Raw genomic sequence first — 57,671 nt, forward strand, 5'->3', positions numbered from 1 at the left:
TTGTCTAAAAGGAGTCCGGCGGTGTCCTACTCTCCCACAGGGTCCCCCCTGCAGTACCATCGGCGCTGTGAGGCTTAGCTTCCGGGTTCGGAATGTAACCGGGCGTTTCCCTCACGCTATGGCCGCCGAAACACTATTGATGTTTCAATCAAACACATAACAAAGTCATTGTTGTTATGCGGTTCTCGACCGTACATCGAGAACCACTCAGTGGACGCGTAGCACCAACAAACGGTGTGTTATCAAGTCATCGGCTTATTAGTACCAGTCAGCTGCATGCATTACTGCACTTCCACATCTGGCCTATCAACCCAGTAGTCTGGCTGGGAGCCTCTCACCCGAAGGTATGGAAATCTCATCTTGAGGCCGGCTTCCCGCTTAGATGCTTTCAGCGGTTATCCATCCCGAACGTAGCTAATCAGCGGTGCTCCTGGCGGAACAACTGACACACCAGAGGTTCGTCCAACCCGGTCCTCTCGTACTAGGGTCAGATCCTCTCAAATTTCCTACGCGCGCAGCGGATAGGGACCGAACTGTCTCACGACGTTCTAAACCCAGCTCGCGTACCGCTTTAATGGGCGAACAGCCCAACCCTTGGGACCTACTCCAGCCCCAGGATGCGACGAGCCGACATCGAGGTGCCAAACCATGCCGTCGATATGGACTCTTGGGCAAGATCAGCCTGTTATCCCCGAGGTACCTTTTATCCGTTGAGCGACAGCGCTTCCACAAGCCACTGCCGGATCACTAGTCCCGACTTTCGTCCCTGCTCGACCTGTCAGTCTCACAGTCAAGCTCCCTTGTGCACTTACACTCGACACCTGATTGCCAACCAGGTTGAGGGAACCTTTGGGCGCCTCCGTTACTTTTTGGGAGGCAACCGCCCCAGTTAAACTACCCACCAGGCACTGTCCCTGAACCGGATTACGGTTCGAAGTTAGATATCCAGAGTGACCAGAGTGGTATTTCAACAATGACTCCACACGAACTAGCGTCCATGCTTCAAAGTCTCCCACCTATCCTACACAAGCCACACCGAACACCAATACCAAGCTGTAGTAAAGGTCACGGGGTCTTTCCGTCCTGCTGCGCGTAACGAGCATCTTTACTCGTAATGCAATTTCGCCGAGTTCGCGGTTGAGACAGTTGGGAAGTCGTTACGCCATTCGTGCAGGTCGGAACTTACCCGACAAGGAATTTCGCTACCTTAGGATGGTTATAGTTACCACCGCCGTTTACTGGGGCTTAAATTCTCAGCTTCGCCTTGCGGCTAACCGGTCCTCTTAACCTTCCAGCACCGGGCAGGCGTCAGTCCGTATACATCGTCTTGCGACTTGGCACGGACCTGTGTTTTTAGTAAACAGTCGCTACCCACTAGTCTCTGCGGCCTCCAAACGCTTTCGGGAGTAAATCCCTATACGCCGAAGGCCCCCCTTCTCCCGAAGTTACGGGGGCATTTTGCCGAGTTCCTTAACCACGATTCTCTCGATCTCCTTGGTATTCTCTACCTGACCACCTGAGTCGGTTTGGGGTACGGGCGGCTAGAACCTCGCGTCGATGCTTTTCTTGGCAGCATAGGATCACCCACTTTTTATCCGCATCGTGTCTCAGCCTATGTGAATCGCGGATTTGCCTACGACTCGGCCTACGCACTTGCACCAGGACAACCATCGCCTGGCTTGGGCTACCTTCCTGCGTCACACCTGTTAATACGCTAACCGCACCAGAATGGGGTCGTGCGCTAGGCCCAGAGCGTCACCCCGAAGGGATCAGTCACTGGGATTCAGACACTTAGCACTACTGGATTAGCTTGGGCGGTTCTTCGCCGGTACGGGAATATCAACCCGTTGTCCATCGACTACGCCTGTCGGCCTCGCCTTAGGTCCCGACTTACCCAGGGAAGATTAGCTTGACCCTGGAACCCTTGGTCTTTCGGAGGACGTGTTTCTCACACGTCATTCGCTACTCATGCCTGCATTCTCACTCGTGTAGCCTCCACGGCTGGTTTACACCGCCGCTTCGCTGGCCACACGACGCTCTCCTACCCATCAACACGGCTGGACCACGAAGGCCTACCAATAATGTCAATGCCACAACTTCGGTGGCGTGCTTGAGCCCCGTTACATTGTCGGCGCGGAATCACTTGACCAGTGAGCTATTACGCACTCTTTCAAGGGTGGCTGCTTCTAAGCCAACCTCCTGGTTGTCAAGGCAACTCCACATCCTTTCCCACTTAGCACGCGCTTTGGGACCTTAGTTGGTGGTCTGGGTTGTTTCCCTCTCGACTATGAAGCTTATCCCCCACAGTCTCACTGCTGCGCTCTCACTTACCGGCATTCGGAGTTTGGCTGACGTCAGTAACCTTGTAGGGCCCATCGGCCATCCAGTAGCTCTACCTCCGGCAAGAAACACGCAACGCTGCACCTAAATGCATTTCGGAGAGAACCAGCTATCACGAAGTTTGATTGGCCTTTCACCCCTATCCACAGCTCATCCCCTCAGTTTTCAACCTAAGTGGGTTCGGTCCTCCACGACGTCTTACGGTCGCTTCAACCTGGCCATGGATAGATCACTTCGCTTCGGGTCTAGGACATGCGACTGAATCGCCCTATTCAGACTCGCTTTCGCTACGGCTACCCCACACGGGTTAACCTCGCCACATATCGCTAACTCGCAGGCTCATTCTTCAAAAGGCACGCTGTCACCCCTACTAAGGAGGCTCCAACGGTTTGTAAGCAAACGGTTTCAGGTACTATTTCACTCCCCTCCCGGGGTACTTTTCACCTTTCCCTCACGGTACTTGTCCGCTATCGGTCATCTGGGAGTATTTAGGCTTATCAGGTGGTCCTGACAGATTCACACGGGATTTCACGGGCCCCGTGCTACTTGGGATACTCTTCGCGCCAAGAGAGGCATTTCGACTACGGGGTTGGCACCCTCTATGACCGGCCTTTCAAGACCGTTCGTCTATACCTTCTTGTAACGCCGCCACCTCGGCAGAGATGACTGAAAAGTCCCACAACCCCCAACGTGCAACGCCTGCCGGCTATCACACACGCTAGGTTTAGCCTGTTCCGGTTTCGCTCGCCACTACTAACGGAATCGCGGTTGCTTTCTCTTCCTGTGGGTACTGAGATGTTTCACTTCCCCACGTTCCCTCTACCCGCCCTATATATTCAGGCGGGAGTCACTAGGTCGGCACGCCGCCCAGCGGGGTTTCCCCATTCGGACACCCTCGGATCAAAACTTGCTTATCAGTTCCCCGAGGCTTATCGCAGATTGCTACGTCCTTCTTCGGCTCCAGATGCCAAGGCATCCACCGTTTGCTCTTAAAGACTTGAAATCACATGAGTTTGAATCAAAAACTCGACCCCATCCGAAGATGGAATCTGAAATTGACTAATGATCTTTAAGATCATCTTGTGCAACTGACCGAAGCCAGCTGCAAGATGCTCGCGTCCACTGTGTAGTTCTCAAAGTACGGGCGGTGCCCCTATCCACAACCCCACACGGGGGAAACAGAAAGAGGCCCAGAGGTTCAGACCAGATCCCGAAAGATCCGCATCCGGTCCCTCAGGACCCAACAGCGTGCAGGTGCGACATCCGCCACCCTCCCCGTTCCAACCACCGAAGTGGCGTACTGGAGAAGAACAGCATCCTTCGCACCATGTCAAATGTTCCACCCATGAGCTCCCAGCGAGAAACGAACGTTCTCGATCTGGGTTCTGGACACCCGAAAGTGTCAGATGCTCCTTAGAAAGGAGGTGATCCAGCCGCACCTTCCGGTACGGCTACCTTGTTACGACTTAGTCCTAATTACCGATCCCACCTTCGACGGCTCCCTCCACAAGGGTTAGGCCACCGGCTTCAGGTGTTACCGACTTTCATGACTTGACGGGCGGTGTGTACAAGACCCGGGAACGTATTCACCGCAGCGTTGCTGATCTGCGATTACTAGCGACTCCGACTTCATGAGGTCGAGTTGCAGACCTCAATCCGAACTGGGACCGGCTTTTTGGGATTCGCTCCACCTCGCGGTATTGCAGCCCTTTGTACCGGCCATTGTAGCATGCGTGAAGCCCAAGACATAAGGGGCATGATGATTTGACGTCATCCCCACCTTCCTCCGAGTTGACCCCGGCAGTATCCCATGAGTTCCCACCATTACGTGCTGGCAACATAGAACGAGGGTTGCGCTCGTTGCGGGACTTAACCCAACATCTCACGACACGAGCTGACGACAACCATGCACCACCTGTTTACGAGTGTCCAAAGAGTTGACCATTTCTGGCCCGTTCTCGTATATGTCAAGCCTTGGTAAGGTTCTTCGCGTTGCATCGAATTAATCCGCATGCTCCGCCGCTTGTGCGGGTCCCCGTCAATTCCTTTGAGTTTTAGCCTTGCGGCCGTACTCCCCAGGCGGGGAACTTAATGCGTTAGCTGCGTCACGGAATCCGTGGAATGGACCCCACAACTAGTTCCCAACGTTTACGGGGTGGACTACCAGGGTATCTAAGCCTGTTTGCTCCCCACCCTTTCGCTCCTCAGCGTCAGTTACGGCCCAGAGATCTGCCTTCGCCATCGGTGTTCCTCCTGATATCTGCGCATTCCACCGCTACACCAGGAATTCCAATCTCCCCTACCGCACTCTAGTCTGCCCGTACCCACTGCAGGCCGGAGGTTGAGCCTCCGGATTTCACAGCAGACGCGACAAACCGCCTACGAGCTCTTTACGCCCAATAATTCCGGATAACGCTTGCGCCCTACGTATTACCGCGGCTGCTGGCACGTAGTTAGCCGGCGCTTTTTCTGCAGGTACCGTCACTTTCGCTTCTTCCCTGCTAAAAGAGGTTTACAACCCGAAGGCCGTCGTCCCTCACGCGGCGTTGCTGCATCAGGCTTGCGCCCATTGTGCAATATTCCCCACTGCTGCCTCCCGTAGGAGTCTGGGCCGTGTCTCAGTCCCAGTGTGGCCGGTCACCCTCTCAGGCCGGCTACCCGTCGACGCCTTGGTGAGCCATTACCTCACCAACAAGCTGATAGGCCGCGAGCCCATCCCCAACCGAAATTCTTTCCAGACGCAGACCATGCGGTCACGTCACATATCCAGTATTAGACGCCGTTTCCAGCGCTTATCCCAGAGTCAGGGGCAGGTTGCTCACGTGTTACTCACCCGTTCGCCACTGATCCCACAGAGCAAGCTCCGTGTTCACCGTTCGACTTGCATGTGTTAAGCACGCCGCCAGCGTTCATCCTGAGCCAGGATCAAACTCTCCGTAAAAAAGAAATGCATACCCCACCGGGAAAACGGTGACGCAGCGAGTTTGATGCTGACCAAAGAGACAAATTCATTGCTGACTTCATCCATTGCCAACCCCACAAGGAGGTTGGTCTTTGATCCAAAGGAATTCTCAACTAGCCGAAGCTAGACGAGGATAATTTGGCATTTGACAAGTGCACGCTGTTGAGTTCTCAAGGATCGGATGCTCCCACGACCCAGCCATCACAGCCAGGCCCGCAGGGCAACTTCTCTATCTTACCGATCTCGTTTCCGTTGTCAAGTCCGAGTTTTTCTCGGCCTGACCGTGGGAACGGATCAGCACCTTCATCCTGTTCACTCAGTGAGTGTCTGGGATTCGGGAGGTGTTAGCTGCTTGACGGGAGCCGGTCCGAGGACCTCCGCTCAACCGTTTGGGGCGAACAGGTAATAAGTTACGCGGATCCCGGGGATCGGGCAAATCAGGGCTGACCGCCGGGCGTGTCGCCGGCCTGCATCCGCGGATCCGCGCGATTCCTCCGTTGTCTACGTGAGTCACTCGACGCTCATGGGCGTGGTCGTGACGTCGATGCTCCCGAAGGAGAAGGGACTGAAGACCGTCCAGGAGCCGGAGTTGAATCCCTCCATAGGGATCAGGAAGAACCAGACGAGAGAGACGATGATCGCGAGGCCCACGAGCGCCGAGACTCCGATGGCCGCGCGGTTCAGTGTCTTGAGGGCGGTGTGTTCGTCGCTCGCCTTTATCACGCGTCCGAGGGTGATCAGCACGATCGCGGCGATGCCGATGTAGATCAGGGGGCTGGGGCGGAGTGTCAGATCCATGCACACGGGCGCCTCGCCGGTCGGCTGTCCCGACGCATCAATGAAGCCACCACTGCCGTTGACGCCCCCGGGGCAGTAGCTCCGACTCGCGACCATCAGCGCGGGGTACACGAGGGCTGCGATCACGGCCACGATCACGACCCGTCGGATCTTCACGATGACCGCGGCGCCGGGAAGGCCCGAGCCGGTGACGGTTTCCGGTGTGGTCGGAGCGAGCGACAAGAGGGCCCCCTTCGTGGACGGTCGTCTCATGATGGCGCAGCGGGTGGGAAGCGGGAAGAGCCAGCGAGCCGGGGGAGCATGGCTCGGTTAGGCTCGCGCCATGACGCTCAGAGAAGAAGATCACCCCCGGATTCGGGTGCTCGTATGGGCCCAGCTTCGCTTCGCGAGCGATCTGTCTGAGGCGCGGACCGAAGCGCAGATGCTCGACGACCTCAACGAGTGCGAGAGGTACGAGGTCGACGTCAAGACGGACGAGCCTTGGGAGGATCTCGAGGCAGCGATCCGCGCCTTCGACCCCCATGTGTTCCACTTCATCGGTCACGGCAAGGGCGGAAGTCTCGAAGTAGCTAGGCGTGACCGCCAGGGGTTGCCGATCGCCTCCACCGCGACGCCGCGCGAGCTGCACGCCGCGCTTCGCGACGCGCAAGTCCTCAACGGAGTTTTTCTGAACGGATGCGAGACCTCGCGGTGGGCCCCGCACCTGATCCCGCAGGGCGGATGGTTCATCGGCGCGAATCGGAAGGTCGGTGACCGCGGGGCACGGCTCTTCGCCGAGAAGTTCTACGAGCAGTTCCAGGGTCAGTCCACGAATCGAGATGCGTTCGACGCTGCCCTCGCCCACGTCGCGAACACGAGCGGACACTCACAACCGCCGATCGTCCGATGGGTCGAGGACCCAGATCCCGAGGAATTCATCCACAAGGTATTCGACCGCGAAGCGTTCCGCGCATCGGTGGGTCGCGAATCCTCGATGCAGGAGTTGGAAGATGCGCTGAAGGGAATCACGAAGTCGCTGCGTGGTCGCCGGTTGATCACACGTGAGATCCTCGGGGCGCCGAATGTCGTGCACTGCATGGACCCACTCGACCCGCAAGCGGTGGATGTGATCCGGCACAGGATGAAAGCTGTGACGTTCGACTTCAAGCAGCTTTCCCAGGAGTTCTCCTCCGTCCCCGACCTCGGCAACTCGCTGTACAAGATCCCCCTGCGGGACAGGCGGCGCTTTCTGTTCCTTGCCGACAGGCTGGACCAATCGCGTAACGAGACCATTGATGCGGTGAACAAGGTTCTCCCGGAGCGCCTGCGATTGTCCAAGGTCGAGTTGACATCGTCGGCCGTGGGTCCCCACTGGGTGGATCTTGGCCCGGAGTGAGGCAGCGAGCGTTAATGCGCGCTCGGATACGCTGATGCACAGCGAGGGGCGCGACGCCTCAGGGACCGAGGCCACAGCCTCAGAGAGAGTGCGCAATGACGGGTGAGACCTTCTCTGAAGACGACTTCCGCAATCAGTGGAAAGAGCAAGCGGACGAGATCGGCCGCTTCAACCTCGCCATCTTCGGCAAGACCGGCGTCGGGAAGTCGACGCTGATCAACGCGATCTTCGGCGAGGAGGTCGCTCCCACCGGAGTCGGCGAACCCGTCACGATGGACGAGCATCTCTACATCCACCGTTCCGGCTTCCTCGGCCTGCTCGACACCCGTGGGCTCGAGATCGGCAAGGACACCGATGAGCTGATCAGCGAACTCGGCGAGTACCTGAAGAAGATGCGCCGGCAGCCGCTCTCCGAGCAGATCCACGTCGCCTGGTACTGCGTCCGGGCGACGGACCGGCGGTTCGAGGACACCGAAGCAGAGTTCATCCGCCGGCTGCACGACCTCGGCCTGCCCGTCGTCGCCGTCCTGACACAGGTGCCGTCGCGGAACGGCGAGTATCACGCCGACGCTCTGACCCTGGCGGATCACATCGCCGGGCTCGACCTGCCGATCGTGGGCGGTCGTCCGATCCTGGTGATGTCGACGGCGGATGAGTTCACCGGTCAGGTGCAGCACGGGCTCACGGAGCTCGTCGATGCCACGTTTCGCGCTGCTCCCGAGGGTGTTGAAGCAGCGTTCGCAGCCGCCCAGAAAGTCGATCTGGCAAGAAAGCGCAAGCAAGCTCAAACAGCTGTCCGCGCGGCTGCCACGGCGGCGTTGACGGTCGGAGCTATTCCGATCCCCGTTGCGGACGCCGGTGTGCTCATCCCCATTCAGCTCGGGATGATGGCGAGGGTGGCGGCGATCTACGGTGTCAGAGTCGAGACCGCCACGATCGCAGCGACCGCGGCAACAGTCGCCGTCTCGGCGGCAGGACGAAGCGCCGTCGCCGGCCTCCTGAAGTTCATCCCCGGAGCGGGAACCATTATCGGCGGTGCGATCTCGGGCACCGTCGCCAGCACCTTCACCCTGGCGATCGGATACGCATGGGCAGTGGTCTGCGGTGAGCTCACACAGGGTCGACTGCGAGGCGTCGACGGCGCGCTCGACAGCGACCTGGTTCGCGAGCTGTTCCAGACGCAGGTCGGCGTGTGGTTCAAGAAGGTGAGTGGCGGGCGAGGCTGAACGGAGTTTCGCCGGCTACGCCTGATCTACCCGGGTAGATCAGGCGTAGCGCGCGTCCGCCCTACGCTGGAGCGTCTGCCTCTTTCTCGAGGCGCCTTCCCCTGGAGCTCCATGTCTGCAACGACGGTCGAAGAGTTCAGGGGGCGTCGACAGCACTCGATTCAGGTTGGATGGTCGCGTCCGCGACTGCCCGCGCAACCACCGCCTTTGTCAGCAAGTCGCTCTTCGCCACTCGATCGACCTGCCAAGAGTTACCGTCGACGATGCCTTGGATCTCTTCACTGACGACAGAAAGAGCGGCTTTGACGTCGTCGACGTCGATGGAGAGCGGGGCCTCCGAAAGAGCCTTCAGCTGGCTCGGGTTGTAAATTTGCGCGCCCAGCGCCTTCGTCACGAGATAGCTGCTGATGTAGAAGCGGGCGTTGGTCCTAGTTGGGGCATCTGCGACGCCCTCAGTTAGAAGGAGCGAATCTACGCGCCGCTGGACAGCAGCAATCCAGAGGTACACATCCAGGCTCAATGACACGCTGAACACCGCGGCATAGTCCGCTTCATTGTTGAGCAGCGTTGACGGACGCGCGCGCGCATCATCCGGACGGCTGAGACCGATCGCCATGACTGCCTGGCCAAGTGTGGGGATGCTAATGATCTTGTCCGCGGGCTTACCGGCGTTCTTGTAGAAGTTCTTCCGCCGATCGTAGTACCAGCCTCTTGCGGCGAAGTGCGACTCGATCTGTCGATGGAGATCCTCGGTCGCGTGAAGCGATGCATCGGGAACCTTCGTCTGGCTGTTTGTAGCCCTGATCACGTCATCACGCGTCGCCTCGTCCAGGGTCTTGATCACGCGGACCTGCACAGATCGGCGCTTGTGCCGATCAAGGTCCGCACCTGTGGCCGTGAGCACGTCGTGAATCGCGTGCGACGTCTGCATCCCGTTGACGATCTGGACACCCGAGAGGGTAAACGTCTTTTCACCACCGATGTTGACCGCCGAACACAGGATTGTGACTCCGTTATTGAGCCACCAGAAATCCCTGTTGTCATCGGCTTCCAGCGTCGCCTTCATCTGCCTGTTCACGGTAACTGCGCCTTGGAAGTCTCGGACGTTCCAGTCGAAGAGATGCCCCCGCAGCGCCCCGTCGTCATCTGACAGGAACCGAAAGTAGTCGGGCAGCGAGACCAGGCCCGCGTAGGAGTCCCCTTCTGAGATGTAGTCCTTGAATCGGAGCTGAAGATCGTATTCCGGCGTCGCGCTCGCCATCGCCCAAAGCTCCTTGGCGCCCACGACGCGAACATCAATTTCGGCACCGGGGACCAAAGCGCTGAGTTCTGTGCGTACGTCGGTCATCTTCTGCGCCACGCCACCAGAGACGCTCGCGGTATCGCCGCGTGAAACGTACGCGAACGTAATCGAGATACGCGGGGACCTGATGCTCAGCAGAGTCCACGCACGAGTGAAGATGCGCACGCGCTCGACTACATCGCCCGAGTAGATCCCAACGAGCTGGTCGTCGGTGAAGTTCAGGTCGAGCAGCTTCTTCGTACTTGCCCCAGCCTTGTCAAAGGCGTCTTCTCCGAAGCCCTCGGATCGTTTTGCTTGGATCAACCAGAGCGAGAGCTCAGCACCCTTGCGAATTTCACTGGGCTTGAATCCATCCTCGAAGATTTCCGCATCTTCGCTGAGGAGACGACCATCGAGGAAGGTGTATACGGCGTCCAGACCACCGTCTTGACCACCTCCGATGCGCCCCGCCTCTACTTCTTCGTCACTCATGTTGTGACCATTGAGGACAGTCGCTGCAGCGAACAGCTCGAAGGCAACGTCGTCTGGCAACGGAGCATCCCGGCTGTCCTGCGCGGCCTTGACGAACTGATCGACAAGCACAACCTCGTTACTCATTACCGTCGACGACCTTTCCGCTTCTTGCTTTCGGGGATAAGAAGGATTCACTCAGCAGTGGGAACGCGATGAAAATCAGGTTCTACTGGAGCGAGCCGGAGACGGAACGTCACCATAGCTCTCACGACGCGCCTCCTTGGGTCTCCGTCGCCTTCGTCCCCTCGACCGCCATCCAAGCGATGAGGCGCACGTCGTCGAGCGCGATGGGCGGGAGCGGTTCGACCTTCTCGGCGGGCTGGATGCCGAACCCGTCGAGCACCTGGACAATCGCGTCCACAACAGCCTTGGGCTTGCCTGGAGTTCGCAGTGCGGCCCGCATCGCCTTCCTTGCCTTGGCGGTCGGCACGGTGTTGAGGCGCTTGATGGTCTGGAGCTGTGCCGCGCCAAGGTGGCCGCCCTTGTTGAGGATGACTTCGCGTGCATCGCGGAAGGATGCGGGGATCTCGGCAGCGAGGGCGTTCGGGTCGGTCGAGCGCATCCACTCGTCGTGCCCATCTTCCTGTGCAAGCGCCCACGCCTCGTATGCGGCGCGGAACGCCTCTTCGGGCAGGGAGCGCGGGCGGTCGGGCTTGCCGGGGTCCGCGGTGACGAGCGAGATCAGGGTGTCGTCGACCACGACTCGGCCGTCCTCATCGGCGACCGGCTGCCAGGCGTCGTCGGCGTTCACGTTGCGGAACCAGATGTGGCCAGTGTCGCCCATCTTCATGCAGAACACGAAGGAGCGACCGGCGACGGCCGGGTTCACGAACCCGCTGCCGATGCCGTACGGCAGGTCTTCGAGACGTCCGCGGAGGGACTGGTCGGCGTCGAGCGCGTTGGCGAGGCGTCTCCGGTACTCCTCACCCGATCCCGCCGCCGAGCCACCGCCCTGGTCGATGAGTTCCTCGATCTCGCCGACGATGGCGTCGGGGTCGTAGTGCTCCTGCGGCAGGTAGTGCGAGACGCCGGGAAGCACCTTGCCCGCGCCGATGGCAGCGTCTGCCTGCCGGAGCTTGCGGATCAGAGTCTGCTCCAGCCCGAGGAACTCGTCGAGGTGCTCGGCGGGGAAGAACACGTCGAGTTCGATGGACTTGTGCTGGCTGCCGATGCGGTCGACGCGGCCGTGGCGTTGCACGATGCGCATCGGGTTCCACGGCAGGTCGTAGTTGACGATGTGCGCGGCCTGCTGGAGGTTCACACCTTCGGCGAGTACGTCGGTCGTCAGCAGGATGTCGTAGAGGTCTGCCTCGATGGGAGTGCCATCGTCGCGGAGCTGGCCCGCAGTGCGAGGAGCAAAATTGGCGACCGCCTTCGCTCGAGTGGGCTGGTCGATGCCGCCGCGCTTGCCCGAAGCGAACTCGCCGATCACCGCGGGTGCGATCCGCCCGCGGTAGGCAGCAAGAGGCGAGTCGTCGGGCACAGCGTCCAGCGCAGCGACAAGGCGTTCGTGCAGGTCGCGGATCGTGTCGGCGTAGGTGGAGAAGACGATGACCTTCCGCCGGTCGCCGCTGGGCGCATTCGACACGGCCGGCTTCTCGGCCTCGCCCGCGATCCGCTTCAGCTCGGCGAGCAGTGCCGCGACCTTCGGCTCACCGTCGTGCGCGGCCGCCTCTGCGAGCGACTGTAGGTGACGGATCAGCACGAGGTCGCGCTCGACGTCCGATGCCAGCAGCTCCGCGTCGTACAACGCGGCAGGCGTGGCCTGATGCTCATCGTCTTCGTCAAGACCGGCGACGATCTCGTCAAGGTCTTCCGACTCGGAGCTCACGTAGTCCCGCAGCGCGCCGCCGACGAGCACGGTGCCCTTCCCGAGCGCCGAGACGAACGCCTCGTGCGTCTGGATGAGCACGCCGAGTGTGCCGGCGAGCGCGGTCGGCGAGGATTCGAGCCGCTTGAGCACCGCGGAGCGCAGCAGTCCCATGTTCGAGACCTCGGTCTTGCTCAGGTCCTCGGTCTTCAGATACTTACTGGGAACGTACCGGGCAAGTAGGAGCCGCCTTGGGTCGCTGCGGCGCACGCTGAACGACGCGACATGCGCCTCATCCTCGGGGATGTCGAGCGCGTAGGTGACCGCATCGACCAATGCTTCACCCGGCTCATCGAGCTGATAGTCCACGCGGCGCACGTCAGCATCGGGGAACTCGACCGGGATCTTCTTACCTCCCGGCCCGGCGATCGTCTCGCCGCGGTAGTTGTCCTTGACGAATCTCCTGGTGCGTCGCACCGCGACCTGATCCATCAGGTCGAACAGGTGCGCGGGCGTCAGCGCCTCGGGATCGAGGGCCTGCGCGTCACGGATGTACTTGCGGATCGACGGAATGCCGATGGAGGCGAAGCGCGCGTCGTCGCGGATGAAGTACTTGACCAGGGTCTCCAGGTCGATGAGCGAGTTGTTCACTGGCGTGGCGGTCAGCAGCACGACCTTCTTCGGGTGCCGCCCCGCGAGGATGATCCGATCCAACGCCTCCGAGCGCGCAGCTCCCGCGTTCCGCAAGTTGTGCGCCTCGTCCACGATCACCAGCGCAGCGTCCTCGGCTCGCTCGTAGAACCCGAGATGTTCCGGATGCTCCGGGTCCATCCGGCTGCGAATCTCTTCGTAGGAGTGCACCGAGACGCGGCGGGAGATGTCATACCGCTCCAGCACCGGGTCCCACACCGACGCCTTCAGCGCGGCGGGAGCCGCGACGAGCACGCGCTGGCGCTGCTGCTCGGTGGCCGCCGCGATCACTTCGAGAGCGAGGAAGGTCTTACCCAGACCCACCTCGTCGGCCACTAGCACGCCGCCGATCTCCTCCAGCAGCCGCCGCATCCGCTTCACGCCGTCGGCCTGGAACCGGGTCAGCTCGAAGCGCGTCGGACCAGCCTGCTCGTCATCGAGATGCTCGCCATAGCGGGCCAGCAGCATGCGCAGGAACACGCTCCACGGCGTGTGCTCGGCCCACAACGGCTCGTACAGCCCGGCAAGGTCGAAGGCTTCGGAGCCGGCCCAGCACTCCTCGAACCAGTCGATCACCTGCGGCGTCGAACCGTGCTGCCCGGACGCACCCACGTTCAGCTCGGCATTGCGGGTGAGCCCCGCGTAGGTCAGGTTCGACGACCCCGCGAGATAGGCAGGATGCGTCGGGTGGTGGCTGATGAACGCTTTGCCGTGCAAGAACCCGCCCGTGTAGCGGCGGATCTCCACAATCGGCTCGCCGCGCTCGTTGGCGGCGCGCAGCCACGCCACGAGCCGCTGCGCCGACTGCGTGGCTCGAAGCTCGAACCCGAGCGCATCGCGCTCCGCCTTCAGCCAGCGCACATGGTCGGTCAGCGCCGCATCGAGCCGCTTCCGGAGCGTCGCGTGGGCATCCACCGGCAACAGCGGATCGGGCACCGGGTCGGCCCCGAGCAGGATGCGGATGCGCGGCAGTTTCTCCAGCTCATCGGCGAGCAGGAGGAAGCCCGCCGGATTGACGTAGGCCGTCGCAATTGCGGCGCTCGGCGGAACAGCCAGCGCCTCCCGATTCACCCGGAATAGACGACGCACCTCCTCACGCACCGTCATCGGCGGCGCGATCCGATTCGTCGCGAAGACGGGAAGCTGGTCTGTCATGCCGCGTCCCTCCACTGCTCGCAGTACGCGAGGACACGCTCAAGGCGCGCGGCGTAGTTCCAACCTCGGTGGAACGTCGCGAAGACATGCTCCACCTGCTCCGGCGTTAGCCCGTAGAGGAGCGACACGAGCGCGTCGAGTTCCGCGATCAGTTCCGTTCTCGTCGGCTCGGTGTCAGCGGTGCCGACCCCGACCCCCACAGCATCAGCCCACTCTTTGTACCGCCCATCGACTGCCGCCAGACGAGCTGAGATCAGAACTACGCGACGAACGAGAGCCGAATCTGCACGGTAGCGAGGAATCGGGAGAGGCTTCATGACGAAGAAGTTGAAGTTCGACTCAACCCACTTCCGAGCCGCCCAATCAAATGGGATGCTGCTGAGCACGCCCAACAGATACGCCTCTGCCTTGACATCGCTGGTGCCGCGAACTACTATCTGCGCAGCTTCCGTCGCGGGGATTCCAGAAGGAAGCAGGCACGAGATGGTGGTCCGAGAGTCATCGCTTCGCGAGATCTTTCGGAAGGCAATACGCGGCCGATCTGCCATTGTCTTCCCTGCGCCGAAGTCGATGCCGCCGTATGGGGAACGCTTCTGCCGTCGTGAGGACGCGAGCTTGGCAGAGAGATGCGCTACGAGCCTCTCGCCATCAACGTATGCATACGGTGACCCAAAATTCGGATTCCAAAGATTGAACGATGAGCCAGTCATCACCGCCGTACCGTGTGGTTTGGAGATGTCGAAGTCATAGAGCGCACGGTCACCTGTGGAGTGCATCTCATTTGCGAGTCGGAAATCCCAACCGGGATACTGCGAATCAAACCTCGGGGACCGCTTCATCTGCATGAAGACGTCACCGGACATCGCATCCCGCATCAACGGGAAAGCTGCAATCTCTGACCAGTCGACAAACTCCTCAGCCGGAACCGCAATCAGATCTTTCGCCCCCTGAAGGAACTCGGCCTCGCTCGCGAACGGCCCGGAGAATCGCGCGATCGATGCACCACCCCGTTCGATAACGCCAAGACCGATCGTGAGTCGCGTCCCGTTGGGTAGACGGAATATCCACTCAGCCTTGTTCTGCAGGAAACAGACGTCAGCGAACGCTCCCTCAGCAAGTACCTGTCTCCGCCAATGCTCGAGAGGCGATCCGGAAAAGGCAGCGCGAGGAAGCACAACTGCCGAGCGCCCGCCTCGGCGAACGAGGCTCCAGAACCTCCATGCGAACGCCTGGTAGAGATCGAAATCTCCGGCGCCGAGCTTGTAGGGGCCTCGCCGAATCGCGCTCGAGAGAGTCTCCGTTCTGCGCTGTTCGCTCTCGTACTCCGCGACGAGATCCGGCCTTTGCTCGAACAAGCCGAGCATTGCGGCACGCCGCTCTTGTTGCTTCATGGCACGCAGACCGGGTACGCGCAAACCCCACCACTTTTGTTCCTCCACCTTCACGGTCTCCCAGGGCGGGTTCCCGACCAAGGCGTCGAATCCGGGCCGCCCTCGAAGGAACACCTCGGGGAACAGGTACGGCATGTGCGCAGGCTGGAGCGGATCGACGGCTTCCCGCACTTCGCGCGTCGCCGCGAGAGCAATGAACTGCTTGGCATCCCACGCCTCGTCAATCGTCACGCCGAGGCGCTTGGCGACGGCCACATCGAAGATCGCCTTCGCCGGGGCCGCCGCATCGCGTGCCTTCGCCAGCATCTCCGCACCGGCGGCGACCTCCGACTTGTCGGCCTCGGAAGCGTTCGCGTAGTCGATGAGGAGGTCGTGTGCGGCCGTCAGCGGCTCGCGGATGATCTGCTCGAACAGCCCGTCGGCCTTCAGCGCGTCCATCGCCTCATCGATGGTGCCGATGCCGGTGAGGGAGTTGGCGAGGACGAGGCCGTGGTCGAGGCTTGACATCGGCAGTCCGGGCACGAAGGTGTGAATCCAGAGCGCGAGCTGCGACAGCTCGACGGCGAGCGGGTTGATGTCGAGGCCGTAGATGCAGCGACGTGCCACCTGGCGGCGAAGGAGCTGGCCGTCGGTGATCGCTTTCGCACCCTCTGTGTCCTGCCCGAGCGCCTCGCGCGCCTTCTCCGCGAGGCGTGCAAGTTCGGCGCGGACGCCCGGCACCTCGGTGGCGGTGAGGAAGTCCCGCATACCGCGCTCGAGCTTGTCCACGGCGGCGACCAGGAAGTGCGCGGAGCCCATTGCCAGGTCGGCGACACGGAAGTCAAAGAAGGCGTCTGCGGCCTGGCGTTCCTTACCCTCATCCATGAGGGTCTTGATGCGCTCGAGGTGGGCCTTCAACGCGGGTTCGACCGACCGCTCGATGAGGTGGTCGACGACGATCTTCGGCGTGTAGTACGAGCCGGTTGCCTTGCGCTCCCCCGACGCCGAGTGAAAGTACGGGCGACCCGCCGGAGCGACGACTTCATCGTCGTCCTTCGCGGGCACGTACGCTCCGTTCCGATCCACGGTGAGGTTCTGCTCGGCGAGCGAGAGGCTGGATTCCAGGAGGCCCTCGTAGATGGTGCCGAACTCACGCACCTGGAGGCTGCGGAAGTCGACCGGCCCCCACGTCTCGTCGATGGTCTCCTCGCTGAGGAGTTCCTGGAGGGCAGGGCCGATCACGCTATCGGTGAGCTTGACCCGCGACAGCAGAGCGCCTTCCTCGGTCGCCGGGTCGAACAGGCTGCCACCATAGGCAGGCACCTCCCAGCGGGAGTTGCCGTAGAAAATCACCTCCCACACCTGCGTGAGATCCGACCAGATCGCTGCCGACTCGGTGGAGAACTGGTCGGGACCCGTGCCGATCTCGCGGGTGATGAACGCCTGGAGCGAGTTGGCGTCGTAGTGATCGTTGCGGCCCGCAGGTAGCAACTCGGTCGCCTCACCGTATGCCTGGAACAGCAGACGGAACAGGACACGCATTGTGAGGCGGTAGGCCATCTGGAGACCCTCCGCATCGAGCGCGAGCCCGAGCGCTGGGAGCTGATCGGCGATAGCAAGCGCGACCCGAGGTACCACGCCCTCGTATACACGGTCGCGCAGGCGCGTACCGAGGTCGGCGGCGTACTTGCCCGAGCCGTCGAGGATCTGCTGCGCAGAACCGTCCGCGTCGAGTGCCTCAGCGGAGAAGATCAGCGTCAGCAGCGCAGACTGCTCTGGCGCGAGCAGATCCAGGTCCAACTCGAAGTAGGTCTCCGACTGCCCGCGCTGTCCGACGCCGACGCCGTCGCGTCCGGGGTACAGCCGCAGGGTGGACTTGCGCAGCGCGATCACCCACGGCACGTCCTCACGACCAGCGATTTCGAGTGCCTTGGCGACGGGAGTGAGCTGGTACGTCGTGGACTTCTGATCGAAATGCTCGTCGTCGCGCAGCAGCACAGCGACGGCGCGGCGCGGGCCGCTGGAGGCACGCAGGACGAGCAGCCGCTCCGACCCAGCAAGTTCGGTATCGAACCCAAGCGCGGACACCAGCTCGATGCCGCGCTTGGGGAGGATCGGCATCGCCTTCTGACCCGCTGAATCCCAATCCGGGCGGCGAGGCACGTCGCGGTTCAGGTGGTAGGTGGCGAACAGGAAATGATTGGAGAAGCCGTCGGTACCCGCCGAGGACATCGCCTCCTGGATGGCGCGAATGCGTCCGTGAGCGGCAAGTCCGTTCTCCTCCTCCAGTACAGACCGAAGCTGGCGCTCCGCCTGACCGACTGTGACGGGACCGATAGGCGGTGCGCCCGCGGACGGGTAGTGAACCCATACGCCGTCCGGAGTGACGGCGGCGACGATGAAGCCCATAGGAGCCCGCGTGCCCCGCGACCGCCAGAGGTCGTCGAGTATGCCTTTCGTCGGCCGCGCGGTCAGATTAGCGACACCAATCTGGATCGCCCCCGCCCCAGCATCATCCCGACCAAGAACAACGATGGCGTCGGCGGCGCCCGAGGGCAGATCCACCCACGCAACAGTGCTCGATCCGTCTAGCTGCAATGCCGGCACGTTCCCCGCTCCCTCCACACTGATCAAACTCCACACCCTGCAGCACCGCTAGGTTGTCGCCGAAGGTCGCCAATCGTAGGATCGCGATGTGGCGGCCTCGAAGATCGCTTGAGTTTGTCTTCGCTGATCCTATCGACCCTAGCCCGACCACAGCCGTCGACGCTGATTGCCCGTGCATTGGGCTCTTGTTGGATCGCCCGTGTGGCGTGCTCGGTCCGACCGCCCGTGGCGTCGCCAGGACGCCACTGCGGACAAAGGCCCCGGGGTCGCGGCCCGTCCTCGCTCACGCGTAGCGATGTACGGTTTCCACACGGCTCGGGTGCGCCCCCAAGAGCGAATGGGCGATGGCGGAGCGCTCGACCTCGACTCACGCTCGTGAGGCGACACCGCCGCCAAACCGCTCCCCCGAAACCACCTGCTGCGACACTCGCCGCAACGCCAACAACAACGGCTCCACCAACACGGACCCCAACACCACGTACCGCACCGCGGCCTCCGCAGACCCCTCCGGCACCCCCGCGATCTCCGCATCCGCAATCCGCCGCGCACTCGCGAGATACTCCGCCATCGCCGCATCCGGAACGGTGAAGCCGACGCGCTCCAAACCCTGCAGCGCCCGCGCGACCGCATACAACACTGCCTCGTCGCACATCCCCGGCTTCCACCCGAGCCCTGCCACAAGCGCCTCAGCATCCGTCAGATCCAAAGACTCATCCACGGGCGGAGTGATGGCCGCATGCGCCGTCCCGAGCAGGTCGTGCGCACTCTCCGGCGGATCGTCCAGCGCCCCGAGCACCCGCCGCGTCTCGGCGATGCTCACCCCCGCGTCGAGCAGGGCCCGGATCACCCGCAGCCGCTCCACGTGCTTCTCCCCGTAAGCGGCCTGAGTCGCAGACGACCGTTCGCCCTCGGGCAGCAGTCCCTCGCGCAGGTAGTACTTGATCGTCGGCACGGTCACGCCGGTCTGGGCTGACAGTTCGGAAATTCTCATGGCCACCTCTTGACTTCGATAGTAACGCTATCCATTATGGATAGTGACACTATCCAACTAAGGAGCCATCATGTCGAAAGTCATCACGGGCCGCATGACCCACCGCCACGAGGGCGAGCTCGTCGTGTTCCACATCGGGATGCAGATCAACCGCTGGTGGCGCCCCGACCTGTGGATGCCGGCCTTCTTCGCCATGCCGGGAATGCTGCGCGAGCTCAGCACCGACCCCGACTCGGGCATGCTGGGCTACCACCTGCTCTTCGGCTCGGGCGGACCCTACGTCGTGCAGTACTGGTCATCCGTCGACAAGCTCTACGCCTACGCGTCCAGCCCGAACCAGCAGCACCGACCCGCCTGGACCGCCTTCAACCGCGCAGCACGCAAGGCCCCGGGAGCGGTGGGCGTCTGGCACGAGACCTTCCGCGTCGACACCGCCGAGAGCGTGTACGTCTCGACAAAGCCGATGGGGCTGCCGAAGGCCACCGAGCTCGTGCCCGTCGGTAAGCGTCATGACCGGGCCCAGGCACGGTTCGCGGATGGCCAGACGGCGGCCCAGGAACAGGATGCTGCGCGCGAGTAGCCGCTCTGGGGAGGTAGCCGTGCAGAATCGCCGCGCTCGTAGAATGCAATCGACCGTACTCCTGCGGTCCAGCAAGGGAGCACTGCGTGAAGACGGACCTCACGACGCCTCAGGGAATCTTCGGCATGCCGCAGCACCTGACCGTCCCCATCTATCAGCGCCCGTACGTCTGGACGCAGGAGGACCAGTGGGCTCCCCTCTGGGGCGACATCAGGCGTCTGACCGAGCATCGGATGGAGAACCCCGGCTCGAACGCGACGCATTTCCTCGGAGCAGTCGTCACGCAAGACGCGCCGACCGGCCCCGTCGGAATGCAGGAGTTCCAGATCGTCGACGGTCAGCAGAGGCTGACCACGCTCCAGCTCGCTCTCGACGCGACGGCGGCCGCCTTCGCGGCACGCGATCTGCACGCGCTCGCAGCACGCCTGAACTTCCTGACGCACAACGACAGCAACTTCGTCGGAGACGGCGAGACAGCATTGAAGCTACGCCACACGAACCGCGATCGATCCGCGTTCGACGAGGTGATGGTCGCCGAGCCGCCGGTCGACCATGCGTCACTGAATCACCGCGGCTCACTCCTCACGCAAGCACACGAGTATTTCGCCTCGCACGTCGGCGCCTGGCTCGACTCCGACCCCGACACTCTGAGTGCACGCGCGGATGCGCTCGCCATCTCACTCCAGACAGCACTGCAGCTCGTCGTCATCCGACTGACGGCCGAGGAGGACTCGCAAGAGATCTTCGAGACTCTGAACGCCCGCGGCACTCCGCTGACCGCGGCGGACCTCATCAAGAACTTCATCTTCCAGCGGCTTAAAGCAGAGGGCAAGGACACAACGGAGGCGTACCGGAGCTGGCCATTCGAGACGAAATTCTGGGAGTCCGAGGTCAGTGTCGGACGCTTCCCCACGACCCGCAGCGCGCTCTTCCTCGGGCAGTGGTTGATTTCCCGAGTCGGCAAAGAAGTGAGCCCCCGCTCTACCTTCGCGCGGTTCAAGTTCTTCTCCGAGCACGAGACCGACCACACGATGTCTGAACTCCTCGAGCTCATCACGGCCCAAGCCGCCACGTACCAGCAGCTCACCGAACGTGCGGCCGACACGCACGCGGATCTAAATCGTCTGGAACTTCATGTCTATCGAATGTCGGTGGCCCAAGTGGAGATCACCAAGCCGATCGTGCTTTGGCTCACCGAACCAGGCAACACCTATGGACCGACAACGATCGCGGCCGTGGTCGATGCTGTTGAGAGCTGGATCGTCCGCCGACGCCTGCTGCGGCTGCAGAACGGCGATCTCGGCCGAGTTGCCGCGGAGCTGATCTCCGCCTCGCGTGGGGCATCCGTCGAAGACCTCGTCGAGAAGGTCCAGAGGCACCTGACCCGCCAGCAGTCCACCAGCACCTACTGGCCCGGAGACCAAGAACTGACGGAGACATTACGTTCCGTTCCGTTCTATCGGCGCTTCCCCCAACCTATGCAGCGGATGCTTCTCCAGGCGATCGAAGACTGGTACCGGGGCTACACGCAGGTCGGTCCGTCGAAGACAGGCGTCAGGATGCACCGAGACAAGAACCAGGTCGAGCACCTGCTGCCTCGCGCGTGGCAGGCTCACTGGCCAGTTTCGGACGCTGCGGCGGAGGCCGACCGCGACGAGCACGTGCACCGGCTCGGAAACCTCACCCTCATCACCGGTTCACTCAACGCTTCGGTCTCCAACGGCCCTTGGCTAGGGGACACTGGCAAACGTGCAGCCATCCACCGCCACGATGTCTTTCTCATGAACCGTGCAATCGTCGATGCGTCTGCCGATGGCTGGGACGAGCGGCGTATCGACGAGCGCACGGAAGAGATGATCACGGCCGTCATAGCCACCTGGCCGATTCCCGAAGGCCACGAGGGCAAGACCACCGACCGCTCCTCGCGACTGTCGAAGGCGACGGCATCGTACGCAGACGTGATCGCGGCGGGCCTGCTCGAGGTCGGGGCCACGCTGCAGTGCACCGACGGACGGTGGCCCGACGCACGGGGAACTCTGCTCGCCGGCGGGAGAATGCTGTACCAGGGCAAGACCTACGAAAGCCCCGCCGGGGCAGCGAGAGAGGTCCGCGGAGGCAAGAGCGGCAACGCTTGGTACTTCTGGCGCGTCGAAGGTGGCCCGGTGATCAACGACCTCCGTGAGGAACTCCTACGGTTGTCCTCCTGACGGCAGCGAACCGTCGGCGCTACCCGTGCACTCCAGGAGACCCGCCTTCTCACCACCGAACAACCCCACTACCCTCGCACCATGCCCACCGATCGCCCGCGCGCCTGGATCTTCGACGTCGACGGCACCCTCGCCCTCATCGGCGACCGCTCGCCGTACGACATGCGCAAGGTGTCGATCGACACTCCGAACCATCCGGTCGTCGTCGCAGCACAGGCTTTCGCCGCCCACCCCGACGTCGACGCACTCATCGTGGTCTCAGGCCGCGACGAGACCGCCCGTCGCGCCACCGAGGCCTGGCTGACGTTCAACGAGATCCCGTTCGACCGCCTCCTGCTCCGCCGCACCGGCGACCAGCGCGCCGACGACATCGTCAAGGCCGAGATCTACGACGCCCGAATCGAACCGCACTTCACCGTGATCGGTGTGGTCGACGACCGCCGCAGCGTGGTCGAGATGTGGCGGTCTCGCGGACTGGTCTGCTTCCAGGTGGCCGAAGGGGACTTCTGAGGCGCACCCGGTCGGAGTACAGCGACTTCGGCGCGGTCCATCATTTTCCGGATCTGTGTCCTGCGGGCTGGTGGTCATCCGTCGTCTGGGTAAGTGGATGTAGAAAGACCTTGAGGAGAACACATATGCGCTACGTACTTTTCATCTGCACCGACCCGACCGCTGAGCCCTATGTCGAGGCCGAGGACAACGCCGGGGAGTGGGTGGCGTCGCTGCAGGACAGCGGCTCCTACGTCTTGGGCGACCGTCTGCGGCCTGTCGAAGACGCCACGACCGTGCGCGTCCGAGCCGGCGAGCGGATCGTGGCCGACGGACCGTTCACTGAGAGCCGCGAATGGATCGCCGGGTTCGACGTGATCGACGCCGACGACCTCGACGCCGCGATCGAGATCGCCGCCGCGCACCCGATGGCCCGGTTCGGCCTGGTGGAAGTACGCCCCGTGTGGCCGCTCGGGTCGACGATGTGACCACACCGGAAGAGCCGCCGGGCGCACTCACGGATGCCATGGCCGCCGTTCGGCACGTGGCATCCATCGAGTACGGCCGCGTGGTCGCGAGCGTGATCGGCACAGTCCACGACTGGACTCTCGCCGAAGACGCCGTGCAAGACGCACTGGCTCGAGCCGTCGAGCGGTGGCCAGGCGACGGGGTTCCGGCGAACCCCGCCGCCTGGGTCACGACCGTCGCCCGCCGCCGCGCGATCGACCTCGTCCGACATGCGGACGCCGAGCGCCGGGCGGCGGCCCGCCTGGAGCACGAGCCGCACGATGGCACCGACGCCCACGAGGCCGACGACGCATTCCCACATGGGGACGAGCGGCTGAAGCTGATCTTCACCGCCTGCCACCCCGCGTTGCCCCTGGAAGCCCGCGCGGCGCTGACGCTCCGCACCGTCTTGAACGTGCCGATCGAACAGCTCGCCGGGATCTTCGCCGTCGCCCCCGCGACGATGGAGAAGAGACTCGTGCGGGCGCGGGCCAAGATCGCGCACGCGAACATCCCGTACCGCGTTCCGGACGCCGCGCAGCTCGACAGTCGGAGCGCGAGCGTCTGCGAGGTCCTGTCCGCCCTGTTCACCATCGGCTACTCCGATCCGACGCTCCAGCCCGATCCCGGCGCCGAGGCCATCCGGCTTGCTCGGCTGTGCCGACAGCTGCTCCCCTCGGATTCCCCGGCTCGACTCGAGTTCACGGGGCTGCTCTCCCTCCTTCTTCTTCAGCACTCCCGCCGCGCGGCACGCACGACCGCCGACGGGTTGTCCGTGCCGTTCGACGAACAGGACCGTGGACTGTGGGATATCTCCGAGATCGAGGAGGGGCTGCGACTTCTCGACGACGCCGTCGAGAAGGCAGCACGGGCGGGCATCCATGGCGGGCGGCACCTCATCCGCGCCACCGTCGCGGCCGAGTACGTCCGCCCCGCCCCGGGGATGGAGATCGACCACGCCCGCATCGCCGACATCTACGGGGTGCTGGAGCAGGTGGATGCATCGCCGTTCGTTCGCCTGAACCGTGCGGTCGCCGTCGCGAACGCGGGACGACCGCACGAAGCCCTCGCGCTGGCGGAGGCGCTCGAGAGCTCGCTGGGAGGACACCACCTCTACTCAGCAGTGCGGGGAGATCTCCTGCAGCGCCTCAAGCGCGTCGAAGAAGCGAGCTCAGCGTTTCGCGATGCCGCACGCGCCGCCCCGACAGAACGCGAGCGGCTGTCGTATGCCCAGCACGCTGACGACATCGCCTCGGCGTCGACCTAGCCTGCGCCCCTCCGTCTTCTTGAGGGCTTCGAAGGTGAGCCAGTGCGTGCGTGCGACTGCGAAGATCGGGCCGGCTCACGGCACATCGAGCCGAAAGCAACACCTCGAATATATTGCTCTTGTCTTCTTATGTGGCCTTGTATGGGACAGGCGGGGGTCAATTCTGACGTCCAGGAGGAGCCATCGTGAGGCATCATCGAACCAGCGCATTAGTCGCCCTCGCTGCGATCAGCATCATGCCGTTCACAGCAGCCTCCGCGGCCAGCGCGGTGGGTCGACACCTACAGCGGAGGACCTGTAGATGAGGAACGAACCTCGAACCTGGTTCGGCGTGATCACGGAACCCGGCCACCAGCTGACGATGACAGTCGCGATGGGGTTGCTGATCGTGGCGTCCACGATACTGTCCGTCCGCTTCCCCGAGATCGGCTCCTGGCTCTTCGTTGCCACGGGACTCCTTGCCGCCACGTGGTACGCCCACATGATGAATCGGTGGCGAGCTGCGCGAAGCAACACAGAAGCTGTTCCTCCGACAGAGTGAGTTACTGCCCGGAGGAGCGATTGTGAAGCCGCAGACGAGACGAGCAATGGTCAGCATGGGATTCGTCGGTGCCGCCGTCATCGTCCTCGCCATTGTCATGGCGATTGCCGAGGGCTACATCTCAGACGCGGAGCACACGACGGGAAACCTCGCACCTGCTGCCCTGACTGGTCTGCTTGGCGCGTGTCTCATGCTCGTCGGGTTCGGGAGCATTCTGTTCCGAAAAGAGTGACCAAGAGCCTACAGCTCTGCTCATTCGGCCTCGCTACCAGTCAGGGTGGCGGGGCCATCGCCTGTCAGCACACCGTTCGCGGCGCGGCAATCCACCCCGAATCGGGCTACGGTACCGAGATGGACGAGCCGCCCCTGACCATCGAATCGCTGCGCGAACTCACGGACCCCGACGCCGAAGCGATTGCGTCGCTCCTGGTCCAGCTCTCCTCATCCGCAGCATTCGATCGCGCTCGAACCGAGGCGGTCATCGCACACGAAGCAACGGAGCTCCTGGTGGCGCGGGACTCGGGACGCGTCGTCGGCACCGCCATTCTCGTGACGGCACCTTCCCTGACCGGGCTCCGCGGGCACGTCGAAGACGTCGTGGTCGACGAGGCGGCACGCGGTCGCGGCATCGCGCGACTCCTCCTGGAGCGCATGACCCAGCTCGCGCAAGAGCGAGGACTGCGGACGCTCGATCTCACATCCCGCCCATCCCGAGAATCCGCACTGCGGCTCTACGAGTCCGTCGGGTTCCGCAGGCGTGAGACCAACGTGCTTCGGTTCACCCCGGCCACGGACTAGTTACGCCGCAATCCCCCGCAGCAACCGCACCACCGTCTCCTCCACGCGTTCCGTACTCAACGGCTGCCCGATCAGCGCAGAATACGACGCCATCGCGATGAACTGATCCGCGATCGCGGCCGCATCCACGTCCGCCCGCACGTCCCCGTCGGCACGCCCGCGCGACACACGTTCGGCCACCCACTCACGGATCGGCGCCGCCAGCCGCTCGTTCAACACCAACCCCAGCTCGGGATCGGCCGCGGTCACCTCGATCAGCGCCCGCGCCAGCGCCACGCCCTCGGGGCGAGCCAGTCCGGCACTCATCGCCGAGAACCACGCCCGCAGATCCGCTCCGAGGTCTGCCGTCATCGGCACCGACACCTCGGCTCCCGGCAGCGTCCCCTCGAGCAGCGCCTCTCCGAGGATCGCAGCCTTCGACGGCCACCACCGGTAGATCGTCTGCTTCGACACCTCCGCCTTGGCGGCGAGGCCCTCGATCGTCACGGCGTCGTATCCGTCTGCGGCGAGCGCGCGCCGCATCGCGTCCAGCACGGACTGGCGGGCTTTCTCACTTCGAGGACGGGGCACCTTTCGAGCGTACCCAGGCGTACACTGGAACATAAGTAGACGCACCGTTGCGAAACCTGCACGGGACCCGAACAAGGAGAAAGAGCATGGCCCTCACCGCACACTCCACCATCGGCGACTGGATGAACGACCCGACCGGCGGACCTCTCATCCGCGGACTCTTCGAGAAGACGGGCGCCGACCCCGAGCTGCTCACCCCCGTGCTCGGACTCCCCCTGCAGCAGCTCGTCGCGATGAGCCAGGGCCAGCTTCCCCAGTCGGTCGTGGACGACCTCGTGCGCGCGGCCAACGGCGGCGAGATCCCCGAAGACGACGCCTCCGAGGGTTGGACCGAGAAGCCCACGTCCGGCCGCTTCGCCGGCAAGACCGTGATCGTGACGGGCGCCGCCTCCGGTATCGGCAAGGCCACCGCCTCCCGCATCGCCCGGGAAGGCGGACGCGTGATCGCCAGCGACATCGCCGCCGAGAAGCTCGACGCCCTGAAGTCCGAGCTTCCGGATGCGGACATCGTCACGGTCGCGGGCGACCTCACGAAGCAGGATGCGATCGACGCCGTCCTCGCCGCCGCGGGCGACCGCATCGACGGCCTCGCGAACGTCGCCGGCATCAACGATGACTTCTCCCCCGCGGGCGAGACCCCGGATGCCGTCTGGGACCGCGTCATCGCGATCAACCTGACCGCTCCGTTCAAGCTCATGCGCGCGGTCATCCCCGTCATGGAGGCGGCCGGACGCGGCGCGATCCTCAACGTCTCGAGCGAGGCGGGCCTGCGCGGCAACGCCTCGGGCAACGCCTACACGGCCAGCAAGCACGGCATCATCGGCGTCACCAAGTCGGCGGCCTTCATGTACGGGCCGAAGGGCATCCGCGTGAACTCCGTCGCCCCGGGCGGCGTCGCCACCGGCATCCCGATGCCCCCGCACATGTCCGAATACGGCTCGGGCCGCCTCGCCCCGTTCCAGCAGGCCATCCCGACCGTGGCGACAGCCGAGCACCTGGCGGCATCCATCACGTTCCTGCTGTCGGACGACGCCGTGAACATCAACGGCGCCATCCTCGCCTCGGACGGCGGATGGTCGGTGCAGTAAGCCCCGCCGCGAAGCCGACGCCCCCCCCCGCCGACCCGAACGGCGGGGGCGTTTCGCATGTCCACGCGGCACTCGCCTCACGATCAGCTTTGACTCGCAACTTCACCTACGAGTACGTCGACGAATATATCACTATCGTCCTCATATGTGTGCTTGTATCAGCTTCAAGTCGTCGACATAGAAGTCAGGAGGACCCCATGGGCCCGAGTTTCCGCACTACACGCATGCGGCCCCACGAGCGCAAACGGCTTTTCATATCCGCAGTGACCGCATCTGCATTAGCCCTCGGAGCTATCGCCCTTCCCGCCACAGCATCGTGGGCGGATTCCGCGCAAGATGGAGACCAGACGACAGCAGGGCACGAGATCGCCGCTGCTCTGGAGCACATGGAAGGCGGCCTGGTCCGCGACTTCGCTCCTTCTGAGATCAAAGATGGGCAAGATGGCAAGACAGCTCAGGTCGGCGTCAGTGTCGAGGTTTCGAACGACGCCGCAGATGGCGTACAGATTTCGACAGGGAGCTTCGTTCTTGGCATCGACCTCCCGCACGCGGACGCAGCCATCGCCGGCGAGGACCTTCCGAAAGGTGGAGTGGCCTATCCCTCCACGATGGATAGTGCGAATGCCGTCATCCCCGTAGACGGCGGGGCTCAGCTCCTCACTGTCATCGCGAACGACGCAGCACCCGAACGCTTTGACTACGGGCTCACAATGCCACCCGAGAACCGCCTGGAGGAGACTGCCGATGGCGGCGCCCAGATCGTCGACTCGACCGGAGAGGCAGTCGTCATCTTCGAACCAGCCTGGGCTCGCGACTCGAGCGGAAGGAGCCTCCCGACTCATTACTCCGTTCAAGGGAACGTCCTGACCCAGACCGTCGCACACAAGAGCCTGAGCGGCATCTCGTATCCAATCGTCGCCGATCCGCTTCCTGTCGTCGTCATCGTCATCACAGCGGCGGCAGCGATCGTGGTCGCAGCAGCAGCCCTTGGAGTCGCCACCTGGATTGTCATCAGTTGGTGGAACACCTGTCGCGCCCAGGGAAAGTACCCCGAGCTCTCCACCCGAAACGGCTTCACCGCCAGGTGCGTGCGGTAGCGCGACAGTAATGAGGGTTTCCTGATGTCTCCCAAGCGGCTCTTCACGGGTGACCGCATCTTCGTGATGGCGTGCTCCCTCTGCACCTCCATCGGGCTTGTGGTCGTCGCCGGGTTGTCGTTCGCAAGCTACGCATTCGCGAACAGCATCACGATTATGGTCCCCTGGATCGCCCGCTTCGAAGGGTACGTAGATGTGAACGGATCGCCTGCTGTCACCATCAGCGGATCGTGGAGCGCGGTCATGGCAACGACAGCAATCGTCGCGTCCTCGCTCTTGCTTGTCGCCCTGAGCAGCGAGCGGTCCTCACATTCACGAGACAGGCGTGTGTGACACTCGCCCAAGACGTCGGGCGCCATCTCGTCACACTCGAGAGGTGGCGTCCGGCAGCTGGTCGCGGCCTGCGGTGTGACATCTCGCCTATCGATCACTGGGCGGAACAACCCTCCAGCGGTCATACACTCGCTCCATGCTGAAGCTCGTGTCGGTCGTGATCCGCGTGAACGACCTCCCTGCGCAGTCCGCGTTTTGGAAGGCAGCCCTGGACTACGTCGAACGTGATCCGGCGGACGACGACTGGGTGGTGTTGAAGCCGCGCGACGCCGACGCTCCCTGCATCGCCCTCGACGCCCACCACTCCGAGCGCATACTGCCTCCGCGCATCCACCTCGACATCTACGCGGAGGACCAGAGCGCCGAAGTGCGACGGCTCCTCGACCTGGGCGCACGCGAGGTGCACTGGGACGGCCGCCCGGCCGACGCCGACTACGTGATCATGGAAGATCCCGAAGGCAACCGCTTCTGCATCGTCGACCGGCCCGACTGGTCGGGCTGGGGCGGCAGACGTTGAATCGGGCCTCGGGCCATCCGCGCGACCTGTCGCACATTCCGGACCGAACGATTCACTGTTCCGCGCGAAAGCTGACCCCGACCCTCTCGCCTTGCGAGAAGTAGTGCCGGAACGTGTAATACACCGGGTTCCAGGCGTCCAGGTCGATGTGCGAGGTTCCCGGCACCGTCAGCGCCTGATGCACGTGCGTGCGCAGGACCTTCGCGTGGACGATGGTGGCGTCTCCGTCCTCACCCAACGGCGTCATGTTCGTGACCCGGGCCTCCATCTGAACGGGGCATTCGGCGATCCGCGGGGGCAGAACCACCCCGCTCGGCCGTGGAGTGAATCTGCCGAGCGTCCACTTGTCCGGCTCATACCTGTACTTCTCCCGCTTGTGGCGCGGGACGTCAGCAACCCCGGTGGTGTCGGCGATCCTCTCGATCGACTCCCACAGCGCGGCGTCGGGCAGGTTGATGACCAGCTCACCGTTCTCGCGGAGATTGCGCATCGCCCGGCCCGAATTGCTCAACCCCAAGACATAGGTGTCATCCAGAGCCCAGGCCGAGGAGATGGGAGTGATGTTCGCTACTTCGTCTCCCGGCATCAGCGTGCTGAGCAGGGCGACGGGAGTCCCGAAGTAGAACACGGAGGGTTCGATTGCCAGAGTCGGGTTCATGAGGTCCAGTCTGTGGCGGGAACGTTTCGGGCTGGACCGAACAATGCCGGCGATAAAGTTCTTGCGATGAAAGGAACGAGTAGTCCGGAACTGGCGGCGACGGCCGCCGTCTTCGCCAACGACGCCCGCGCGTCGATGCTGCTCCTGATGCTCGATGGAAGGGCATGGACGCTCACTGAACTGTCCAAGACCGCCGACATCGCTCGGTCGTCAGCGAGCGAGCACGCCGACAGGCTGCTGGACGCCGGGCTGGTCGAGGAGATGCGGCAGGGACGGCACCGCTACCTCCGGCTCGCCGGCACCCCCGCCGCTGAACTGATCGAGTCGCTCGCAGCATTCTCCGGTCGCGTCCGGCCTGCCAAGCAGTCACTCGACGCCCAACACCGCGACCACACCATCAGGGAGGCTCGTACCTGTTACCGCCACCTCGCGGGCAGACTCGGCGTCGCACTCACCGACGGTATGCACGCGAAGGGCTTGATCGAGTCAGATTTCTCACTCACCCCGCCGGGACTAGTCTGGCTGACGTCGCTCGGTATCGACCTGCCGAAGCATCCGAAGCGCACTCTCACCCGTCCGTGCCTCGACTGGACCGAACGCCGCGAACACCTGGCCGGGCTCGCCGCAGACATGCTCCTCGCGACGTTCAAGAAGAAGGCATGGATCGAACACGTTCCATCCAGCACCCGCGCGGTGCGGCTCACCGCCGCGGGACGGGAAGGTCTCGCGGACCTGCTTCCGACAGACCGCTTCTGACGGCACGCCCTAGTCGGCCCCGGCCAACATCCGGTCGACCCAGAGCGGATGCGGCAGCTCTGCGACTTCGGCGCGGGTGAACCATCCGACCTCGACGACCTCGTCTTGATCGGGCACAGGCGGATCAAGCAGTTCGCACGCGAACGCAGTCGACACGTACGACACGCGATCCCCGTTCGGATACGTCACGACGAGCGATTCGCCACCGAAGGCGCCGACGATCCCCGTGACGCGGATGCGGGCGCCGATCTCCTCCTGCACCTCTCGGGCGATCGCCTCGTCCGGATCCTCCCCCGGCTCGACCCCACCACCGATCAGACCCCATTGCTCCGAACCCGCCGCGCGCGCGAGAAGGAAGCGATCGCCCTCGCGGATCACCGCGGTCACGCCCGGCAGCAGCAACAGGTCGTGACCGATCCGCACGCGGATCGACCGGACATAGTCAGAGAGGGGCATGCCGCGAGTCTAGGTGGGGGTGCTCGACGCCCTCCGGTCACACCTGACCGGGCCGCCCGTCTCTCGCCATCGCCTGACGGTGCGATGTCAGCGCCGCGCGCACGGCCGAATAGATCACCAGCCAGGAGACGAGGATCCCGATGAGGATGTACGCGAGGTTCATGAGGATGAAGGGTACGAGCGAGTCGGAGAACATCGCCCCAGGATGCCGCACCCCGTGCACCTGCCCGGTCAGACTCCCCGCATCCGCGCCACGGCCGCCCGCACCAGCGCGGCGTTCCCGGGCGCGGGCGCACCGTCGGGGAGCAGCAGAGTGTCTTCCAATCCGATGCGCGAGGCCAGCCCGAGCTCGACAGCGAGGTCGAACACGGGCCACGTCGAGCCCTCTTCGCCGTGGAGCAGGATCGGCAGGTCGGGCTCTTCGAGCTCGACGTGCGCGATCATCCCCTCGGCGTGGTCGCGCAGCAGCTCGGTCGGTTCATCGGGAAGCTCGATCAGCACCCGTAGGCACTCACCTCTCACCGGCGAACGCTTCCACACCTCGAAACCGGCCGCGTCCCACAGACCGGCCTCGACCGCGACTCCACGCTTCAGCAGCAGGGCGGCCACATCGTCGGCACCGGCCTCGTGCCAATTGACCGATGCGTGATCGGGCAGCTCCGTCCACGACTCGATCGCGGTGAGACGACGCGCGACATCGGGCTCGGCCCACGCCCCCGTGGTCACGCCGACCGGCACACCGGGAATCGCGGTCCGCACTGCCCGCACCCACCGCGCGACATCGTCGGCGGTGAGACTGTCACGACCCGCCGCATCCTTCGGGTGCACGTGCACCTCCTGCGCTCCCGCAGCCACCGCACGCGCGGCGTCGTCGGCCACGACCGAGGCATCCGCGCTCAGCCACGGGTGCTCGACCGCATCACGGGCGCCGTTGACACATACCTGCAACTGCATCCGACGCGCAGACCGGGCAGGAGGGTCGGAGTCCGACACCACCGTCATCGACCGATCAGCTCGCGGGGGTGCAGGTCGTACGCGGAGGAGTCGGCCGACGGGCCCTCTTCCGTCCGCACCGTGTGCTCGACCTGACGTGCGACCGCCGCGCTGCGACCGACCTTGACCGCCTCGGCTTGGCTCTCGAAACTGCTCCCCAACGTCTGCGATTCCCCTTCGATGCGGTTGAACCAGATGCCGTTGCGGTGGAACGTCTCGATGTCGCCTGCAGCCATGGCGGGATCCCTTCTCTCGTATCCCTTTCTACGTGAGACCACCGACACGACAGAGGGGCTTGACAGCATCCACGGCGCCGCCCGAGCACCCCCGGCTCAGACCGTGAGACCCGCCAGGCGCACGGCATCACCCATCGCCACGAACGCCTCTTCGAGGATCGGACGCGGTGTCGCGAAGACCACCCGAACATGACCCTCGGCGCCACGCCCGAGCAGCCGCCCCTCGGTCAGCACGACCCCGGCCCGCTCACGAAAGAACTCGGCCGGCGGCCCAGGGATCCCCAGCGCGGAGGTGTCGATCCACCCGATGTACGTCGCCTCGGGCACGCGATACACAGCCCCGGGAAGATGCTCGTCCACCAGCCGCGCGAGCTCGTGCCGCGATCCGTCGAGGTACGCGATCACCTTCGTCAGCCACGGCTTTCCCGCCCGATACGCCGCCGTCGAGGCCACCACGCCGAGGGTCGCCGCGCCATGCTGCACCGCGAACCCGAACCGCTTGTACAGCTGCTGGTCAGCATCGTTCGAGGTGATCAGCTGCGCGGTCTTCAGCCCCGGGATGTTCCACGCCTTCGACGCGCTCGTCCCCGTGACCGTGTGCGCGGCCGTCGCCGCCGACACCGACGCGTAGGGCACGAACGGCGCACCGTCGTAACGCAGCGGCGCGTGGATCTCGTCCGCGAAAACCCGCCCGCCGTGCCGCTCGACGATCTCGGCGATCGCCTCCAGCTCCTCACGTCCGACGATCGTGCCGGTCGGGTTGTGCGGATTGCAGAGCACGAGCGTCCGCGCCCCTGCAGCGAACGCCTCGTCGATGCGCTGCAGATCGTGCTGCCAGCGTCCGTCGATCTCGACGCCGGGGACCTCGATCACCGGATGCCCGATCGCCGGCAGGTATGTCAGGAACGGCATGTACGCCGGAGTCGGCACGATCACGGGCGACCCCGCGGGCGCATACTCCTGCACCGCGACACCGAGCGCCGCCATCACGTCCGAGACCGGATGCACACGCTCGGGGTCGACCGCCCAGCCGTACTCATCCTGCATCCACTCGGCCGTCGCCTCCCCCAGCTCCGCGGCCTGAGGAGGGGAGAGGTAGCCGAGATTCTCGTCGTCGATCGCGCGATGCAGTGCCTCGGCGATCTCGGGAGCGACCCCGAAATCCATCTCCGCCACCCACGCCCCGATGCGACCGGGATGCAGACTCCACTTGCGACTCTGCGGCCGATCGAGGAAGAGACGGGTGCGCGCATCGAAGGGATGCGACGGTTGCGAGGAACGGTCCGTGGTCATGGTCTGGGTTCCCGCCGGCTCAGCCGACGGCGTCGATACAGGACGCGTGCAGGACGCGGATCTCGGACACGGGGACTCCATTCGCAACGGCTCCGACCAATCTACGGACACCGCTGCGCCGTCGCATTTCGCGTTTCCATCCGTGACGCGATTCCGGGCCCCGCCGAGAGACGGCCAGCCGACGGGGCACCAGCCGGGGCGTGAACAACTCCGGAGACTCGCCCCGCAGATGGCTCGAATCCCCTCTCAGAACCGAATCTGCAGAACTTCTCCTGAGTTGTGCACGCGACCCCCGGGAGCGCCCGGAACCGAGGCTCAACCGGCGACGTCGAGCACCCAGGTCACGCCGAAGCAGTCGGTGAGCACGCCGAAGCCGGACGACCACGCCGACGCGGCCAACTCCAGCACGCGCCGCCGTCCTCATCGACCGACTCTGACTCCGCATCCCGCGGAAGAGCGGCCCCACCCACGCCGGTAGACTGGACCTGCCCCGCCGGCCCCTTCCTTTGGAGTGCGCGTGACCACCGCCCCTGCACCTTCCCACCAGCACGTCCCCGACTCCGTCGAGAACGCGATCGCGACGCCCGAGAAGGAGCAGCCGTACGCGGCCCTCGGACTCAAGCCCGACGAGTACGCGCGCATCAAGGAGATCCTCGGACGCCGCCCCACCTCGGGCGAGCTGGCGATGTACTCCGTCATGTGGAGCGAGCACTGCTCCTACAAGTCGTCGAAGAACTACCTGCGCCGCTTCGGCCAGAAGGTCAGCGACGAGATGAAGGAACGCCTGATGGTGGGCATGGGTCAGAACGCGGGCGTCGTCGACGTCGGCGAGGGCTGGGCCGTCACCTTCAAGGCCGAGTCGCACAACCACCCGTCGTTCATCGAGCCCTTCCAGGGTGCGGCGACCGGCGTCGGCGGCATCGTCCGCGACATCATCTCGATGGGCGCCCGCCCGGTCGCGGTCATGGACGCCCTGCGCTTCGGTGCAGTCGACCACCCCGACACCGCCCGCGTCGTGCACGGCGTGACCAGCGGCATCAGCTTCTACGGCAACTGCCTGGGACTCCCGAACATCGGCGGCGAGACGGTCTTCGACGCCGTCTACCAGGCCAACCCGCTCGTGAACGCCCTCGCGGTGGGCGTGCTGCGTCATGAAGACCTCAAGCTCGCGAACGCGACCGGCGTCGGCAACAAGGTCGTCCTGTTCGGTGCGCGCACGGGTGGCGACGGCATCGGCGGCGCGAGCATCCTCGCGTCCGACTCCTTCGACTCGACCGGCCCGACCAAGCGCCCCGCGGTGCAGGTGGGCGACCCGTTCGCCGAGAAGGTGCTCATCGAGTGCTGCCTCGAGCTGTACCGCGGCGAGCTCGTCGAAGCGATCCAGGACCTCGGTGCCGCCGGCATCTCGTGCGCGACCAGCGAGCTCGCGGCCAACGGCAACAGCGGCATGAAGGTCTCGCTCGACAACGTGCTGCTGCGCGACCCCACGCTCACGGCCGAGGAGATCCTCATGTCGGAGTCGCAGGAGCGCATGATGGCGATCGTCGCGCCCGAGAAGCTCGATGCCTTCCTCGAGGTCGTGAACAAGTGGGAGGTCGAGACCTCCGTGCTCGGCGAGGTCACCGGTGACGGACGCCTCATCATCGACTGGCAGGGCGAGCGCATCGTCGACGTCGACCCCTCGACGGTCGCGGTCGACGGCCCCGTCTACGACCGCCCGGTCGCCTACCCGACGTGGATCGACGCCCTCCAGGCGGATGCCGCCGAGAACCTGCCCCGCGCGACCGACCCGGAGACGCTGCGCGAACAGTTCCTGAACCTCGTCGCCTCGCCGAACCTCGCAGACACGAGCTGGATCACCAACCAGTACGACTACTACGTGCTCGGCAACACGGCCCTCTCGTTCCCCGACGACGCCGGCATGATCCGCGTCGACGAGGAATCGGGTCTCGGCTTCGCGGTCTCGACCGATGCCAACGGCCGCTACTGCCAGCTCGACCCGTACGCGGGCGCACAGCTGGCCCTGGCCGAGGCGTACCGCAACGTCGCCGTCACCGGCGCCGTGCCGACCGCGATCACCGACTGCCTGAACTTCGGCTCTCCCGAGAACCCCGAGGTCATGTGGCAGTTCGGCCAGACGGTCGACGGCCTGGCCGACGGCTGCTACGAGCTGGGCACCCCGGTCACCGGCGGCAACGTCTCGTTCTACAACCAGACCGGCGACGTGCCGATCCACCCGACCCCACTGGTCGGCGTGCTCGGCATCATCGACGACGTCTCGCGCCGCATCCCCTCCGGATGGCAGGACGAGGGCCAGAACATCTACCTGCTCGGCACCACCTCGACCGAGCTCTCCGGCTCGGCATGGGCAGAGGTCGTGCACCAGCACCTGGGCGGTCTGCCCCCGAAGGTCGACCTCGCGGGCGAGAAGCGCCTCGCCGGTCTGCTGTCGGCAGCCCGCGACGAATGGCTGATCTCCTCGGCGCACGACCTCTCCGAGGGAGGCCTCGCGCAGGCGCTCGCCGAGGGCGTCATGCGCTTCGGCGTCGGAGCTCGCGTCTGGTTGAACGAGATCATCGAGCGCGACGGAGTGGACGCCGCAACCGCCCTGTTCTCCGAGTCGACCGGCCGCGTGATCGTGACCGTGCCCCGTGAGGATGACGTGAAGTTCCGTGGCCTCTGCGAAGGACGCGACTACCCGGTGATGCGCATCGGCGTGACCGACAGCGAGGGCGCGAAGCTCGAGGTGCAGGGCGTCTTCACCGTGTCGGCCGCCGAGCTGCGTGAGCGCTCGCAGGCCACCCTCCCGTCGTACTTCGGCCCGACCGTCACGGAGCAGGTCAGCGCATGAGCGAGGTCAGCCGCCAGAACCCGAACGACGAGGACTACGGCGACCTCGGCGAGAAGCGCAACCGGCGCATCCGCATCGTCGCCTGGACCGTCATCATCGCGCTCATCCTCGGCGGTGGCGGCGCGACCGTGCTGACCCTGCTCCTCGGCTGAGACACGGGACAGCACCTGCCGCTCAGCGTGTGAAGAGGTACCTCGTCAGCTCGATGATCCCGTCGGGTCCGTGGCTCTCCCGTCCGAGCGACTCCACGATGATCGCGCCGAGGATCGCCCGACCGATCTGCGCGATCGGTGCATCCTCCGGCAGCTGACCGTCGCGGATCCCGCCCCTCAAGCGCTCAGACAGGTGCTGCTCGACCCCCAGGCTTCCACCGAGGTGCGCACCGACCGCAGCATCTTCGGCGGCAGCCGCGACCAGCGACTGCAGCAGGGCCTGACCCTGCGTGCTCGCGAGGATCGTGAAGACCGACTGCAACCACGTCTCGACGTCGGCGAACAGGTCGCCCGTGTCGGGCACGACGAAGTCCACCGGGATGAGACGTCCGTCCACGAGACAGTCGGCGATCAGCGCGCCGCGCGACGGCCACCAGCGGTAGATCGTCTGTTTGCCGACCCCGGCTTCCTTCGCGATGCCCTCGATCGTGAGCCGGTCGTACCCCTGCGCATGGAACAGTCGGGAGGTCGCATCGAGGATCGCCTCGCGCGCCGCCGTGCTGCGCACGGGCCCGCTCCGGTGCTCGTTGACCATGGATTCAGGATAGCCACAGATCTCTAGACGAGACGTGCCGTATGATCTTCGAGTCTGAAGGAGACCACTGTGGCATCACTGCTGTACCGTCTGGGTTCGTTCGCTGCACGCAAGGCGTGGACGGTGATCGTCTCGTGGGTCCTGATCCTCGGTATCGGCGTGGGAGCCTTCCTGACCCTCGGCGGCACGCTGAGCAACAGCTTCGACATCCCCGGCACCGCCTCGGGCGCGGTCACCGACGAGCTCGCCGACAAGCTGCCCGACACGGCCGGCGGCACCGGCACGGTGGTCTACCGGACCGAAGATGGGTCTCCGTTCACCGACGACCAGAAGAAGGAGATCTCCGACCTCGCCGCGAGCGCCGAGGATCTCGACGGCGTCGCCGGGGTGATCGATCCGTTCGACGCGCAGAAGCAGCAGGACGAGCAGGCGCAGCAGCTCACCGACGGCCAGACCCAGATCACCGACGGCCGCGCGCAGCTGGATGCCGCCCAGACCCAGCTCGACGACGGACGCGCGCAGCTCGAAGCCGGGCTCACACAGCTCATGGCGGCCCGCACCCAGGCCGAGCAGTCCGGTGCCGGGTCCGCACAGCTCGCCGCCCTCGACGCGCAGATCGCCGCGGTGAACGCCCAGCTGGCGCAGGTCGCGGCCCAGAACGCCGAGCTCGACCAGTCGCGCATCACCCTCGACGACAACGCCGATCAGGTGGAGCTGGGCTCGACCCTCCTCGATCTGGCCGACGGCATCGGCGTGGTCTCCGAAGACGGATCGACCGCCATCGTCAACATCTCGTTCGTCGACCCCCGCCTCGAACTCTCCGAAGAGGTGAAGCAGGGCGCGATCGACCACTTCGCATCCTCCCCCGTCGACGGTGTCGAGGTCGACTTCGGCACCGACATCGCACAGGGCGTCCCGGAGATCTTCGGCATCGGCGAGGCGGTCGGCCTCGCATTCGCGGCGATCGTCCTCATCGTGATGCTCGGCTCCCTCATCGCCGCCGCCCTCCCGATCGTCACCGCCATCGTGGGTGTGGGCGTCGGCGTCACGGCATCCCTCGCCTTCTCCGGCGTGGTGAACATGGCCTCGGTGACCCCGGTGCTGGGTGTGATGCTCGGGCTCGCGGTCGGCATCGACTACTCGCTGTTCATCGTCAACCGACACCGCAAACAGCTGCTCGCCGGGGTGCCGGTGCGTGAATCCATCGGCCTCGCCACGGGCACCTCCGGCACGGCCGTCGTGTTCGCCGGCACGACCGTGATCGTCGCACTGCTCGCCCTCAACGTGACCGGCGTGCCCTTCCTCGGCCTCATGGGCACGGTCGGTGCGGTCTGCGTCGCGGTGGCCGTGCTCGTCGCGATCACCCTCGCCCCCGCCATCCTCGGCCTCGTCGGCACGCGCCTGCTCAGCCGACGAGCGCGGGGAACGATCGGCCAGGAGCACGCGGCAGGCAAGCCCGTGAAGCGCATGTCGACCCTCCGCGCCGTCGTCACCGCGCTCGTGAGCGTGGTCGCCCTGCTGATCATCGCCATCCCCGCCATGTCGATGCGCCTCGGGCTGCCCGACGGATCGAGCGAACCGAGCGACTCGACCAGCTACCGCGCGTTCCAGACCGTCGACGAGCAGTTCGGCGAGGGCGCGAACGGACCCCTGCTGGTCACCGCGACCCTCGACGATGCCGTCAGCGACGACGACCTGCTCTCCACGCAGGTCACGATCGCCCAGGCCATCGCCGACCAGGACGACGTGGTGGCCGTGGCGCCGATCGCGACGTCCGACGACAACACGCTGCTCGCGTTCCAGGTCGTGCCGAAGGAGGGGCCGAACAGCGCCTCGACCGAGAAGCTCGTGCAGGACCTGCGCTCGATGCCCGCGATCGGCGACGGCATCACTCTGGGCGTCGCCGGACAGGCCGCGATCAACATCGACATCTCCGAGGCGCTGGCTGGAGTCCTGCCGCTCTACCTCGTGGTCGTGGTCGGGCTCTCGCTGCTCATCATGATCGTGGTGTTCCGATCGCTGCTCGTGCCCATCATCGCGACCGGCGGGTTCGTGCTGTCGCTCTTCGCGACGTACGGCCTCATCGTGGCGGTGTTCCAGTTCGGCTGGGGCGCCGAGATCATCGGACTGCACAGCACCGGGCCGATCCTCAGCTTCCTTCCCGTGATCCTCGTCGGCATCCTGTTCGGACTCGCGATGGACTACCAGCTGTTCCTCGCCTCCGGCATGCGCGAGGCGTACGTGCACGGCGCCTCGGCGCGGGATGCCGTCGCCCAGGGCTTCCGCGCCGGCCGCTCGGTCGTGATCGCCGCCGCCCTCATCATGGTGTCGGTGTTCGGCGGGTTCATCTTCTCGGAGTCGACGATCATCCGCTCCATCGGCTTCGGTCTCGCGTTCGGCGTGCTGCTCGACGCGTTCGTGGTGCGCATGCTGTTGATGCCCGCGCTCATGCACCTGCTCGGACGATCGGCCTGGTGGCTGCCGCGCTGGCTCGACCGCATCCTGCCGAACGTCGACATGGAGGGAGCGGCGCTCGAACGCGACCACCCCGGCATGAAGGCCGTGGCCGTTCCGACCACGACCGACTCGGTGCCGACGCGGGAGACATCCGCCTGATCGGGAGTCGGAGACACCTCGCCCGGCGGCGTTCTCCGTGTTGGGAGGAGGGTTCGGGGCGAAGCTTCCGCCCGACACGGAGTTCTCCGCCCGACAGGGAGCCCCGACACAGTGCGCCGCACGGAGCACGACCCCGACGTCAGAGGCCATGCCTAGAGTGGGCGCATGACCGCCGACGCCCGGGAACGACTGCTCGCGCTGCGCGCCCAGGCCGAGGCGCGGGTGCAGGCGATGGCGGCGACCCTCGATGAACTCACCCACGACCGTGCGGGCTCGAACGACGACGACGAGCACGACCCCGAGGGCGTCACCCTGTCGTCGGAGTGGTCTCGCCTGACCGGGCTCGCCGAGGCAGCAGCATCCGAGCTGCACCAGGTCGACGAGGCGCTGGCGCGGCTGGATGCCGGCACCTACGGCCTCTGCGCGAACTGCGGAAGACCGATCCCGGCCGGCCGCCTCGAAGCCCGCCCCTTCGCGGAGTACTGCGTCTCCTGCGCCGAGAAGCTCGGACGGTAGCCCTGACGCGAGGGTCGATCGCGAGTAGCATCCCACCCATGCCCATCACACTCGAGAACGTCGGCATCGCCGTCCGCGATCTGGAAGCCACCATCTCCTTCTTCACCGACCTGGGCCTCACGGTGCTCGGCCGCGACGAGGTCAGCGGAGAGTGGGCGGCGACCGCGGTCGGACTCGACGGCAACCACGCCAAGATCGCGGTACTGCAGACTCCGGACGGACGCGGCCAGATCGAGCTGTTCGAGTACATCCACCCCGACGCGATCGAGACCGAACCGACCCTGCCGAACGAGATCGGCATGCACCGGATCGCCTTCTCGGTCGACGACATCGACGAGTCGCTCGCGATCGCCGCCCGCCACGGCTACCACCCGCTCCGCGGCGTCGCGAACTACCAGGACGTGTACAAGCTCACGTACCTCCGAGGCCCGAGCGGGATCCTGGTGATGTTCGCGCAGGACCTCACGAAGAGCTGACCCGTCACCCGGGGATGACCGTCCCCTGATGAAAGCGCAGAACGGGCCCGGAATCGGACAGCTGCCAGATCGATGACCGCCGGCTCTCCCGCCCCTCGGCGATCAGACGATAGTTCACGAGGACGATGCCGGGGGACAGCTCGTTGAAGAGCCAATCCGCGGTCTCGGGCACGGCCCTGCTGTCCTCGTTCGAAAGCTCGACGACGGTTTCCGTCCGCAGCCATCGCCGCCCCGATGCCCCGATCTCCGCGAAATCGGGGGCGAGCAGGGCCTGTACCCGGTCTGCGTCGGTCCGTACCTCCGAGGAGAGGAGCGCGATTTCGGCAGCGACCACGACGGCATACCGGTCCGCGTCGTCATCCCACATGCGTAAACGGTACCGCCGCCCTCTCGGGGAGCCCGCCGAGAAGTAGGCTGAACGCATCATGCAAGAGTTCTTCCAGTGGGCGGGCAACTTCTGGTGGCTCATCTTCCCGATCATGGGAATGGCCGGCGGGGCCGCGAAGGCGTGGGAGCGGGGCTCCAAGCGCCGTCACGAGCGACGCCTCGAGACGCTCAAGGTCAAGGCGCAGCTGAAGACCGCCGAGATCGAGGCGCGCGCGCTGACCCGGCAGGCGAAACGCGGACCCTCGGTCGTCGACACCACGGCATCCGTCGCGCCGAACGATCTGGTCGCACGCCTTTTCACCGAGCACGATGAGATCACCGCCCGCTGGCTCGACTACGAACTCGACGTCGCGAAGCTCATCGCCTTCCCCGCCATGAGCGACGGGCGCCAGCCCCTGACCGCCGCGTTCCTGCGCGCGAAGAAGACGGCGGATGCGTTGCGTCCCTCCTCTGCCGACGCCAAGGTGTCCGAGCAGCAGGTCACCGAGTACCTGCAGGCCGTCGGCGACTACGCGGTCGCGTTCGAGATCGCCGAGAAGGATGCCCGGCGTCTGCGCGACTCCACCTTCACCGAGCCGGAGCGCAAGAGACTCGAACGCGCACAGCAGCTCCTGAAGGTCGCGGTGGACGAATCGGCGACGCAGGCCGAGCGCAACGTCGCGTACAAGCGTGTGCGCGAAGAGCTCGATGGGCTCATCCTGCTCTCCGACGATGCGGTCACGGTACTCGAGAAGCAGGTGGCCCGGGAGCTGCCGGCTCCGGTCTCGCCCCCGGCATCCCCTGCACCCACCGCCCCGGAGTCCGCCGCCCCCGCGACCTCCACCCCGGAGCCCGAGCGGATCAAGCTGCCCCGCCGCGACGAGCAGTCCTGACGCGCGACCACACCCGCGCCCCGCACCCTGTCCATCCGGACGAACGACGACGGAGGCATGCCGCAGTGATCACTCGATTCGAAGAGCTCGACGGGCAGACCACCCCGATCGGCGATCTCACACTGCGCAGGCGTACGGAGCCGGCGGTGGGACAGGAGATCTACGAGGTCAAGCTCGGCGACGAGTACCTGATGTCGAGCCTGTTCACCGTAGCGGAGGAAGAGCTCGCGAACCTGGGCCTGGCTGCGGTCGCCGGCGACGGCCTCTCGGTCCTGGTCGGCGGGCTCGGGCTCGGCTACACCGCTGTCGCGGCGCTGCGGGACGCACGTGTGACATCGCTCACGGTGATCGACCGCCTGAGCGCCGTGATCGGGTGGCACGAGCGCACGCTGCTCCCGGTGTCGGCCGAACTCGTCGACGACGCGCGCACGACTCTGGTCGAAGACGACTTCTTCGCCGTGATGCGGTCCGCACCCGTCGAGGGCCGCGACGGGTACTCGGCGATCCTCCTCGATGTCGACCACTCTCCGCGCCACCAGCTCGACCCCACGCACGCCGACCTGTACGACGCCGCCGGCCTGCGCGCGCTCGACCGTCATCTCGCTGCCGAGGGCATCTTCGCCCTGTGGTCGGATGATCCGCCCGACGACGACTTCATGGTCGAGCTGGACGCCGAGTTCGATGACGCGGTTGCTCACGTCGTCGACTTCGAGAACACCGTCACCGGCGGGATGTCGTCGAACACGGTGTACGTGGCGCGCAGTCGCGGAACCGGCTCCGTGTCGCTCGACTCCACCCCCTCACACTCGGAAGAGGACGCATGACCCCCGAGAACGTCACGGGTCCGATCGCTCACCACGCCGAAGCGCCCGTCTGGTGGCCGGGCTGGGGCGGGCTGCGCTGGGTCGACGGGGAGGCCGGCGACCTGCTCACACTGCGCCCCGACGGTGTGACCCGTCAGCACATCGACGATGAGTACCTGGCCTTCGCCCGCCCCCGCTCCGGTGGCGGGCTCGTGGCCGTCGGCGCCCGCACCCTGTATCTGGCCGACGATGTCGACGGCGAGGTGCGGGCCGTGGCCTCGCTGGGCACTGATCCGCAGGTGCGCATGAACGACGGATGCTGCGATCCTCGCGGGCGGCTGCTCGCAGGTTCCATGGCCTACGACGCGGCCCGGGACGCCGGAACCGTGCTGCGGGTCGGTGCCGATCTGAGCGTCACGACCGTGCTGCCCCGCGCGACGATCTCGAACGGCATCGGCTTCTGGCCCGACGGCCGCCGCGCCTACTACGTCGACACCGCGACCCACCGCATCGACGTGTTCGATGTGAGCGAGGGCGATCTTCGCGGACGCCGAGCGTTCGTCGTGATCCCCGAGGAGCAGGGTTCGCCGGACGGGCTCACGGTGGCCGCCGACGGCAGCGTGTGGGTGGCGCTGTGGGGTGGCAGCGCAGTGCATGGCTACGACGCATCCGGTACTCTCGTCGCGACCATCGAACTGCCGGTGCCGCAGGTGAGCGCCTGTACGTTCGGCGACGACGACCTAGGCACGCTGTACATCACGACCTCGGCCCAGGGATTGCCCACCGACCACCGCTCTGAGGCTGGTTCGCTGTTCGCCGTGCGGCCGGGCCCGCACGGCGTCCCCGTCACGGCTTTCGCCGGCTGAACACCCGCACGTCGCGGAACGGCGTGCGATCGCAGACGGTCGTGCCGGTTCTCACACGCGCGCGTCGGCCACTCTGGGCGACCGCGAAGGCCAGACGAAGTGCGCGACCGAGAACGAGAACAGCGCCCACGCTGCGACCAGCGCCCACAGGCCGGGACCCGACCAACGTCCCGTCACGTCGTCGATCACGGTCAGGGGTGCGGCGATTGCGCATCCGATCAAGCCCAGTAGCGCGCCAATGACCGAGAACTCCCCGTGGTCGAGCCAGCGAGAGCGGAGCGCGGGCACGAGCCGCAGCGGGAGTCCGAGGATCATCGCCGCGAGCATCGATGGCACCGCGAACAGTACGCCCGTCAGCGCCAGCCCGATCAGACTCGTCCCTCCGTCGTACTCCAACATTGTGGGAATGACGAGCATGACGAACTCGGCGACCACGAAGAGTGCCAGACCGCCGATGAAGAACTGTCCGAGCGTCCGTGTCATCATCGAATGTTCTCTCGTCACGAGACCATCCTCTCGCACCGCATCCGATCAAGCCCCTCCTAGACAGCGGAAGACGGCTACCCGACGACCTCTGCCCGAGGCACGGTGCACTCAGCGAAAGGAACCGTGCCCCGGACACAGGCCGCCGGGTGGATGACGCAGGTCAGCGCAGGTGCACCCGCTCGGTGCGCTGGTGCTGGCGTCCCAGCCCCTCGATCTCGATGGTCATCTCATCGCCGTCCTGCAGGTACGGGAACCGGCCCGACAGCGCGACGCCCTGCGGGGTGCCGGTGTTGATCACGTCGCCGGGCTCGAGCACCAAGTAGTGGCTCAGCTCGTGCACGATCTGCAGCACGGAGAAGATCATGTCGGCAGTCGAGGAGTCCTGCCGCGGCTCGCCGTTCACGAAGGACCGCAGCCGCAGCGTCTGCGGGTCGACCTCGTCCGCAGGCACGAGCGCGGGGCCGAGCGGGTTGAACGTCTCGGAACACTTGCCCTTCGACCACTGTCCGCCCGATACGTCGAGCTGGTACGCGCGCTCGGAGACGTCGTTCGAGATCGTGTAGCCGGCGATGACGTCGCGTGCGGCCTCCGGCGACGACAGGTAGCGCGCCGTCTTGCCGATCACGATCGCCAGCTCGACCTCCCAGTCGACCTTCTCGGCACCGGGTGGCAGCAGCACGACGTCGTTCGGCCCGACGACCGTGTTCGGGTGCTTGAAGAAGATCACCGGATGCTCGGGCGGCTCCGATCCGGACTCGGCCGCGTGGGCAGCGTAGTTCTGGCCGATGCAGACCACCGCGGTCGGGCGGGCGACCGGGGCGCCGATGCGCAGACCGTCGACATCGGCGGTGGGGAGCTCGCCGCGGCCGAGGGCTTCGCGCACGCGAGCGATGCCGTCAGCGGCGAGGAAGGCGCCGTCGATCTCAGTGGTGAGGGGCGCGAGGTCGTAGACGACGCCGCCCTCACGGACGTAGGGGCGTTCGTGGCCGGTGGGGCCGAGTCGCAGGAGTTCCACGTCGATCCTTCGGTCAGCGCGCGTCGGCGGAGGTCGGGTTGACGATCGGCACGGATTCCCCGGCCAGGTACCGGATGATGTTCTCGGCCGCGTGCACGGGAAGGTCCGCCAGCGCCTCGGGCGAGTACCAGGCGGCGTGCGGGGTGAGCAGCACGCTGTCGAGCTCACGCAGCGGGGAGTCGGCGGCGAGCGGCTCCCCCGCGAACACGTCGAGGGCGGCGGCTCCCAGGTGTCCGGAGCGGAGTGAGGCGGCGAGCGCCTCCTCGTCGATGAGCGGACCCCGGCAGGTGTTCACCACGACCGCTCCCGGCTTCATGGTCGCGAGGGCAGCGGCATCGATCAGGTGGCGGGTGTCGTCGCTCAGCGGCACGTGGAGGGTGAGGATGTCGGCCCGCGCCACGGCATCCGGGATCTCGACGAGTTCACAGTCGGCCTCGCGCACCGCGTCGCCGGAGGCGTACGGGTCGGCGACGAGCACGCGGAACCCCAGCGCGCGGCAACCGCGGGCCACCATCGAGCCGATGCGGCCGAAGCCGAGCACCGAGACCGTGGTGGCCGAGGGGCGCACGGCGAGCGGGCGGGCGTCGATGGCCTTCCACGTGCCGGCGCGCACGGCGCGGTCGTAGGCGGGGAGGCCGCGGCCCTGGGTCATGATCATCGCGATGGTGTGCGCGGCGACCTCTTCGATGCAGTAGCTCGGGGTGTTCGCGACGGCGACGCCGCGGGCGGTGGCCGCCTCGACGTCGACCATGTCGTAGCCGATGCCGACGCGGCTGATGATGCGGAGGTTCGGCATGCGGTCCATCACCTCGCCGCTGATCTGCGCCCACTGCACGACCAGTCCTTCGGCGTCGGTGCCGTGAGCGGCGATGTCGTCGAGGCTGCCGGAAGCTGCGCGCTCGGCACGCAGCCCCGCCTGTCGGAGGGTGTCTTCGATGACGGTTCCCGGCAGGTCGCAGTCGCTGACGAGGATGAATGGCGCGGTCATGGATGCGATGCTATAGCATCTAGCAAGCGGCTGCACCCCTTCGGGCACGGGGCGCGGGGCTCGGGGCGCGAGGGCGTGGCGGCGTGTGCGAAAACCCAGACGAACTGCTCCGGCTCGGGCGCGCCTCGCTACAACACGCCGCAGGCGACGCGAGTGGTCTCCGTTTTCGCCTCGGCGCTCTGGTCACGCCTGCTCGACAGTCGCGAGATTTGCTATAGCATCGACCCCATGACTCGTCGCGCACTGATCACGGGGGCCAGTTCCGGTATCGGGACAGCCGCCGCCCACGAACTCGCCCGCGAGGGTGCCGCCCTCTGGATCACGTATGCCGGACGCGAGGCGGAGGCCCTCCGCGTCGCCGACGAATGCCGTGCGGCTGGGGCGCCCGAGGTGCACGTGTCGCGCCTCGACCTGCGCGAGCGCGAGTCGATCGACGCGCTGGTCGGTGAGATCACGGACGCGTGGGGATCGCTCCACGTGCTCGTCAACAATGGCGGCGTCTGCCCGTACACCCCGTACGACGACATCGAGTTCGATGAGTGGGACATGGTCCTCGAGACCAACGCTCGCGGTACCTTCTTCCTGACTCGCGGCGCTCTCCCGCTGCTCCGAGCAGCCGACGGCGACCGCTCCGTGATCAACATCGCCTCGATCGCCGGCCAGGTCGGCGCATTGCAGACCGGCATCCACTACGCCGCGAGCAAAGGCGCGATCCTCGCGATCACCCGCAGCTTCGCGCGGCACCTCGCGTCCGAGGGCATCCGCGTCAACGCCGTCACCCCCGGACCGGTCGCGAGCGCGATCACCGACCAGCTGCAGGGCGCGGGGCGCGAGAAGCTCGAAGCCGGCATCCCGCTCGGCGCATTCGGACAGCCGGAAGACGTCGCCTGGATCATCGCATCACTCGCGTCGGAGCGCGCCCGGTTCATCACCGGCGCCACCTACGACGTCAACGGAGGAGTACGCATTGACTGACCGCACCGCACTCGACCGCTCTGCACTCGACACCGTCCAGGCACAGCTCGACGCGTTCAACGCGCACGACCTGGACGCGTTCGTCGCGACCTATGCCGAGGATGCCGTGATCACCGGCGTCGCCACCGAGCCGGTGGTCGGATCGGCCGCGATCCGCGCGTTCTACGAGCCTCGACTGCAGAACCCCGAGCTGTCGTGCGTCATCGAGACCAGCGTGCTGTTCGGCACCCGGTGGGTCGTCGCGCAGGAGCAGGTCATCAACGCGGGCGTCGCGACCGAGACCATCGCGACGTTCGACGTGGTCGAGGGGCTGATCGCCCGGGCGTCGATGCTCAAGGCCTGAGGCGCGGCAGCTTCCCGGGAGGAGATCTCCCTGTGGGGAGGAGCTTTCCTGCTGAAGAGTCCTCCCGACAGGGGGTTCTCCTCCCCACGCGGTGGGGCTCACTCGATTCGCCTACCCGGCCAGCGAGACCACGTCCATGCCGATGAGCCGAATCTTGTGCGGTTCGACCGCACTCATCTTCGGCACGTCTCGGAAGTGCGGTCGCTCGTCAGCTGCGAAGAAGGGGCGGAAGGGGCCGTTCAGCAGCAGCACGAGCAGGTGAGCGTGATACCAGCAGAGCGCCTGCCGAACTGATGCCTTCTGCGCCCAGGAATGCACGAGGAGCCACGCGACGAAGGCGAAGGGGAACATCACCCAGAGCGCGCACCCTCGCACGAGGATGAGCAGCAACAGCCCGATGCCCTTGAGGAAGCGCATTCGAATCCTCCGTCAGCGAGTGCTGACGGCGCCGATCACGATCAGCGCAGTCCCGAAGACCGCGAACCCGCACGCGACGACCACCACTACCGCGCTCATCTTCGGGAGCCGACGCGCGATCTCCTCTTCGGAAAGCTGGTCTTCGCGGTAGACCTTGTCGAATCGCCCACGGACGAAGCGCAGCACCCGCGCGCGCGAGACGAGCAACACGGCACCGACGAGCACGACGGCAACACCGACGGCAAGGTTCGCAAGGGAAAAGGCACTCATCGTCGGCTACTCCCGCGCGAAGATTCCGACGAGAACGGCGACCACGCCGATGAGGGTGAGGCCCACGCCGCAGAAACCTATCCACCAGGGGCTCGACCGTTTCCCCACCTCGCGCCCCGCCGCGCCCCCGAACGCGCGATTCGTATCCGCGATGACCCGGAAGACCTTGGCTCGATGACGGACGAGCAACGGCCCGCATCCGACTGCGACCAGTCCGATTGCGATCGCGATGTAGTTCTCGAAGGTCATTTCTTCCTTGCGGGGAGGGGGTGCCGGATAGCGATCACACTACAGCCGGCGTCGAGAGCGAACCGTTGGCCTCTCGGGAGGAGAACTCGCCGTCAGGAGGAGACTCCCTGCTGAAGAGTCCTCCCGACAGGGAGTTCTCCTCCCCACCCGATGCGGCTCACTCGTGCTCGGGCAGGATCGGCGACGACCAGCCGGGATCGCGGCCGAGCTGCGCCGCCCGCGACACCGAAGTCGAACCGTAGCGGTCGCGCAGGGTGTCGAGCACGGTGTCGAGGCGGGCTTCATCGCCCCAGTCGATCGGCAGTTCGGGCTGCACGCGATCGGCGCGGTCGAGCTGCGACAGCGAGATGCCGATCAAGGTGATGCCGCGGTCGGTGATCTCGCTCTGCGCCGCGGCGAGCAGCGTGCGTGCGAGGGTGAGCAGCACGGCGGTGCGGTCGGTAGGAGCGCGGAGTGAGCGGGAGCGGGTGGCCTTCGAGAAGTCGCCGAAGCGCAGACGCAGCACGACGGTGCGGCAGACACGGTCGCCATCGCGGAGTCGGCGACCGAGCCGGTCGACGATCTGGGTGAGGATGAGGTCGAGTTCCTCGGGCGAGCGAGGGCGGTTGCCGAGAGCGCGCTGCGAGCCGATGGATCCGCGGCGCCGGGTGGTGTCGACCGGCCGCGGATCCCGCAGACGAGCGAGCGCGTGCACGTGCGCCCCCGTGGCCTTGCCCAGCATCCGCTCGGCGGTCGCGGCCTCGAGCTCGGCGAGCTCACCGACGGTGCGGATGCCGTAGCGGTGCAGCTTCTCGGCGGTCACCGCCCCCACACCCCACAGGCGCTCCACCGGGAGGGGAAGCAGGAACTCCTCCTCGCGTTCGGGCTCGACGACCAGCAGACCGTCGGGCTTGCTCACGGCGCTGGCGACCTTGGCGAGGAACTTCGTGCGTGCGACCCCGACCGAGATGGCGAGCCCCGCTTCCGCCCGCACGCGTTCACGCAGCCGTGCCGCGATCTGCTCGGGGCTGCCGGCGATCCGCCTCAGACCCCCGACTTCGAGGAACGCCTCGTCGATCGACAGCCCCTCCACGAGCGGGGTGGTATCGCGGAAGATCGCGAACACGTCCTTGCTGGCGGCGGAGTACGCCTCCATGCGCGGCGGAACGACCACGGCATCGGGGCAGAGCTCCCGCGCCTGTCGGCCACCCATCGCGGTGCGGACGCCGCGGGCCTTCGCCTCGTAGCTCGCGGCCAACACGACCCCGCCGCCCACGATGACGGGTCGCCCGCGCAACTCCGGTGCATCACGCTGCTCGACCGACGCGTAGAACGCATCGAGGTCGGCGTGCAGCACCGTCGCTTCCCCACGCATCCCGTTCTCCTGTCGACGTGCGGATCGTCGCACGGACCGGGGACACCGGGATGGGTGGTGACTTCGCCCTCTCGCCCGGGATGTTGCGGTGTCGGTGCTCGCGGATATCGTCGGCGCGTGCCGGAACCGGTGATGCAGTGGTGGGCGCGACGGCAGTTCTCCCGCGGTCGCGCTGTCCCGTATGAGGTGGGCACCTACCGTGCCGGGTGGGCGGCATATCCGGAGCTGATCCGGCAGTACCACCCCGAGCTGAACCACGGCATCGCGCTGTCGCAGATCCCGCTCGCGGCCGACGTGCTCCTGTGCTGGGAGTGCGCGGTCGGGCACCGGTTCGCGGCGACCCCGACCGAGCAGCGCGAGCGTCCTGGACAGGTGCGGCGCCGCTCCGCATGGTGCCCCGAGTGCTCTGCGCTCGCCCGCCCGCAGCCGGTCGTGCTCGGCGAGGCTCGCGCGCTTCCCCGTAGAGCCCCTCGCCCGGCGCCCGTGCTCTGCACGAAGACGCCCGACCTTCCCGCAGGCTCCGCGTTCGTCAGCGAGTGCGCCCCGAAGCCCGCATCCGCGACCGAGGGGCGCCTGCGAACGGAGCTCGGGGCGGTAATCGCCTTCGACCCGTCCGTGAACGCCGTGAAAGTGTCGCGCCCGTTCTTCCGCCACACCGAGGTCTGGCCCGACATCGTGTTTCCGGAGCTGCGGGTCGCACTCGAATACGACACCGTCGGTCGCCACGGACTCGAGCACGTCGGCAAGCGGCAAGATGCCGATCTGCGCAAAGACCGCGCCCTCCGTGCCGCGGGCTGGGAGGTCATCCGCATCCGCACCGGGAAGCTCGAACCCCTCGGTCCGCACGACCTGGCGCTGTCGTCGGTGAGCGCGAAGAGCATCGCCCGGATCATCGACGAGCTGCGGGCCATCCGCGGGGCGCTGTTCGTGGACGCGTACCTGCGGTGACGAGCGCCACGGTCGCGTCGGGGGCGCACCCCGACGGGAGGAAGACTCGGTGTCGGGAGGAGAATCCTGCGCAGATCTTCCGCCCGGGACAGAGTTCTCCGCCCGTGCCGAGCGCCGGAGATGCCTGCTCGCGTGCCCCTGCACCTATCGAGGTGCCTCAGGCGTCGAAGCGCTCCCGCAACCCCGGGTCGAGCGCGATATCCCCGAAGGATGCCGTCCACGCCCCGTCGACCGCGATGGACTGACCCGACAGGTACGGAGCCTCATCCGACAGCAGGAACGCCGTGACGGACGCCACCTCTTCGGCGCGGGCGATGCGCCCCATCGGCGGCCCCTCCGCGAGCGCACGCTCTTCGGCCTCGGGGTCGGCCGCGCGCGCGATCTGGGCTTCGAGGTGCGGGGTGCGCACGCCACCAGGAGCGACGGTGTTGGCGCGGATACCGAGGGCCCCGTACGACACGGCCACGCTGCGGGTGAGGGCGTCGATGCCGCCCTTGGTGAACTCGTAGGCCGCGTGGTCTGTGAAGGACGCGCGGCCGTGGATCGAGCCGATGTTCACGATCGCGCCCGGTACACCCTGGTCGACGAAGGCCGAGACCGCGGTCGAGCAGCCCCAGATGTAGCCGAAGCCATTGATGTCGAGCACCTCGCGCACGGTGTCTTCATCGAGCTCGTGCAGCGGTGTGCGCTTGGTGATGCCGGCGTTGTTCACCCAGCCGGCGAGGGGCGCTCGGGCGCGGGCGGCAGCGGCGGCACGCTCATGCGCCACGCGATCGGCGGCGTCGCCGAGCACGACCTCGGCCACGATGCCGTCTTCGACCGTGCCGGATCCCGGAGAGCGCTCGAGCCCGACCACGATCCACCCGTCGGCGGTGAGACGTTCGGCGATGGCGCGGCCGATGCCCTTTCCGCTACCGGTCACCACGACGCTTCGAGCAACGGAGCTGCGGGGGGCGTCTGTCATCTCAGTCCCTCTCGAATCGGAAGACGGTGGGGTCGAGCACGAAGCCGAGGCCCGCCGCGCCCGTCGGCCGCGCCCTGCCGTCGAACGACGGACCGACGAGGATGAACGATGGTGCGGGATCGTACGGGTTGACTCCCCGGGCGAACGTCTCCACACCGATGCCCAGGTGCGCGGTGATCTCAGGATAGACATGCCCCGACACGGGCACACCGCGCGAGGCTGCCCAATCGATCATCTCGCGGGCAGGGGTCACGCCGCCGATCGCGACGACGTCGAGTCGCAGCACGTCGACACCGCCGACATCGACCAGCGCCTTCAGCACAGCGGGGTCGGTGACCTCGTCGCCCACGGAGACCGGGAGTCCCGACTCCCGGCGGATGCGCGCGACCCCCTCGGCGTCTTCGGGGAGCAGGGGGTCTTCCAGCCACGCGAGATGCGGGTCGCCCCACCGCGCGATCTCGGCCAGCGCGGTGTCGGCATCCGGCCAGCCGAAGCCCACGTCCACGACCAGACCGGTCGCATCGGGAAGCTCGGCGTTCAGCAGGGCGAGCAGTTCACGCATATATGCCGGATCCGGAATGCGGGAGATCTTCACGTTCGTCCAGCCCTCCGCCTGCGCGAGAACCTCATCGGCCACCTCGCGGGGAGTCCGCTCGGCAGACGGGTACGCGGCGACGAGCATCGACTCCCGCGGGGCGTCACCCGTGCCGAGCAGCGTCCACAGCGGCACACCCGCACGCCGCGCCGCGATGTCCCACAGCGCGATGTCGACCAGGCCGATCGCGCGCCGCACCAACCCCACCCGTCCGACGATCGCGCTGCCGCGCAGCATCCGCTCCCAGGTCGCCGCGGGGTCGTCGACATCCGCACCCACCGCGTGCGCCGCGACGAGGCGATCGACGATCTCGGCCATCGGCGCCTCCCGCGAGAGGCAATAGGCCACCCCGGTCGTGCCGTCGTCAGCCGTCGCCTGCACGGCGCTGTACTCGCGGCGGGTCACCGTCATCGCCCCCAGGTGCAACGGTGCCGGGAGCGGCAGCACGGCCGTGGCCGTGTCAATGCGGGCGATCGCGCTCATTCGGGCTTCTTCGCCAGCGGCACACCGTAGTCGACCATGAAGCCGCCGTCGACGTAGAGCGTCTGTCCGTTCATGTAGCGCGACTGGTCGGAGACGAGGAAGCTGACCGCGGCGGCGATCTCGCTCGCCTCGGCCAGGCGCTTCGCGGGGATGCGCGACAGGATCGTGTCGAGGCTGAGGGTGCCCGCCTCGACGCCCTGACGGAAGACGCCGGTGTCGACGTAGCCGGGCGCGACCGCGTTGACCCGCACGCCGCGCGACGCCCACTCGGCACCCGCGGTCGAGGTCAGTCCGATCACCGCGGCCTTGGTCGTGGCATAGGGCGCACGACCGGCCGAGCCGCGCGACGAGATGGAGGAGATGTTGACGATGCGCCCATCGCCGCGCTCCAGCATCCGCTTCCCTGCCGCCTGCAGCGCCGAGAACACCCCGTGCAGGTTGACGTCGACCACGGCCGACCACTCGTCCCAACTGAGGTCTTCGATGCCGCGATGGCGCTGGATGCCGGCGTTGTTGACGAGCACCTCGATCGGCCCGAGCTCGGCTTCGATCTCTCCGAACACACGGTCGACGCCGGCATGATCGGTGACATCGAGCTCGCGCCACAGGATGCCGGCGGGGTTGTCGTCGGCGGTGAGGCCCGGCACCCGGTCGGCGGCGACGACGAGGTAGCCGTCTGCGCCGAGGCGCTGGCCGATCTCCCATCCGATCCCGGCGGATCCTCCGGTGACGACGGCGACGGAGCCGGCAGGGGTGGGGGCGGTCATTGCTCTCCTCAGGTTCGAGTTTTGCTATAGCAAGTGTATCGGGGGCGCCGTCAGTGGTCGAGCAGCTCCGCCACGACCGCCACCGCATGCGTCTCGAGCAGGTCGAGCGCGCCCGGCGCCAGGGGCGTCTGCCACGCCTGATACGCCCCGCGGTCGTAGGCATCGCGCGTCGGCAGGTACACGAACCCCGGGCCGTTCGTGAGGTTCATCACCACGATCGGCGTCGCGGGGAACCGCGCGCGCAGCGTGGTCTGCAGTCGCGAGTACGCCTCACCCGGATGCCCCACGATCACGGCATCGCCGAGCCTCCAGGCCCAGACAGGGTGCTGCACGGTCGGACCGTCGATGTATCCGTCACGCAGATTGCGCGCGCGACCGAGACGCTCCTCCCGCGAGCGCGGGTCGATGTCCTTCCACTCCTCGGCGAGCGCGTCGAGCGTCGGCAGGTCGCGCAGCGGAAGCTCGACGCTCGTGACCGAACCCGCCGCATCCTCCCCGCCGTCCGCCGTCCGGCCCGTCCAGATCGCGAGCGGTGCACCGGACTCGACGATGCCGTCGAGCGTCAGCTCTTCTCCGGGAACGGGAAGCGCGTCCAACGCCGCGAGCACCGCGTGCCCGAGCGAGCGTCCGTGTCGATCGGCGACCGCGACGTCGCCGGTGTACTGCTCGCGCGGAGCCAACTCTCCCGATGCCCCCTGCACGAACAGGCAGGGCGCCCCCGTGGCCGACTCGATGACCTCGCGCATCGCCCCGACGTAGTCCGGCGACACCTCACGGCTCTGCCAGGCGAGCGTGGTCGGGTGGCACGCGTAGTTCACGAGCGTGCCGTGCACCGCGCCGTCGACGCTGAGGCGTCCGATCGTCACGGTGTCGTCGGCCGCGCCCTGCGGGTTGTACCCCACGAGAGGGCGGCCGTCGACGTCGAGCTCACGGTCGGCGGCCAGGGAGCAGGTGCCGGTCGTCCACTCGATCAGCCCGGGGACCGCACCGTCGAGCGCCTCGCGCCCGGCGGCGACCCCTGCGGCAGCGAGCGCCTCGAGATACCCCGGGATCAGCTCTCCCCCCGGCAGATGCGCATCCGCGGCACAGAGCACGGCGCCCGCGTGGGTGTGCGAGAGCGAGAGCATCAGCTGATCGGGGTCGAGCCCGAGAGCGTCGAGGATCGTTCCGCGCACACCCTGCTCATCCGCGACGCGACGCCACCAGGTACCGTCCACCGCAAGCAGCACGCGCGGGCGGTCGTCGGCGGCGATCACGGCGAGCGCGGTCAGCTCGAACGGACGATGCGCCCCCTCGGACCGCTCCCAGTCGGCGGGGCCCCAGTTTTTGGCACGGATACCGACCGGCGGTGTGATGTCGCGTCGGGCGATACCGATGCGCGCCCGCGTGCGGGGGATGCGGATGCGGGCGCCGAGGCGTGTGGCCGGTGCCGTGTCGTTCAAACCTGGTCCTCCATGTTCTCCATGATGCCGCCGCTCAGGCGATCGTCAGCACGTCGGCGATCAGCACACGTGCTCCAGCCTCGGGAAGAGTCACCTCGACGCCGCGCTCGACGCCGTCGCTGTAGAGCAGCGTGGAGGGTGCGGCGAAGCCATCGGCCAGCCGCATCCGTCCTCCCACGAACTGACTCCCGGTGATGCGAGCGTGGTTGACCCCCACGCCGATGTCGAGGTGGGCAGCACCCTTGGGCACGGTCGATGTCACGCCACCCACCCGCCAGGTCACGACGCCCCCACCGGCGGCCCTGCTCAGCAGAGCGCCGTCGGTGCGCTCGGTCGACAGCTCGACCCCCTCGACAGCGATGGCCTGGTCCCGCACCGCGGTCACGGTGAGCTGCACATCGCGCACCGTGCCGCCCCGGATGGTCACCCTCGACGCACCGAGCTCTGCCGGGGCACCTGTTGCCGGACCGCTCAGCCGGCAGTCGACGAACTCGACGGCTCCGGCGCCTCGTGCCTTCATCCCGTCGATTCCGGTGATCGTGCATCGCACGAAGCTGACGGGCACCGAGACCGGCGTCTGGATCAGCACCTGATCCTTCGGGAGGGCGAAGGTGCAGTCCTCGATCACCGTCGGCCGCGATGATCGCGCCGATCGCTGGCCGATCGCCAGCAGCCCGGCGGTGCAGCCGCGCAGCTGAGCCCCGTCGGCATTGATCGTCATGGTCGCCTGCGGATCGAACGTCGATCGTCCGATCACCCGGACGTTCTCGAGCGTCAGGTCGCTGATCTTCGTGCCGGCGACGAACCACGAGCAGACGTGGTCGCGCACCGTGATGCGCTTCGCGGCGGTGCCCCATTGCGCCCCGGAGTTGGCGATGTCCATCAGCCCCGAGTTGCCGATGAAGGTGAGATCGTGCTCGTACTGCCCGTGCGTGGTGAAGGGGTTCCCGCCCTGATCGTCGCCGTCTCCGTGGCAGTTCTCGACGATGCAGTAGGCGCTGGCCGTCAGATCGTTCAGGTGCCGCGCGTTCGACGAGGTGCAGTCGCTCACGCGACCGTACAGGCTGTAGATCTGCTGCGTGAGATAGCCCGCACCGCCGTAGAAGACCGTGGGCGGGTTCTCGACCGAGCAGCGTTCGGTCGTGAAGTGGGTGTTCCATCTGCGCATGATGACGGGCCACCAGGTGCGGCTGGCGTGCACGTCGGCGACATCGCAGTGGATCGCGTACTCGAAGGCGATCGGGTGCGATCCGGTGAGCTCGCGAGAGTCCGGGAAGGAGCCGTCCGTCGGTCCGTCGAAGGGCCCGGCCCCGAGGAACCGCATGTTCGAGATGCGCACCCCCGCGACCGGATCCACCTGCCGCCAGACGAGCTTTCGCCCCTTGTCGAGCGGCCAGCCGTTGAGGTAGTCGATCCGGATGTGGGTGCCGTCGATCTGCTGCGTCACCTGGACGAATCGCTGAAGCTCGCGCTCATCGGCCCCACCGCCGGCGACCGGATCGCACTGCACCGCCCACCAGGTGTCGACGGCGAACGTGGACGCATCGGGCACGGCGACCGCATCCGTCAGCTCCGGCCAGGCTTCCGCCAAAGTGTGCTCGACGGTGACGTCTCGGGATGCCCCGGTGAAGAACATCACCGCACCGAACGGGTTGTCGTGGGTGTTCGCCTCGATACCCTCCGTCGTGATCACATGACCGCCGAAGTCGATCTCGAGGTGGGAACGGGTGAAGCGGTGTCGCCGCTGGAAGAGCAGATCGGTGCTCGCCTCGATCCGCCGGACGCGGAGGTCGTTCACCAGGGCGTCGAGCGCGTCATCGGCCGCCGTCTCGGGCCCGGTGATGCCGAAGACCCGGAAGTCGACCGTGCCGTCATGCTGCAGCAGCCACGTGGTGCCGCGCTTTCCGGCGATCACCGTGCCGCCGTTTGCCGCGACGTCGGCCCCGCCGCAGCCTACGTAGACGAGCAGCCCGGCGTCGCCGGGGGTCCGGTAGCCGGCGACGATGGCCACCTCGCCGTCGCGTGCCCGCAACCGGGACAGGTCGGAGACCGTCTCCGCGCGGAGGATGTCCTTCGCACCGGCCGCGACGGGAGCGGCCTGAGCGGCCGTCGCACCGGCGAGAGAGCCGGCAGCGCCGAGGGCGACCGCACCGAGTCCGGTCATGACGGCGCGGCGACCCGCCGATCGCACACTCGCATCCAGTTCGGCGCGGGACATCACCGCACCCCGGACGTGGCGTCCGCTTTCAACTGCACCTCGGCCGGAACCGTGAAGTCCGCCCGTCGACTCAGCACGAACGCGATGCTCGCGCCGAGCAGGGTGAGCCCGGCGATGAGGAGCAGACCCCAGATCGCCGATCCGGTGGTCTCGCTGATCCAGCCGATCGCATACGGACCGGCGAAACCGGCCAGGTTGCCGACCGAGTTGATGAAGGCCAGCCCGGCAGCAGCCGCCGTGCCCGTGAGCACCATGGGCGGCAGGCTCCAGAACAGCGGTGTCGTCGAGAACAGGGCCGACATGCCGACGCACAGGGCGGCGAGCGCGAGGATCGGCGTGCCCTGGGCCGCGACCGCCGCGATGAGCGAGAGCGCGGTGATCGTGAGCGTGATGCCGATCTGCAGGGGGATGTTGCCCTGCTTCCTGGCTGCGCGCTCCCAGGGGAGCATCACGAGCGCGGCGCACAGGTTCGGCAGGGCGACGAGCCATCCGGTGGT

Annotated in this window: 53 protein-coding genes and 3 rRNA genes (1 of these 56 running past the window's edge); 25 read left to right on the forward strand and 31 right to left on the reverse strand. The window is 66.1% G+C overall.

Translation table 11 applies throughout. The features are described 5' to 3' along the window. Positions 1-13: 13 nt before the first annotated feature. The 4 genes from rrf to GZ64_RS0106550 all read right to left on the reverse strand — a co-directional run bounded on the left by rrf (position 14) and on the right by GZ64_RS0106550 (position 6,322). Positions 14-130: ribosomal RNA gene (rrf, locus tag GZ64_RS0106535) — 5S ribosomal RNA — on the reverse strand. A gap of 108 nt (positions 131-238) precedes the next feature. Next, positions 239-3,343: ribosomal RNA gene (locus tag GZ64_RS0106540) — 23S ribosomal RNA — on the reverse strand. 414 nt (positions 3,344-3,757) lie between these two features. After that, a 16S ribosomal RNA gene (locus GZ64_RS0106545) occupies positions 3,758-5,281 on the reverse strand. Together the 16S, 23S and 5S rRNA genes form the textbook arrangement of a ribosomal RNA operon. 531 nt (positions 5,282-5,812) lie before the next feature. Next, positions 5,813-6,322 (reverse strand): hypothetical protein, encoded by a 510-nt coding sequence (locus GZ64_RS0106550; RefSeq protein ID WP_029265556.1) that lies wholly within the window; start codon positions 6,320-6,322, stop codon positions 5,813-5,815. A 100-nt stretch (positions 6,323-6,422) separates the two neighbouring features. On the opposite strand from GZ64_RS0106550, the gene GZ64_RS0106555 reads away from it, so the two are divergent. Continuing rightward, positions 6,423-7,475, forward strand: a complete 1,053-nt coding sequence (locus GZ64_RS0106555) for a CHAT domain-containing protein (protein ID WP_136025386.1) — start codon at positions 6,423-6,425, stop codon at positions 7,473-7,475. A gap of 95 nt (positions 7,476-7,570) precedes the next feature. Then, positions 7,571-8,701, forward strand: coding sequence for a GTPase family protein (locus GZ64_RS0106560; protein WP_051667874.1), 1,131 nt, complete (start codon positions 7,571-7,573; stop codon positions 8,699-8,701). A 136-nt stretch (positions 8,702-8,837) separates the two neighbouring features. On the opposite strand, the gene GZ64_RS0106565 is transcribed toward GZ64_RS0106560, so the two are convergent. From GZ64_RS0106565 to GZ64_RS0106580, 4 genes are all read right to left on the reverse strand, one after another. Further along, positions 8,838-10,601, reverse strand: coding sequence for an AIPR family protein (locus GZ64_RS0106565; RefSeq protein ID WP_029265559.1), 1,764 nt, complete (start codon positions 10,599-10,601; stop codon positions 8,838-8,840). Positions 10,602-10,722: 121 nt separating this feature from the next. After that, positions 10,723-14,172, reverse strand: coding sequence for an SNF2-related protein (locus tag GZ64_RS0106570; RefSeq protein ID WP_029265560.1), 3,450 nt, complete (start codon positions 14,170-14,172; stop codon positions 10,723-10,725). Beyond that, positions 14,169-18,107 (reverse strand): Eco57I restriction-modification methylase domain-containing protein, encoded by a 3,939-nt coding sequence (locus GZ64_RS19830; RefSeq protein WP_136025385.1) that lies wholly within the window; start codon positions 18,105-18,107, stop codon positions 14,169-14,171. Before GZ64_RS19830 ends, GZ64_RS0106570 begins: the two co-directional genes overlap by 4 nt. A gap of 409 nt (positions 18,108-18,516) precedes the next feature. After that, the gene (locus tag GZ64_RS0106580) at positions 18,517-19,140 is read right to left on the reverse strand and encodes a MerR family transcriptional regulator (protein WP_029265562.1); all 624 of its coding nucleotides are present in this window, start codon (positions 19,138-19,140) and stop codon (positions 18,517-18,519) included. 70 nt (positions 19,141-19,210) lie between these two features. On the opposite strand from GZ64_RS0106580, the gene GZ64_RS0106585 reads away from it, so the two are divergent. The 5 genes from GZ64_RS0106585 to GZ64_RS0106605 all read left to right on the forward strand — a co-directional run bounded on the left by GZ64_RS0106585 (position 19,211) and on the right by GZ64_RS0106605 (position 24,190). After that, positions 19,211-19,720 (forward strand): DUF4188 domain-containing protein, encoded by a 510-nt coding sequence (locus GZ64_RS0106585; protein WP_029265563.1) that lies wholly within the window; start codon positions 19,211-19,213, stop codon positions 19,718-19,720. 86 nt (positions 19,721-19,806) lie between these two features. Continuing rightward, entirely contained in the window at positions 19,807-21,927 is a 2,121-nt protein-coding gene (locus tag GZ64_RS0106590; protein ID WP_029265564.1) for a GmrSD restriction endonuclease domain-containing protein, read from the forward strand. Between the two features lie 81 nt (positions 21,928-22,008). After that, positions 22,009-22,437 (forward strand): phosphatase domain-containing protein, encoded by a 429-nt coding sequence (locus GZ64_RS0106595; RefSeq protein ID WP_029265565.1) that lies wholly within the window; start codon positions 22,009-22,011, stop codon positions 22,435-22,437. 125 nt (positions 22,438-22,562) lie between these two features. Further along, positions 22,563-22,904 (forward strand): YciI family protein, encoded by a 342-nt coding sequence (locus GZ64_RS0106600; protein WP_017202934.1) that lies wholly within the window; start codon positions 22,563-22,565, stop codon positions 22,902-22,904. Continuing rightward, entirely contained in the window at positions 22,901-24,190 is a 1,290-nt protein-coding gene (locus tag GZ64_RS0106605; protein ID WP_136025384.1) for an RNA polymerase sigma factor, read from the forward strand. Before GZ64_RS0106600 ends, GZ64_RS0106605 begins: the two co-directional genes overlap by 4 nt. 243 nt (positions 24,191-24,433) lie before the next feature. Here GZ64_RS0106605 and GZ64_RS19835 read toward each other — a convergent pair whose 3' ends face one another. After that, complete coding sequence (locus GZ64_RS19835) at positions 24,434-24,640, reverse strand: hypothetical protein (RefSeq protein WP_136025383.1); 207 nt, start codon at positions 24,638-24,640, stop codon at positions 24,434-24,436. A gap of 113 nt (positions 24,641-24,753) precedes the next feature. On the opposite strand from GZ64_RS19835, the gene GZ64_RS0106615 reads away from it, so the two are divergent. Beyond that, a complete protein-coding gene (locus GZ64_RS0106615) occupies positions 24,754-24,963 on the forward strand; it encodes a hypothetical protein (RefSeq protein ID WP_136025382.1) in 210 nt (69 codons plus the stop codon). A gap of 119 nt (positions 24,964-25,082) precedes the next feature. Further along, complete coding sequence (locus tag GZ64_RS0106620; protein WP_029265569.1) at positions 25,083-25,529, forward strand: GNAT family N-acetyltransferase; 447 nt, start codon at positions 25,083-25,085, stop codon at positions 25,527-25,529. Here GZ64_RS0106620 and GZ64_RS19000 read toward each other — a convergent pair whose 3' ends face one another. Beyond that, the gene (locus tag GZ64_RS19000; RefSeq protein WP_231479836.1) at positions 25,530-26,099 is read right to left on the reverse strand and encodes a TetR/AcrR family transcriptional regulator; all 570 of its coding nucleotides are present in this window, start codon (positions 26,097-26,099) and stop codon (positions 25,530-25,532) included. 86 nt (positions 26,100-26,185) lie between these two features. On the opposite strand from GZ64_RS19000, the gene GZ64_RS0106630 reads away from it, so the two are divergent. The 4 genes from GZ64_RS0106630 to GZ64_RS0106645 all read left to right on the forward strand — a co-directional run bounded on the left by GZ64_RS0106630 (position 26,186) and on the right by GZ64_RS0106645 (position 29,134). Then, entirely contained in the window at positions 26,186-27,187 is a 1,002-nt protein-coding gene (locus tag GZ64_RS0106630; RefSeq protein WP_021200262.1) for an SDR family NAD(P)-dependent oxidoreductase, read from the forward strand. Positions 27,188-27,450: 263 nt separating this feature from the next. Next, positions 27,451-28,284 carry a hypothetical protein gene (locus GZ64_RS0106635; protein WP_136025427.1) on the forward strand — a complete coding sequence of 278 codons (834 nt, stop codon included), beginning with the start codon at positions 27,451-27,453 and terminating at the stop codon, positions 28,282-28,284. Between the two features lie 24 nt (positions 28,285-28,308). Next, on the forward strand, positions 28,309-28,617 hold the full coding sequence (locus tag GZ64_RS20005) for a hypothetical protein (protein ID WP_029265572.1): 309 nt from the start codon (positions 28,309-28,311) through the stop codon (positions 28,615-28,617). A 136-nt stretch (positions 28,618-28,753) separates the two neighbouring features. Then, on the forward strand, positions 28,754-29,134 hold the full coding sequence (locus tag GZ64_RS0106645; protein WP_021200259.1) for a VOC family protein: 381 nt from the start codon (positions 28,754-28,756) through the stop codon (positions 29,132-29,134). 52 nt (positions 29,135-29,186) lie between these two features. On the opposite strand, the gene GZ64_RS0106650 is transcribed toward GZ64_RS0106645, so the two are convergent. Beyond that, complete coding sequence (locus GZ64_RS0106650) at positions 29,187-29,792, reverse strand: flavin reductase family protein (protein ID WP_029265573.1); 606 nt, start codon at positions 29,790-29,792, stop codon at positions 29,187-29,189. 12 nt (positions 29,793-29,804) lie between these two features. On the opposite strand from GZ64_RS0106650, the gene GZ64_RS0106655 reads away from it, so the two are divergent. Beyond that, positions 29,805-30,548 carry an ArsR/SmtB family transcription factor gene (locus tag GZ64_RS0106655; RefSeq protein ID WP_197020509.1) on the forward strand — a complete coding sequence of 248 codons (744 nt, stop codon included), beginning with the start codon at positions 29,805-29,807 and terminating at the stop codon, positions 30,546-30,548. A gap of 9 nt (positions 30,549-30,557) precedes the next feature. Here the strand turns inward: GZ64_RS0106655 and GZ64_RS0106660 are convergent, their stop codons facing one another. From GZ64_RS0106660 to GZ64_RS0106680, 5 genes are all read right to left on the reverse strand, one after another. Further along, complete coding sequence (locus GZ64_RS0106660) at positions 30,558-31,004, reverse strand: NUDIX domain-containing protein (protein ID WP_029265575.1); 447 nt, start codon at positions 31,002-31,004, stop codon at positions 30,558-30,560. 37 nt (positions 31,005-31,041) lie between these two features. Continuing rightward, positions 31,042-31,200 carry a hypothetical protein gene (locus tag GZ64_RS19840; RefSeq protein WP_021200255.1) on the reverse strand — a complete coding sequence of 53 codons (159 nt, stop codon included), beginning with the start codon at positions 31,198-31,200 and terminating at the stop codon, positions 31,042-31,044. A gap of 35 nt (positions 31,201-31,235) precedes the next feature. After that, the gene (locus GZ64_RS0106670) at positions 31,236-32,006 is read right to left on the reverse strand and encodes a 3-keto-5-aminohexanoate cleavage protein (protein WP_231479837.1); all 771 of its coding nucleotides are present in this window, start codon (positions 32,004-32,006) and stop codon (positions 31,236-31,238) included. Further along, positions 32,003-32,233, reverse strand: coding sequence for a DUF2188 domain-containing protein (locus GZ64_RS0106675; RefSeq protein WP_029265576.1), 231 nt, complete (start codon positions 32,231-32,233; stop codon positions 32,003-32,005). Before GZ64_RS0106675 ends, GZ64_RS0106670 begins: the two co-directional genes overlap by 4 nt. A gap of 96 nt (positions 32,234-32,329) precedes the next feature. Further along, on the reverse strand, positions 32,330-33,526 hold the full coding sequence (locus GZ64_RS0106680) for a MalY/PatB family protein (RefSeq protein ID WP_029265577.1): 1,197 nt from the start codon (positions 33,524-33,526) through the stop codon (positions 32,330-32,332). A gap of 517 nt (positions 33,527-34,043) precedes the next feature. On the opposite strand from GZ64_RS0106680, the gene purL reads away from it, so the two are divergent. Together purL and GZ64_RS20010 are read left to right on the forward strand one after the other, a co-directional pair. Further along, the gene (gene purL, locus GZ64_RS19005; RefSeq protein WP_021200250.1) at positions 34,044-36,377 is read left to right on the forward strand and encodes a phosphoribosylformylglycinamidine synthase subunit PurL; all 2,334 of its coding nucleotides are present in this window, start codon (positions 34,044-34,046) and stop codon (positions 36,375-36,377) included. Further along, positions 36,374-36,529, forward strand: a complete 156-nt coding sequence (locus GZ64_RS20010; RefSeq protein ID WP_021200249.1) for a hypothetical protein — start codon at positions 36,374-36,376, stop codon at positions 36,527-36,529. Before purL ends, GZ64_RS20010 begins: the two co-directional genes overlap by 4 nt. A gap of 22 nt (positions 36,530-36,551) precedes the next feature. On the opposite strand, the gene GZ64_RS0106700 is transcribed toward GZ64_RS20010, so the two are convergent. Further along, entirely contained in the window at positions 36,552-37,124 is a 573-nt protein-coding gene (locus tag GZ64_RS0106700; protein ID WP_029259409.1) for a TetR/AcrR family transcriptional regulator, read from the reverse strand. Between the two features lie 69 nt (positions 37,125-37,193). On the opposite strand from GZ64_RS0106700, the gene GZ64_RS0106705 reads away from it, so the two are divergent. The 3 genes from GZ64_RS0106705 to GZ64_RS0106715 all read left to right on the forward strand — a co-directional run bounded on the left by GZ64_RS0106705 (position 37,194) and on the right by GZ64_RS0106715 (position 40,732). Continuing rightward, complete coding sequence (locus GZ64_RS0106705; protein WP_029265578.1) at positions 37,194-39,740, forward strand: MMPL family transporter; 2,547 nt, start codon at positions 37,194-37,196, stop codon at positions 39,738-39,740. Positions 39,741-39,905: 165 nt separating this feature from the next. After that, positions 39,906-40,256, forward strand: a complete 351-nt coding sequence (locus GZ64_RS0106710) for a TraR/DksA family transcriptional regulator (RefSeq protein WP_029265579.1) — start codon at positions 39,906-39,908, stop codon at positions 40,254-40,256. Between the two features lie 38 nt (positions 40,257-40,294). Beyond that, entirely contained in the window at positions 40,295-40,732 is a 438-nt protein-coding gene (locus GZ64_RS0106715; RefSeq protein ID WP_029263104.1) for a VOC family protein, read from the forward strand. 4 nt (positions 40,733-40,736) lie between these two features. On the opposite strand, the gene GZ64_RS0106720 is transcribed toward GZ64_RS0106715, so the two are convergent. Next, on the reverse strand, positions 40,737-41,099 hold the full coding sequence (locus GZ64_RS0106720; protein ID WP_021200244.1) for a nuclear transport factor 2 family protein: 363 nt from the start codon (positions 41,097-41,099) through the stop codon (positions 40,737-40,739). A 58-nt stretch (positions 41,100-41,157) separates the two neighbouring features. Between GZ64_RS0106720 and GZ64_RS0106725 the strand changes: the two genes are divergently transcribed. From GZ64_RS0106725 to GZ64_RS0106735, 3 genes are all read left to right on the forward strand, one after another. Next, positions 41,158-41,991, forward strand: a complete 834-nt coding sequence (locus tag GZ64_RS0106725) for a hypothetical protein (RefSeq protein ID WP_029265580.1) — start codon at positions 41,158-41,160, stop codon at positions 41,989-41,991. A 65-nt stretch (positions 41,992-42,056) separates the two neighbouring features. After that, positions 42,057-42,815: a spermidine synthase gene (locus tag GZ64_RS0106730; protein ID WP_029265581.1), complete on the forward strand. Its 759-nt coding sequence runs from the start codon at positions 42,057-42,059 to the stop codon at positions 42,813-42,815. Continuing rightward, positions 42,812-43,660, forward strand: a complete 849-nt coding sequence (locus tag GZ64_RS0106735) for an SMP-30/gluconolactonase/LRE family protein (RefSeq protein ID WP_029265582.1) — start codon at positions 42,812-42,814, stop codon at positions 43,658-43,660. Before GZ64_RS0106730 ends, GZ64_RS0106735 begins: the two co-directional genes overlap by 4 nt. Positions 43,661-43,711: 51 nt before the next feature. On the opposite strand, the gene GZ64_RS0106740 is transcribed toward GZ64_RS0106735, so the two are convergent. The 3 genes from GZ64_RS0106740 to GZ64_RS0106750 form a co-directional block, all read right to left on the reverse strand. After that, positions 43,712-44,164: a hypothetical protein gene (locus GZ64_RS0106740; protein WP_136025428.1), complete on the reverse strand. Its 453-nt coding sequence runs from the start codon at positions 44,162-44,164 to the stop codon at positions 43,712-43,714. A 142-nt stretch (positions 44,165-44,306) separates the two neighbouring features. Beyond that, a complete protein-coding gene (locus GZ64_RS0106745; protein WP_029265584.1) occupies positions 44,307-45,161 on the reverse strand; it encodes a fumarylacetoacetate hydrolase family protein in 855 nt (284 codons plus the stop codon). Between the two features lie 13 nt (positions 45,162-45,174). Next, positions 45,175-46,149 (reverse strand): C-terminal binding protein, encoded by a 975-nt coding sequence (locus GZ64_RS0106750; RefSeq protein ID WP_029265585.1) that lies wholly within the window; start codon positions 46,147-46,149, stop codon positions 45,175-45,177. Between the two features lie 228 nt (positions 46,150-46,377). Here GZ64_RS0106750 and GZ64_RS0106755 point away from each other — a divergent pair, with 228 nt between their 5' ends. After that, positions 46,378-47,124 carry an SDR family NAD(P)-dependent oxidoreductase gene (locus tag GZ64_RS0106755; RefSeq protein WP_029265586.1) on the forward strand — a complete coding sequence of 249 codons (747 nt, stop codon included), beginning with the start codon at positions 46,378-46,380 and terminating at the stop codon, positions 47,122-47,124. Next, positions 47,117-47,467 (forward strand): nuclear transport factor 2 family protein, encoded by a 351-nt coding sequence (locus GZ64_RS0106760; protein ID WP_029265587.1) that lies wholly within the window; start codon positions 47,117-47,119, stop codon positions 47,465-47,467. The genes GZ64_RS0106755 and GZ64_RS0106760 overlap by 8 nt, the downstream gene beginning before the upstream one ends. Positions 47,468-47,578: 111 nt before the next feature. Here the strand turns inward: GZ64_RS0106760 and GZ64_RS0106765 are convergent, their stop codons facing one another. The 4 genes from GZ64_RS0106765 to dinB all read right to left on the reverse strand — a co-directional run bounded on the left by GZ64_RS0106765 (position 47,579) and on the right by dinB (position 49,757). Next, entirely contained in the window at positions 47,579-47,884 is a 306-nt protein-coding gene (locus GZ64_RS0106765; protein WP_029265588.1) for a hypothetical protein, read from the reverse strand. Positions 47,885-47,896: 12 nt separating this feature from the next. Then, positions 47,897-48,154, reverse strand: a complete 258-nt coding sequence (locus tag GZ64_RS0106770; RefSeq protein ID WP_029258228.1) for a hypothetical protein — start codon at positions 48,152-48,154, stop codon at positions 47,897-47,899. A 6-nt stretch (positions 48,155-48,160) separates the two neighbouring features. Then, positions 48,161-48,403, reverse strand: coding sequence for a hypothetical protein (locus tag GZ64_RS0106775; RefSeq protein WP_029258229.1), 243 nt, complete (start codon positions 48,401-48,403; stop codon positions 48,161-48,163). 157 nt (positions 48,404-48,560) lie between these two features. Next, a complete protein-coding gene (gene dinB, locus GZ64_RS0106780; RefSeq protein ID WP_029265589.1) occupies positions 48,561-49,757 on the reverse strand; it encodes a DNA polymerase IV in 1,197 nt (398 codons plus the stop codon). Between the two features lie 117 nt (positions 49,758-49,874). Between dinB and GZ64_RS0106785 the strand changes: the two genes are divergently transcribed. Then, positions 49,875-50,705, forward strand: a complete 831-nt coding sequence (locus GZ64_RS0106785) for a zinc-ribbon domain-containing protein (protein ID WP_029265590.1) — start codon at positions 49,875-49,877, stop codon at positions 50,703-50,705. Positions 50,706-50,862: 157 nt separating this feature from the next. Here GZ64_RS0106785 and GZ64_RS0106790 read toward each other — a convergent pair whose 3' ends face one another. The 6 genes in view from GZ64_RS0106790 to GZ64_RS0106815 are tightly spaced (at most 50 nt apart) and all read right to left on the reverse strand, a layout consistent with a single transcriptional unit that may run on beyond the window. Then, positions 50,863-51,627 (reverse strand): SDR family NAD(P)-dependent oxidoreductase, encoded by a 765-nt coding sequence (locus GZ64_RS0106790; RefSeq protein ID WP_231479838.1) that lies wholly within the window; start codon positions 51,625-51,627, stop codon positions 50,863-50,865. A gap of 43 nt (positions 51,628-51,670) precedes the next feature. Further along, positions 51,671-52,747, reverse strand: coding sequence for an enolase C-terminal domain-like protein (locus GZ64_RS0106795; protein ID WP_029265592.1), 1,077 nt, complete (start codon positions 52,745-52,747; stop codon positions 51,671-51,673). Continuing rightward, positions 52,744-53,514, reverse strand: a complete 771-nt coding sequence (locus tag GZ64_RS0106800; RefSeq protein ID WP_029265593.1) for an SDR family NAD(P)-dependent oxidoreductase — start codon at positions 53,512-53,514, stop codon at positions 52,744-52,746. Before GZ64_RS0106800 ends, GZ64_RS0106795 begins: the two co-directional genes overlap by 4 nt. Before the next feature lie 50 nt (positions 53,515-53,564). Beyond that, a complete protein-coding gene (locus GZ64_RS0106805; protein WP_029265594.1) occupies positions 53,565-54,956 on the reverse strand; it encodes a hypothetical protein in 1,392 nt (463 codons plus the stop codon). Between the two features lie 34 nt (positions 54,957-54,990). Next, on the reverse strand, positions 54,991-57,174 hold the full coding sequence (locus GZ64_RS0106810; protein WP_036331157.1) for a hypothetical protein: 2,184 nt from the start codon (positions 57,172-57,174) through the stop codon (positions 54,991-54,993). Then, positions 57,174-57,671, reverse strand: partial view of an MFS transporter gene (locus GZ64_RS0106815; protein WP_021200230.1) — the 3' portion only. Its footprint extends 867 nt past the window's final position; only the last 498 of its 1,365 coding nucleotides appear in the window; its start codon lies beyond the right edge, outside the window — the gene reads right to left on this strand; it ends in the stop codon at positions 57,174-57,176. Before GZ64_RS0106815 ends, GZ64_RS0106810 begins: the two co-directional genes overlap by 1 nt.

It is taken from the genome of Microbacterium sp. Cr-K32, assembly GCF_000708345.1.
Classification (GTDB): Bacteria; Actinomycetota; Actinomycetes; order Actinomycetales; family Microbacteriaceae; genus Microbacterium; species Microbacterium maritypicum_A.

Coding starts and splice junctions, on each gene's coding strand:
- GZ64_RS0106810 (WP_036331157.1), bottom strand. CDS start 57,174: ATGTCCCGCGCCGAACTGGATGCGAGTGTGCGATCGGCGGGTCGCCGC.
- dinB (WP_029265589.1), bottom strand. CDS start 49,757: ATGCGTGGGGAAGCGACGGTGCTGCACGCCGACCTCGATGCGTTCTAC.
- GZ64_RS20005 (WP_029265572.1), top strand. CDS start 28,309: ATGTCTCCCAAGCGGCTCTTCACGGGTGACCGCATCTTCGTGATGGCG.
- GZ64_RS0106585 (WP_029265563.1), top strand. CDS start 19,211: ATGTCGAAAGTCATCACGGGCCGCATGACCCACCGCCACGAGGGCGAG.
- GZ64_RS0106800 (WP_029265593.1), bottom strand. CDS start 53,514: ATGACCGCCCCCACCCCTGCCGGCTCCGTCGCCGTCGTCACCGGAGGA.
- GZ64_RS0106735 (WP_029265582.1), top strand. CDS start 42,812: ATGACCCCCGAGAACGTCACGGGTCCGATCGCTCACCACGCCGAAGCG.
- GZ64_RS0106650 (WP_029265573.1), bottom strand. CDS start 29,792: ATGAACCCGACTCTGGCAATCGAACCCTCCGTGTTCTACTTCGGGACT.
- GZ64_RS0106645 (WP_021200259.1), top strand. CDS start 28,754: ATGCTGAAGCTCGTGTCGGTCGTGATCCGCGTGAACGACCTCCCTGCG.
- GZ64_RS0106600 (WP_017202934.1), top strand. CDS start 22,563: ATGCGCTACGTACTTTTCATCTGCACCGACCCGACCGCTGAGCCCTAT.
- GZ64_RS20010 (WP_021200249.1), top strand. CDS start 36,374: ATGAGCGAGGTCAGCCGCCAGAACCCGAACGACGAGGACTACGGCGAC.
- GZ64_RS19840 (WP_021200255.1), bottom strand. CDS start 31,200: ATGTTCTCCGACTCGCTCGTACCCTTCATCCTCATGAACCTCGCGTAC.
- GZ64_RS0106700 (WP_029259409.1), bottom strand. CDS start 37,124: ATGGTCAACGAGCACCGGAGCGGGCCCGTGCGCAGCACGGCGGCGCGC.
- GZ64_RS0106630 (WP_021200262.1), top strand. CDS start 26,186: ATGGCCCTCACCGCACACTCCACCATCGGCGACTGGATGAACGACCCG.
- GZ64_RS0106720 (WP_021200244.1), bottom strand. CDS start 41,099: ATGTGGGATGACGACGCGGACCGGTATGCCGTCGTGGTCGCTGCCGAA.
- GZ64_RS0106580 (WP_029265562.1), bottom strand. CDS start 19,140: ATGAGAATTTCCGAACTGTCAGCCCAGACCGGCGTGACCGTGCCGACG.
- GZ64_RS0106560 (WP_051667874.1), top strand. CDS start 7,571: ATGACGGGTGAGACCTTCTCTGAAGACGACTTCCGCAATCAGTGGAAA.
- GZ64_RS0106755 (WP_029265586.1), top strand. CDS start 46,378: ATGACTCGTCGCGCACTGATCACGGGGGCCAGTTCCGGTATCGGGACA.
- GZ64_RS0106750 (WP_029265585.1), bottom strand. CDS start 46,149: ATGACCGCGCCATTCATCCTCGTCAGCGACTGCGACCTGCCGGGAACC.
- GZ64_RS0106565 (WP_029265559.1), bottom strand. CDS start 10,601: ATGAGTAACGAGGTTGTGCTTGTCGATCAGTTCGTCAAGGCCGCGCAG.
- GZ64_RS0106770 (WP_029258228.1), bottom strand. CDS start 48,154: ATGAGTGCCTTTTCCCTTGCGAACCTTGCCGTCGGTGTTGCCGTCGTG.
- GZ64_RS0106620 (WP_029265569.1), top strand. CDS start 25,083: ATGGACGAGCCGCCCCTGACCATCGAATCGCTGCGCGAACTCACGGAC.
- GZ64_RS0106710 (WP_029265579.1), top strand. CDS start 39,906: ATGACCGCCGACGCCCGGGAACGACTGCTCGCGCTGCGCGCCCAGGCC.
- GZ64_RS0106715 (WP_029263104.1), top strand. CDS start 40,295: ATGCCCATCACACTCGAGAACGTCGGCATCGCCGTCCGCGATCTGGAA.
- GZ64_RS0106555 (WP_136025386.1), top strand. CDS start 6,423: ATGACGCTCAGAGAAGAAGATCACCCCCGGATTCGGGTGCTCGTATGG.
- GZ64_RS0106570 (WP_029265560.1), bottom strand. CDS start 14,172: ATGACAGACCAGCTTCCCGTCTTCGCGACGAATCGGATCGCGCCGCCG.
- GZ64_RS0106795 (WP_029265592.1), bottom strand. CDS start 52,747: ATGAGCGCGATCGCCCGCATTGACACGGCCACGGCCGTGCTGCCGCTC.
- GZ64_RS0106670 (WP_231479837.1), bottom strand. CDS start 32,006: ATGACGGTGGTGTCGGACTCCGACCCTCCTGCCCGGTCTGCGCGTCGG.
- GZ64_RS0106660 (WP_029265575.1), bottom strand. CDS start 31,004: ATGCCCCTCTCTGACTATGTCCGGTCGATCCGCGTGCGGATCGGTCAC.
- GZ64_RS0106595 (WP_029265565.1), top strand. CDS start 22,009: ATGCCCACCGATCGCCCGCGCGCCTGGATCTTCGACGTCGACGGCACC.
- GZ64_RS0106765 (WP_029265588.1), bottom strand. CDS start 47,884: ATGCGCTTCCTCAAGGGCATCGGGCTGTTGCTGCTCATCCTCGTGCGA.
- GZ64_RS0106675 (WP_029265576.1), bottom strand. CDS start 32,233: ATGGCTGCAGGCGACATCGAGACGTTCCACCGCAACGGCATCTGGTTC.
- GZ64_RS0106775 (WP_029258229.1), bottom strand. CDS start 48,403: ATGACCTTCGAGAACTACATCGCGATCGCAATCGGACTGGTCGCAGTC.
- GZ64_RS0106680 (WP_029265577.1), bottom strand. CDS start 33,526: ATGACCACGGACCGTTCCTCGCAACCGTCGCATCCCTTCGATGCGCGC.
- GZ64_RS0106725 (WP_029265580.1), top strand. CDS start 41,158: ATGCAAGAGTTCTTCCAGTGGGCGGGCAACTTCTGGTGGCTCATCTTC.